General features: G+C 46.9%; 53 protein-coding genes and 3 tRNA genes (2 of these 56 only partly in view). 22 read left to right on the plus strand and 34 right to left on the minus strand.

The window, feature by feature from the left end; genetic code table 11:
* Both mcrC and R2103_RS04855 read right to left on the minus strand, forming a co-directional pair.
* A protein-coding gene (gene mcrC / locus R2103_RS04850; RefSeq protein WP_317530384.1) for a 5-methylcytosine-specific restriction endonuclease system specificity protein McrC crosses the window boundary here: on the minus strand, nucleotides 1-553 show its 5' portion. It extends 584 nt beyond the left edge of the window; only the first 553 of its 1,137 coding nucleotides appear in the window; it begins with the start codon at nucleotides 551-553; its stop codon lies off the left edge, out of view.
* The gene (locus R2103_RS04855; RefSeq protein ID WP_317530385.1) at nucleotides 553-2,775 is read right to left on the minus strand and encodes an McrB family protein; all 2,223 of its coding nucleotides are present in this window, start codon (nucleotides 2,773-2,775) and stop codon (nucleotides 553-555) included. Before R2103_RS04855 ends, mcrC begins: the two co-directional genes overlap by 1 nt.
* Nucleotides 2,776-3,253: 478 nt before the next feature.
* Between R2103_RS04855 and R2103_RS04860 the strand changes: the two genes are divergently transcribed.
* Nucleotides 3,254-4,426, plus strand: a complete 1,173-nt coding sequence (locus R2103_RS04860; RefSeq protein ID WP_317530386.1) for a Fic family protein — start codon at nucleotides 3,254-3,256, stop codon at nucleotides 4,424-4,426.
* A gap of 293 nt (nucleotides 4,427-4,719) precedes the next feature.
* Here the strand turns inward: R2103_RS04860 and R2103_RS04865 are convergent, their stop codons facing one another.
* Together R2103_RS04865 and R2103_RS04870 are read right to left on the minus strand one after the other, a co-directional pair.
* Entirely contained in the window at nucleotides 4,720-7,770 is a 3,051-nt protein-coding gene (locus tag R2103_RS04865; RefSeq protein ID WP_317530387.1) for an ankyrin repeat domain-containing protein, read from the minus strand.
* Between the two features lie 102 nt (nucleotides 7,771-7,872).
* Nucleotides 7,873-8,193: a hypothetical protein gene (locus R2103_RS04870; RefSeq protein WP_317530388.1), complete on the minus strand. Its 321-nt coding sequence runs from the start codon at nucleotides 8,191-8,193 to the stop codon at nucleotides 7,873-7,875.
* A 413-nt stretch (nucleotides 8,194-8,606) separates the two neighbouring features.
* Between R2103_RS04870 and R2103_RS04875 the strand changes: the two genes are divergently transcribed.
* The 9 genes from R2103_RS04875 (at nucleotide 8,607) to R2103_RS04915 (ending at nucleotide 16,109) form a co-directional block, all read left to right on the plus strand.
* Complete coding sequence (locus R2103_RS04875) at nucleotides 8,607-9,416, plus strand: hypothetical protein (protein ID WP_317530389.1); 810 nt, start codon at nucleotides 8,607-8,609, stop codon at nucleotides 9,414-9,416.
* Between the two features lie 121 nt (nucleotides 9,417-9,537).
* Nucleotides 9,538-9,750 carry a hypothetical protein gene (locus tag R2103_RS04880; RefSeq protein WP_317530390.1) on the plus strand — a complete coding sequence of 71 codons (213 nt, stop codon included), beginning with the start codon at nucleotides 9,538-9,540 and terminating at the stop codon, nucleotides 9,748-9,750.
* Entirely contained in the window at nucleotides 9,747-11,456 is a 1,710-nt protein-coding gene (locus R2103_RS04885; protein ID WP_317530391.1) for a type IV secretory system conjugative DNA transfer family protein, read from the plus strand. Before R2103_RS04880 ends, R2103_RS04885 begins: the two co-directional genes overlap by 4 nt.
* Nucleotides 11,457-11,482: 26 nt before the next feature.
* Nucleotides 11,483-11,833 carry a hypothetical protein gene (locus tag R2103_RS04890; protein ID WP_317530392.1) on the plus strand — a complete coding sequence of 117 codons (351 nt, stop codon included), beginning with the start codon at nucleotides 11,483-11,485 and terminating at the stop codon, nucleotides 11,831-11,833.
* Nucleotides 11,820-12,764: a hypothetical protein gene (locus R2103_RS04895; RefSeq protein WP_317530393.1), complete on the plus strand. Its 945-nt coding sequence runs from the start codon at nucleotides 11,820-11,822 to the stop codon at nucleotides 12,762-12,764. Before R2103_RS04890 ends, R2103_RS04895 begins: the two co-directional genes overlap by 14 nt.
* A complete protein-coding gene (locus R2103_RS04900; RefSeq protein WP_317530394.1) occupies nucleotides 12,761-13,384 on the plus strand; it encodes a hypothetical protein in 624 nt (207 codons plus the stop codon). Before R2103_RS04895 ends, R2103_RS04900 begins: the two co-directional genes overlap by 4 nt.
* 10 nt (nucleotides 13,385-13,394) lie before the next feature.
* Complete coding sequence (locus R2103_RS04905) at nucleotides 13,395-13,658, plus strand: hypothetical protein (RefSeq protein ID WP_292925073.1); 264 nt, start codon at nucleotides 13,395-13,397, stop codon at nucleotides 13,656-13,658.
* On the plus strand, nucleotides 13,655-13,921 hold the full coding sequence (locus R2103_RS04910; protein ID WP_317530395.1) for a hypothetical protein: 267 nt from the start codon (nucleotides 13,655-13,657) through the stop codon (nucleotides 13,919-13,921). Before R2103_RS04905 ends, R2103_RS04910 begins: the two co-directional genes overlap by 4 nt.
* Nucleotides 13,922-14,291: 370 nt before the next feature.
* Complete coding sequence (locus tag R2103_RS04915; protein WP_317530396.1) at nucleotides 14,292-16,109, plus strand: recombinase family protein; 1,818 nt, start codon at nucleotides 14,292-14,294, stop codon at nucleotides 16,107-16,109.
* Nucleotides 16,110-16,409: 300 nt separating this feature from the next.
* Here R2103_RS04915 and R2103_RS04920 read toward each other — a convergent pair whose 3' ends face one another.
* The 11 genes from R2103_RS04920 to R2103_RS04970 form a co-directional block, all read right to left on the minus strand.
* Entirely contained in the window at nucleotides 16,410-16,844 is a 435-nt protein-coding gene (locus R2103_RS04920; protein WP_317530397.1) for a hypothetical protein, read from the minus strand.
* A 29-nt stretch (nucleotides 16,845-16,873) separates the two neighbouring features.
* A complete protein-coding gene (locus R2103_RS04925) occupies nucleotides 16,874-17,413 on the minus strand; it encodes an HD domain-containing protein (protein ID WP_317530398.1) in 540 nt (179 codons plus the stop codon).
* Nucleotides 17,414-17,474: 61 nt separating this feature from the next.
* A complete protein-coding gene (locus R2103_RS04930) occupies nucleotides 17,475-20,585 on the minus strand; it encodes a type I restriction endonuclease subunit R (RefSeq protein ID WP_317530399.1) in 3,111 nt (1,036 codons plus the stop codon).
* Between the two features lie 10 nt (nucleotides 20,586-20,595).
* The gene (locus R2103_RS04935; protein WP_317530400.1) at nucleotides 20,596-20,988 is read right to left on the minus strand and encodes a PIN domain-containing protein; all 393 of its coding nucleotides are present in this window, start codon (nucleotides 20,986-20,988) and stop codon (nucleotides 20,596-20,598) included.
* Nucleotides 20,985-21,266: a type II toxin-antitoxin system Phd/YefM family antitoxin gene (locus R2103_RS04940; RefSeq protein ID WP_317530401.1), complete on the minus strand. Its 282-nt coding sequence runs from the start codon at nucleotides 21,264-21,266 to the stop codon at nucleotides 20,985-20,987. The genes R2103_RS04935 and R2103_RS04940 overlap by 4 nt, the downstream gene beginning before the upstream one ends.
* A 120-nt stretch (nucleotides 21,267-21,386) precedes the next feature.
* Complete coding sequence (locus tag R2103_RS04945) at nucleotides 21,387-22,703, minus strand: restriction endonuclease subunit S (RefSeq protein WP_317530402.1); 1,317 nt, start codon at nucleotides 22,701-22,703, stop codon at nucleotides 21,387-21,389.
* Complete coding sequence (locus R2103_RS04950) at nucleotides 22,700-24,442, minus strand: class I SAM-dependent DNA methyltransferase (RefSeq protein WP_317530403.1); 1,743 nt, start codon at nucleotides 24,440-24,442, stop codon at nucleotides 22,700-22,702. Before R2103_RS04950 ends, R2103_RS04945 begins: the two co-directional genes overlap by 4 nt.
* A 227-nt stretch (nucleotides 24,443-24,669) precedes the next feature.
* Nucleotides 24,670-25,083, minus strand: coding sequence for a DUF1249 domain-containing protein (locus R2103_RS04955; RefSeq protein ID WP_317530404.1), 414 nt, complete (start codon nucleotides 25,081-25,083; stop codon nucleotides 24,670-24,672).
* Nucleotides 25,084-25,166: 83 nt separating this feature from the next.
* The gene (gene radC, locus R2103_RS04960; protein WP_411172600.1) at nucleotides 25,167-25,745 is read right to left on the minus strand and encodes a RadC family protein; all 579 of its coding nucleotides are present in this window, start codon (nucleotides 25,743-25,745) and stop codon (nucleotides 25,167-25,169) included.
* On the minus strand, nucleotides 25,742-26,671 hold the full coding sequence (locus tag R2103_RS04965; protein WP_317530405.1) for a site-specific integrase: 930 nt from the start codon (nucleotides 26,669-26,671) through the stop codon (nucleotides 25,742-25,744). The genes radC and R2103_RS04965 overlap by 4 nt, the downstream gene beginning before the upstream one ends.
* A 430-nt stretch (nucleotides 26,672-27,101) precedes the next feature.
* Nucleotides 27,102-27,461: a helix-turn-helix transcriptional regulator gene (locus tag R2103_RS04970; protein ID WP_317530406.1), complete on the minus strand. Its 360-nt coding sequence runs from the start codon at nucleotides 27,459-27,461 to the stop codon at nucleotides 27,102-27,104.
* 115 nt (nucleotides 27,462-27,576) lie between these two features.
* Between R2103_RS04970 and R2103_RS04975 the strand changes: the two genes are divergently transcribed.
* Entirely contained in the window at nucleotides 27,577-28,836 is a 1,260-nt protein-coding gene (locus tag R2103_RS04975; RefSeq protein WP_317530407.1) for a hypothetical protein, read from the plus strand.
* A 175-nt stretch (nucleotides 28,837-29,011) separates the two neighbouring features.
* Here the strand turns inward: R2103_RS04975 and R2103_RS04980 are convergent, their stop codons facing one another.
* The 8 genes from R2103_RS04980 to R2103_RS05015 all read right to left on the minus strand — a co-directional run bounded on the left by R2103_RS04980 (nucleotide 29,012) and on the right by R2103_RS05015 (nucleotide 34,934).
* Complete coding sequence (locus R2103_RS04980; RefSeq protein ID WP_317530408.1) at nucleotides 29,012-30,091, minus strand: hypothetical protein; 1,080 nt, start codon at nucleotides 30,089-30,091, stop codon at nucleotides 29,012-29,014.
* Between the two features lie 195 nt (nucleotides 30,092-30,286).
* Nucleotides 30,287-30,748, minus strand: a complete 462-nt coding sequence (locus R2103_RS04985) for a phBC6A51 family helix-turn-helix protein (protein WP_317530409.1) — start codon at nucleotides 30,746-30,748, stop codon at nucleotides 30,287-30,289.
* A 34-nt stretch (nucleotides 30,749-30,782) separates the two neighbouring features.
* A complete protein-coding gene (locus tag R2103_RS04990; RefSeq protein ID WP_317530410.1) occupies nucleotides 30,783-31,700 on the minus strand; it encodes a hypothetical protein in 918 nt (305 codons plus the stop codon).
* Nucleotides 31,701-31,815: 115 nt separating this feature from the next.
* Nucleotides 31,816-32,031, minus strand: coding sequence for a hypothetical protein (locus R2103_RS04995; RefSeq protein ID WP_317530411.1), 216 nt, complete (start codon nucleotides 32,029-32,031; stop codon nucleotides 31,816-31,818).
* Nucleotides 32,032-32,138: 107 nt separating this feature from the next.
* Nucleotides 32,139-32,741 (minus strand): hypothetical protein, encoded by a 603-nt coding sequence (locus R2103_RS05000; RefSeq protein ID WP_317530412.1) that lies wholly within the window; start codon nucleotides 32,739-32,741, stop codon nucleotides 32,139-32,141.
* The gene (locus tag R2103_RS05005; RefSeq protein ID WP_317530413.1) at nucleotides 32,742-33,764 is read right to left on the minus strand and encodes a site-specific integrase; all 1,023 of its coding nucleotides are present in this window, start codon (nucleotides 33,762-33,764) and stop codon (nucleotides 32,742-32,744) included.
* 144 nt (nucleotides 33,765-33,908) lie between these two features.
* A tRNA-Met gene (locus tag R2103_RS05010) sits at nucleotides 33,909-33,985 on the minus strand.
* Nucleotides 33,986-34,067: 82 nt separating this feature from the next.
* Nucleotides 34,068-34,934: a PA4780 family RIO1-like protein kinase gene (locus R2103_RS05015; RefSeq protein ID WP_317530414.1), complete on the minus strand. Its 867-nt coding sequence runs from the start codon at nucleotides 34,932-34,934 to the stop codon at nucleotides 34,068-34,070.
* Nucleotides 34,935-35,308: 374 nt separating this feature from the next.
* On the opposite strand from R2103_RS05015, the gene R2103_RS05020 reads away from it, so the two are divergent.
* Nucleotides 35,309-36,457 (plus strand): HD-GYP domain-containing protein, encoded by a 1,149-nt coding sequence (locus R2103_RS05020; RefSeq protein WP_317530415.1) that lies wholly within the window; start codon nucleotides 35,309-35,311, stop codon nucleotides 36,455-36,457.
* Between the two features lie 19 nt (nucleotides 36,458-36,476).
* Here the strand turns inward: R2103_RS05020 and R2103_RS05025 are convergent, their stop codons facing one another.
* Together R2103_RS05025 and hemF are read right to left on the minus strand one after the other, a co-directional pair.
* On the minus strand, nucleotides 36,477-37,724 hold the full coding sequence (locus tag R2103_RS05025; protein WP_317530416.1) for a dicarboxylate/amino acid:cation symporter: 1,248 nt from the start codon (nucleotides 37,722-37,724) through the stop codon (nucleotides 36,477-36,479).
* A 7-nt stretch (nucleotides 37,725-37,731) separates the two neighbouring features.
* Nucleotides 37,732-38,628: an oxygen-dependent coproporphyrinogen oxidase gene (gene hemF, locus R2103_RS05030; protein WP_317530417.1), complete on the minus strand. Its 897-nt coding sequence runs from the start codon at nucleotides 38,626-38,628 to the stop codon at nucleotides 37,732-37,734.
* 224 nt (nucleotides 38,629-38,852) lie between these two features.
* Here hemF and aroC point away from each other — a divergent pair, with 224 nt between their 5' ends.
* The 3 genes from aroC (at nucleotide 38,853) to R2103_RS05045 (ending at nucleotide 40,471) form a co-directional block, all read left to right on the plus strand.
* The gene (gene aroC, locus R2103_RS05035) at nucleotides 38,853-40,022 is read left to right on the plus strand and encodes a chorismate synthase (RefSeq protein WP_317530418.1); all 1,170 of its coding nucleotides are present in this window, start codon (nucleotides 38,853-38,855) and stop codon (nucleotides 40,020-40,022) included.
* Nucleotides 40,023-40,250: 228 nt separating this feature from the next.
* Nucleotides 40,251-40,327: transfer RNA gene (locus R2103_RS05040), tRNA-Arg, on the plus strand.
* A 68-nt stretch (nucleotides 40,328-40,395) separates the two neighbouring features.
* Nucleotides 40,396-40,471 (plus strand) — tRNA-Phe (locus tag R2103_RS05045).
* A 624-nt stretch (nucleotides 40,472-41,095) separates the two neighbouring features.
* Here the strand turns inward: R2103_RS05045 and R2103_RS05050 are convergent.
* Together R2103_RS05050 and R2103_RS05055 are read right to left on the minus strand one after the other, a co-directional pair.
* On the minus strand, nucleotides 41,096-41,386 hold the full coding sequence (locus R2103_RS05050) for a hypothetical protein (RefSeq protein ID WP_317530419.1): 291 nt from the start codon (nucleotides 41,384-41,386) through the stop codon (nucleotides 41,096-41,098).
* A gap of 453 nt (nucleotides 41,387-41,839) precedes the next feature.
* On the minus strand, nucleotides 41,840-42,457 hold the full coding sequence (locus R2103_RS05055) for a PEP-CTERM sorting domain-containing protein (RefSeq protein ID WP_317530420.1): 618 nt from the start codon (nucleotides 42,455-42,457) through the stop codon (nucleotides 41,840-41,842).
* Nucleotides 42,458-42,692: 235 nt separating this feature from the next.
* Between R2103_RS05055 and R2103_RS05060 the strand changes: the two genes are divergently transcribed.
* Nucleotides 42,693-42,860, plus strand: coding sequence for a hypothetical protein (locus tag R2103_RS05060; protein WP_317530421.1), 168 nt, complete (start codon nucleotides 42,693-42,695; stop codon nucleotides 42,858-42,860).
* A 39-nt stretch (nucleotides 42,861-42,899) separates the two neighbouring features.
* Here R2103_RS05060 and R2103_RS05065 read toward each other — a convergent pair whose 3' ends face one another.
* The gene (locus R2103_RS05065; protein WP_317530422.1) at nucleotides 42,900-43,514 is read right to left on the minus strand and encodes a hypothetical protein; all 615 of its coding nucleotides are present in this window, start codon (nucleotides 43,512-43,514) and stop codon (nucleotides 42,900-42,902) included.
* 99 nt (nucleotides 43,515-43,613) lie between these two features.
* On the opposite strand from R2103_RS05065, the gene R2103_RS05070 reads away from it, so the two are divergent.
* A complete protein-coding gene (locus R2103_RS05070; protein WP_317530423.1) occupies nucleotides 43,614-44,882 on the plus strand; it encodes an ATP-binding protein in 1,269 nt (422 codons plus the stop codon).
* Nucleotides 44,882-45,556, plus strand: a complete 675-nt coding sequence (locus tag R2103_RS05075) for an RloB family protein (RefSeq protein ID WP_317530424.1) — start codon at nucleotides 44,882-44,884, stop codon at nucleotides 45,554-45,556. Before R2103_RS05070 ends, R2103_RS05075 begins: the two co-directional genes overlap by 1 nt.
* Before the next feature lie 594 nt (nucleotides 45,557-46,150).
* Here the strand turns inward: R2103_RS05075 and R2103_RS05080 are convergent.
* From R2103_RS05080 to R2103_RS05100, 5 genes are all read right to left on the minus strand, one after another.
* The gene (locus R2103_RS05080) at nucleotides 46,151-46,666 is read right to left on the minus strand and encodes a hypothetical protein (RefSeq protein WP_317530425.1); all 516 of its coding nucleotides are present in this window, start codon (nucleotides 46,664-46,666) and stop codon (nucleotides 46,151-46,153) included.
* A 224-nt stretch (nucleotides 46,667-46,890) separates the two neighbouring features.
* A complete protein-coding gene (locus tag R2103_RS05085; RefSeq protein ID WP_317530426.1) occupies nucleotides 46,891-49,653 on the minus strand; it encodes a valine--tRNA ligase in 2,763 nt (920 codons plus the stop codon).
* Nucleotides 49,654-49,794: 141 nt separating this feature from the next.
* The gene (locus tag R2103_RS05090; RefSeq protein ID WP_317530427.1) at nucleotides 49,795-50,145 is read right to left on the minus strand and encodes a hypothetical protein; all 351 of its coding nucleotides are present in this window, start codon (nucleotides 50,143-50,145) and stop codon (nucleotides 49,795-49,797) included.
* A 32-nt stretch (nucleotides 50,146-50,177) separates the two neighbouring features.
* Entirely contained in the window at nucleotides 50,178-50,603 is a 426-nt protein-coding gene (locus tag R2103_RS05095; RefSeq protein ID WP_317530428.1) for a DNA polymerase III subunit chi, read from the minus strand.
* A 138-nt stretch (nucleotides 50,604-50,741) separates the two neighbouring features.
* Complete coding sequence (locus R2103_RS05100) at nucleotides 50,742-52,238, minus strand: leucyl aminopeptidase (protein WP_317532059.1); 1,497 nt, start codon at nucleotides 52,236-52,238, stop codon at nucleotides 50,742-50,744.
* A 321-nt stretch (nucleotides 52,239-52,559) separates the two neighbouring features.
* Between R2103_RS05100 and R2103_RS05105 the strand changes: the two genes are divergently transcribed.
* Both R2103_RS05105 and serB read left to right on the plus strand, forming a co-directional pair.
* Complete coding sequence (locus R2103_RS05105; protein ID WP_317530429.1) at nucleotides 52,560-54,026, plus strand: GGDEF domain-containing protein; 1,467 nt, start codon at nucleotides 52,560-52,562, stop codon at nucleotides 54,024-54,026.
* Nucleotides 54,027-54,073: 47 nt separating this feature from the next.
* Nucleotides 54,074-54,904: a phosphoserine phosphatase SerB gene (gene serB / locus R2103_RS05110; RefSeq protein WP_317530430.1), complete on the plus strand. Its 831-nt coding sequence runs from the start codon at nucleotides 54,074-54,076 to the stop codon at nucleotides 54,902-54,904.
* Nucleotides 54,905-54,935: 31 nt separating this feature from the next.
* On the opposite strand, the gene R2103_RS05115 is transcribed toward serB, so the two are convergent.
* Nucleotides 54,936-56,546 (minus strand): NAD-dependent malic enzyme, encoded by a 1,611-nt coding sequence (locus tag R2103_RS05115; RefSeq protein ID WP_317530431.1) that lies wholly within the window; start codon nucleotides 56,544-56,546, stop codon nucleotides 54,936-54,938.
* A 240-nt stretch (nucleotides 56,547-56,786) separates the two neighbouring features.
* Here R2103_RS05115 and R2103_RS05120 point away from each other — a divergent pair, with 240 nt between their 5' ends.
* On the plus strand, nucleotides 56,787-57,191 hold the full coding sequence (locus R2103_RS05120) for a group III truncated hemoglobin (protein ID WP_317530432.1): 405 nt from the start codon (nucleotides 56,787-56,789) through the stop codon (nucleotides 57,189-57,191).
* 26 nt (nucleotides 57,192-57,217) lie between these two features.
* Nucleotides 57,218-57,671 carry the start of a diguanylate cyclase gene (locus R2103_RS05125; protein WP_317530433.1) on the plus strand. It continues 1,211 nt past the right edge of the window, so 454 of the gene's 1,665 nt are visible here — the first part of the coding sequence; it begins with the start codon at nucleotides 57,218-57,220; the stop codon falls past the right edge of the window.

A 57,671-nucleotide genomic window follows, 5' to 3' on the forward strand; every position in this document is an offset into this window, starting at 1 on the left:
TATCACTGGCATCATGTCTACCGAACCGATCAGCGCTCATTTCAGCGAGCGTCGGTGGGTTGCCAGACACACCCATAGCCTTCATTCCACTTGCTAATGAACGACAACGGTGCGCCACCTCTTTGCGACCCACAACCCTTGAGATTGACTCCAAAGCGGCTCGAACGAAGCGATTACGCGGCGTATCGATTGTCAGTTCATCGAAATGACACGCCACCAAGCCTCGTGCCAGCAATTGGTTACGCTCAGTCGCTAACACGTCGATTCGTCCACGCACCCGGTTGAGCACAGCATCACGAGATCGGTAGCCGCTGCTGATATGGCGACGTAATCGCGTTTCCACTACATGCGCGAGAATCTCCGCAATTAGGTCGGGCAAATCATCTGGACTGTCCTCCAATCCAACCTTACCGATGCCACTAGAACGGAATAAATCTGAGGCATAGAGCATCAGGAGCCAGATGTTACGGACCGGAATGCCTCCGATGCGGCCCTCTACGCCCAAATCACCATTAACGATTGGGCTCTCCATTTGCGCTGCAACCACTGCCATCACCAATCCTGTATCAGGTGAGTGCAAGCCTTTTGTGCTTCTTCGGGCGCATCAAACCAATATTCATCAAGCAACGGACTGATCTCGGTCTCGACGACTTGTCGGAACCAATTTTTGGTTTCTCCTGCCTCCAGTCGGTGAACTGGCGTCACATAACTGTGGCCAATTCTGAACTGCTTGCCCAGCCGTGCATCAGCCGTGATCTGGTCGTTCAACTCGGCAATCCTACGCTCGATGTCTGCTACTAAAATGGGGTCAACGGCGCACTCCTTGACTACCCAATTACGCCATGCGCTACCTAATCGGGGCTCCAGTCCGACGAAAGCGAAGCGGCGGCGTAGCGCCAGATCAACCAAAGCCAGAGATCGATCTGCTATGTTCATGGTGCCTATCACATGCAGATTCTCGGGAATGTGGATCGGGCGGCGTTTGCCATCCGCATCGGGATAGCAGAGTTCTAGCGCCTCACTGGGTGTGCGCTTGCCCGCTTCCAGCAGTGTCAGCAATTCACCAAAGATCTGCGCTGGATTGCCACGATTGATCTCTTCGATCACAACGACAAATTTTGATGATGATTCCTTTGATGCTGCCTTGATTGCCTCCATGAAGACACCATCAGCCAGCGACAATCTGCCATCGCCGGTTGGTCGCCAACCTCGCACAAAGTCCTCGTAGGAAAGGTTCGGGTGAAACTGAACTGCGCGAACCTTGCTTTCATCCTTCTGTCCCATCAAAGCGAAGGCTAGTCTTTTAGCCAGCCATGTTTTGCCTGTACCTGGCGGCCCCTGGAGAATCAAGTTCTTCTTCGTGCGTAACCGATCAAGCAGACGAACGATTTCCTCTCGTTCGAGAAAACAGCCATCCTTCAGGATATCTTCAACGGTGTACGGCACGATGGGCACCGCAGCTCGAACAGTTTCCTGCACCGCATCATCGACGTCATGAATCTCATCGTTACCATCGGCATCTTGAGCATCCAACAACATCTCACCAGTGGGGTCCTTGTAAAGCCATGCTTCCATTGACAGCTCGGGGTAAGAATGAACCGGGTAGGAAGCTTCCTGAAATCTTGGTTCCAAAGCGTCCATGACGGCCAGATAGTCCGAAGAGTTACAGCGTTTCTTGGGCCCGTGCAGACCAATCGGCACACTGAGCTTCTTGGTGACGTATACCTGCGAGTTGTTGTCAAGGCTTAGGAAGTCCCAAGGCCTTATCCAGTACAGACCGAAAGTCAGGTTCCACGCAACGAATAATCGGCCATTGACATGATCAAACGCCTTAGCGAATTCATAACGGGCATCATCGGCGTCAGAGTCAGCAAACTTAATTGCTGCCGTGAAGACGTCCCACAGCGCATCAATGTGATCCGGTTCACGGCGTTTCTCAAAAGGAAAGAACCATGAATTCTGAAGATTCAAAAGCGGAACACCATCAAAAGTGCTTGGCGCAGGCTCTTCAACTCCAAGAAATTTTCCCAGCTCCGTTGCAATGATTCTGCGATTGGTATCCGTCAAACCGCGATTGAACAAACCCATCGTCGTGAATGGGCAAATATCCTTTACGAAACCTGTAGTACCGTCTGCATACTGATCCTGTAAGTGGCCAATCCCCTCGATGCGTTCTGCAATTTCTTCAAGGCCTTTAACAAGCGCTGCTCTATTGCTGCGATACGTGAGTAGCTTATCAGCAATAGCTTCGTAAAACTTTGTCCATTCGAAGCGTCTCTTGTCTGGGGTGGAAGTACCAAATCTTTCCCGCCAAAACGGTTCATTCCGGAACCGTTCAATGTCTTGCGGTTTCCCATCGAAGGCAAAGTCGATCAAACCATCAGCCATCCATTCACCAGAAAGTACACGCCACACGGTCCCTCTATGTGTGTAGAAGTACCATTCTCGAACCGGCTCTACCTTTATCCATTCAACCCGAACACGCTGACCATCATTCAAATTCTCCGTGATCGTCCCAACTGCCTTGATAGCCATGACTGAAACTGTCTGCCCACGGTTGTCGAAAGGCAGGCCGTGCTTTCGTGTGTAAGATGACTTGATGGCAATGCGGTCACCAACGCGCATGGACCTCACTACATCAAGTAGCTTGTCCTCGTAACCATTTTCCCAAATCCCCTCCGCAAGAAAACGCGGCATCTGATCCTCTGTTCTGCCAAAGCTTGCACCGACAAACCAATTCGTCCTCGCGCCTGTCTGTTCATTTTTTGTATTCATCCTATTTTCCTCTGTCACCCGGTGGGTAGCTTTGTAACAAATTCAGTTAATGAGATGTGATTTTCCCATTTAACAGGGATAACTTTTTCGATAATGTAACGTACTAAGACCTTCTATTAATCAGCTCTGGTTAATTGAGGTACAGCTACCAGAGATGTATTGGGTTCCCATATTCTCCAGAATGGATTACAGGGGCAAGGTCAAACATAGTACGTAAGCTTGGTTTATAAAAATCCTTAATTGCGTCGATAATCGCCGCTAATTATCAATTTAATAAACCTTCTCTATTGGCATTTTTTTAATAAATTGATTTACAAGCAAAATTTATTAAGCTCTGTATGGTTAATTAATTTTATGGACATATCTTTAATTAGTTGTTTTTCTCTGATAAAGATGTTTAACTAAGAGATTATATTAATTAAATATCACATAATAAGTTTAATTAATGCTGCTCGCTAATTAAAGATAGAAACAGCCCATGAAAAAGGTCAGAGAAACAGGTGAACTTGTATCCTGCTCGGTAGCAGATGAAAAATATCAGGCCTTTGTTCCGGCCACCCTGCCTCCTAAGCCGCCCTTGGATATGGGGCAGCTTGGCAGCTTGCTGGCCTCCGCCAGCGCCGCTCTTGGCCGCCTGGATGGTCTGGCCGGTTTTTTGCCGGATATTGGATTGTTCATTTACATGTATGTCCGGAAAGAAGCTCTATTGTCTTCGCAGATTGAAGGGACACAATCGAGCTTTTCCGATCTTCTGATCTATGAAAGCGAAGCAGCTCCCGGTGCACCTTCTGAAGAGGATGTTCAGGATGTCTCCAATTACATAGCGGCACTGAACCACGGTCTGGAGCGACTGCGTGGCGGATTCCCATTATCCTTGCGCTTGATCCGGGAAATTCATGAAATACTGCTTTCAAAAGGACGCGGCTCCACCAAAATGCCTGGAGAATTTCGCCGGTCGCAAAACTGGATCGGCGGCCCACGGCCTTCAAAAGCCCGGTTTGTTCCACCTCCACCGGAACGGCTGGAAGAATGCCTCGGCGCTTTTGAAAAATTCCTTCATGCAGATGATGATGGTTTGCCGGTTCTCATTCGTGCCGCGCTGGCCCATGTGCAGTTTGAAACCATCCATCCATTTCTGGATGGCAATGGCCGCGTCGGGAGGTTGCTCATTACGTTGCTTCTTTGCGCCGATGGCGTTTTGAAAGAGCCGATTCTTTACCTCTCGCTCTGGTTCAAGACACGGCGGGATGAATATTACGATCAGCTGCAATATATCCGCGATACCGGGGATTGGGAAGAATGGGTCAGCTTTTTCCTGCGCGGCGTCATTGAAACCGCCGATCAGGGTGTAGCTACGGCCAAGCGCATTCTTGACATGTTCGATGCAGACCAGCGCAGGGTTGAAACAGCCCTCGGCAAGGCTGCGCCATCGGCTCTAAAGATTCTTGCCCACATGCGGAAAAAACCGGTAATTGCCCCGAAAGATTTGGTCGTTCCACTGGGACTTACCATGCCGACTATCAATACAGCCCTCCAGCATCTGGAGAAAGCTGGAATCGTGCAGGAAATAACCGGTCGTCAGCGCGACCGGCTGTTTGCGTACAAGGCTTATCTGGCAATTCTGGAAGAAGGCACAGAACCGTTGGCATAATCCAACTTTGGGCCGATAAATAGAGCATTTCCTGTTTAAAGCCCCCGATATCTGGCAATGACCATTAGTCCTTCCTTGGGGTTGGGATTTTTGAAAGTGAGCGATAGATCGTGCATGAAGAAACATCAAATTGATCTGCGATTTGTGCCGGTGTCATATCGGGTTGCCGTTGTAACAAAATCTAAAAAATGCAGTGTAAGTCGAGGTATTAAAATTACCAATTGATTCAAATTCGCTGCTGGTAACTTATTTAAGGATACCGGTTTAACACCAAGCTGCTTACTAACAAAATGCTAATATTCCATGCCATGCTCAATCAATAGACGAATTATTTCTGCATGTCCGTTCGCTTGAGCAATCGATAAAGCTGTCTCTCCATTTTTATTGATCGCATCAATATCTGCGCCTTCGTTAATTAGTAATCTAACCGTTTCAATATGGCCGTTACAGCTGGCGTAGATAAGTGCGGTATTATCTTCATTATCGGGAATATTAATTGCGGCCCTCTTATGAAGTAGCAGTTTGACCGTCTCGACATGATTGTTGGCGCTGGCATATATCAGCGCTGTACAACCTTCTCTATCGTCATAGATATCAATATTGGTAGCATCCTTATCGAGTAACAACTTGACAATCTCACTGTAACCCCTAATGCTAGCGTGCATCAACGCCGTAAAACCTTCGGTAGGAATTTCAACCTTCGCCCCCTTATCGAGCAGCAGATTAATTATCTCGGTATTACCGTGGATACAGGCCCCGATAAGTGCTGTATATCCGTCAACGCTAATGGCATTAACTTGTGCATCATTATCGAGTAGCAGCTTGACTGTTTCAGTATGATTAGCAAGACAAGCCTGAATAAGAGCTGTACACCCCCCCTCATCAGTGGCATCAATATTTGCGTCATTCTCGAGCAGCAGCTTGACAATATGACTATGATTATTGAAAAAACTGGCTTTCAAAAGAGCAGTAGATTCTGCTTGATCGGTGATATCCACTTCTGCACCCTTATCAAGTAGCAATTTAACTGTATCAATTTGATTTTCTTCACTGGCCCACATAAGTGCCGTACAGCCATTAATATCGGTAGCATTAATGTTTTCTGCTTTACGTGGAAACTTTACAGTTTTAATATAACAATTTGATATTTTGTCTATTTTAGTATTCTGACCTCTCTCTAAAACTGCTTCCTCAGTCTCTCTATATTCTGTTAGTGCATTGATCATTTTATTAAATCCATAAACGCTTGCAATCATGAGTGGTGTTTTTCTGTTTAAATTGCTTTCGGTATATCGATCAAACAATGCACGCATATCCTCAGAGAGCTCAGGTGGTATTTCTGTAAACTTGTGCATTAATTCGAAGTAAAGCATGGAGTGCCTTACAGATGATGAAAAAAAGTCTTCATTATTAGCTTGAGAGAAGGCAGTAGAGTCTATTTTGTTGAGTAAAGTGACGATTTTCTTTTCAGGAAACTGATCTTGTATTACATCAATCATATCGATAAGCCCAACAGTAATGGCCCAATGGATAGGTTGTGTGCTTCTAAAGTCAGCGGGATTCATAAACCCAAAGAGCGAATCCCATAGCGCTCGCGTTTCTTTCAAGCTCTGGTCATCGTTGAGCAAGTTTCGTGTTAGACGCTGGATAAAAGCAATAAACTCTGTGGTGTCTTCTATTTGTGTGCCTTCGTTGCCCGCCATAAATATCTGCCGGAACTCTTCTTGATACTTAGGGGATTTTTCAAGAAATTGGAGAAATTTCAGAAAAAAACTCTCACCGAGAATATCCGGCTCGAAAGGAGCTAGAGTGATTGCATCATTATCAGCGACAATGTTCTGGCAAATAGCTTTCACATCATAAAAACACTCAGGAGCGGAAATACAATTGCCTGCCGCCTCGATGAGGTCACGATAGGTCATTCCGCGTCGCGCGATTGCGACTGCAGTAAAATGAGATGCCCAACGGCCTGAATCATTTTCAAGTTCCCAAGGCAGACGATTATCGCCCGAAAGATAGTAATCGATTAATTCACGGCGATTCCATACCGTGAAATCTTTACCTGACTTTATCGCATCGCCTACAAGGGCTGCGAATAGGGGGTGATATGCACCTTGCATATTCTGAAGAGAATCATGAGCTTCATTGACTTCATCACTTTTTATATTGATCCCAGCACGATGCGCAATAATCGATTTGATGATTATTTCCTGATCCTCTGTTTCTCGTAAATCAAGCGGCTTTGTGTCAAAAAAATATTTTTCATTGCGGTTGAGGCTTGATCCATCCCCAGAAAACCCCCAGCGTTTGTCGCTGTGCAATGGTTCTGAAAATACATGATCAATAAGGAGCAGCCTTACCTTTGATTTGGCTTTCTTGGAGCATTTCATTAATTTCAGAATCGCATCTTCAAAACCGTACATGTAATCAATGACGATCAATGTTGGATTATCCGGCAACCAGTTATCCCACTGTTCCGGTTCAGTTCTGTCTTCTTTATGCAGAACGCGGCAATCCCAGTCTTTTAGTGCGGATAAACCATATGCCCATTGAGAAGCCAGCCGTGTTTTACCCGAACCGGAAGGTCCGGCAATAGCCCAGATTTTAAATTGACCCTCGGCTTCGACAAATTTATCGAGTAGCGCGATTTCATTTTTTCGACCGACTAGCGGTAATTCTTTATGGTTGTATGGGTCGAGCCATTTCTCCTTTCCTTGGACATGTTCGATCCTGAATCTGCTATCTGCGCCTGTTTGTTCCGGTAACTGTTGTTCCTGCTTATCGAGCGTAATAGGTCGTAGGGATTTTGATTGCAGTTGTGCAACTAAACGAGGCGTATCCAGCAGAAAATTTTCTATGTCTTTTTCATATTCAGAATGTAATAAAAGTCGTATTTTTTTACTCTCACAATCTTTAAGAAATTCAGCCAGTAAATGGATAAGTTCTATATCTAAAAATTCGGCCGCAGTCTGTACGCCGATTTTTACTCTACTAGATTGTATATTTCTATTTTTTCCTAAACGAAAAACTTCAGCTAGTCCAGCGGCTCTTTTATTTAATTCATTTCGAAAATCTTGTTTACGTTCTTTTGCTTTAGCTTCACTCACCACACTACGGTGTTTACCTTCGCTTATCCATTTTATTAAAAAGTCGAAGAGGTGTATAAAGTCAAGTCGAAAATAGGATTGATAGGAAGGATGATTTAAGTCTAGAACATACTTCCCATCGAGTTTTGTCCAATCACGCACTCCACATTTTGTGATCTCTTCAAAAAGATTCCGGTAAGTTTGGTTTTCAATAGATTCGACCTTGAATTTACTAACTTCTTTTTTTCCGTTTTCCACACATACTTTCTCCGAATAATTTCAGATAGTAGTTTAATAAAAAAATAATGGAAAAAGATGAAATTAGTCTGATGTTTTTTATTTCTGGAAACAGAAACAAAATTATTTCGGTTCGCCAATATCAGGATTACCTGTACTAGGCGAATATTTTCCTGATTGCTCAGCAGCCGCTAGCTTGTCGCACAAGCACATAAACTGATCATAACTTTCCTGTGATGGAGATATATTCCTTAGCTTAAGTTTTAGAGCATGCCCTATGTGGTCGGCAACGGGAATATTACGGTCTTCAGCGTGCCTTGCTATTGCGCTCAATATTTCGGTGTACACATGATTCCAATTTTGCGCATTAAATGTAATTGTAACTTTATCATCCTTGACTTTTATCTTTAACGATTCTGAGCCAAGCGTTCTTCTCCGTGTCAATGCTCATATTCCCAATCTTAGTTGCGCTTAGCCCACTACAAGGCATTTCATTTTCATAGCACAGAACGTTGATTGCAAACAAATATTTTGTGCAGCGCATTGATATAAATATGAGTTTTAGTCTGTGCCTCTTTAACTGGTCGGCTAGATATGTGTACGCCGTACATGAATGGGTACACGTCTACGAACATCTCGTACACAAATTTACGTCTAGACTCGAGATGTTTTCAAAAAATTTAAAACGGAAGACGATATGTGTAAAGAACTTAGCACACCTAAAAGTGAGATAAACCGCATTAACCATGATGTTGGTTTGCCCACCGCACATTTTGAGGATGCTGTTTGTAAGACAACTGTGATGCTCCCATTAAAAATCTGCGCATTCAATATCGCATAGGCAAGGAGGATTAATTATGTCTTACAGCATCGAGCCATCAGAGACTAATTCAACAACACCAAATACTTATGATAACCACAAACTGGATAAAAACAATCGTACGATAGAAAAAATAAATTTTGATCGTACGGCTAAAAATTTACCTTGCCGGCCAACGGTAGAAGTTCACAATCAATTCGAAGACGCATTCGATTACGCTAACCAAAAACTTTTCTATCCGCACTTTGGCATATATTTACCGCACGTAATATTCAGCACACCCAAAAGTGCTCGGTTCATGGGATATTTTATCCGCAATCTCTGGAATAAAGAATCCGAAACGAATACCAAAGCATCAGAGATCGCTCTCAATCCTTTCTTTTTCAATGACCCGCTGGAAACGTGCAAGACGCTCGTGCACGAAATGATGCATTTGGCGCAGGCTGAGTATCCCAAGGTTTTTGGCAAGCCCGGCAATGGTGGCTACCACAACAAAACTTTCGCGTACGCAATGATCAAGATCGGATTAATGCCATCCTCAACGGGCAAGGAAGGAGGCGCTATTACGGGCATTAGGATGAGTGAATACATTATTCTGGGCGGGCCGTTTGATTATGTCTTCCAGGAATATTTAAGTACGGGCGATAAATTTGTATGGACAGTTCGCCCAACCAATTTCTCAGATAAAACGAGCGAACAGGACGGGAATAACACCGTTAGCGAGTGTAAGCGACGTTCCAAAACCAAATATACCTGCCCAGCCTGTACGTTAAACGCTTGGGCCAAGCCCGGAGCAAAGCTTGTATGCGGTTCGTGCTCTACAAGCTTGATAGAGGTGAAACCGTGAGTGGTCGTGATTGGATACAAGATCACCAGCATTCCGGCAAACCAAACGTATTTAGCATTTTGCCGGATTGCTTCTCGATGTGCCTAAATTTTCTAGCCATCACCACAAGAGGAGTAACACTATGACACCATTTGATACATTTTTCATCCCTGGGCAATACGTACTCAGGATATTTTTAAGTTTCTTACAAATTAACCCTGAAAATTTTGAGCCTGCTCTTCTTTCAGTATTTGCCGGATTTATAAGTTGGGTTTTCTGGATGGCTGTTATACGAGCTGTCTGGGCAATCACATTAAGAATCTTCGGCTTTGGAGGCAGAGGTCAATATCGATGAACGAACTCTATACTCTATACAAGCTTCATCAGATTAACTTCCTAACTGATCAAGAAGTTATATCAATTTTACTTTATTACGTAGGATTTTGTTTAGTAGCATTATTTGCTATTCGCACGGTTTTAATACTTTTTTCCAGAAAGACTGGTTTTTACCACCCAGATTATTATCGCCTTTGGCCCAGAATTCCATGGCGATCACTCATGATCATCTGGAATGACATCCGAATCTGGTTCGAGCGTACCTTTCAGATGGGCAATCGCGCTACGGGCGGATTTGCAAACGCACTTCAAACGCTCACACTGCTTTATAAACCTGGTCATATCATGCTTGGCAGAGCTTTTGCCTGGGGATTTGGACTACTTCAGCCTGTTGGAATTGAAGTTTTACGGCACCTTTTTATGTATGCCATGACTGGAGCTGGAAAGACGACAGCACTTATAACTATACTTTCCACGTGGCTCAATAGCGTCTTTGTCATAGACCCAAAGGCACAAACCACCAATGCTCTTTTTGAGCATGATTGGCGAACATGGTTTGTACTCGATCCATATGGTATTTCAAATGCAATAAGCGCTTTCTTTAATGCCATTGACTGCATTAAGACAGCAATGGAGCGTGATGGGCCAAAAGCTGCCGTTTTGTGGGCCATGCGTATTGCGCAGGCATTGGTCATCACGCCAAGTGGCTCCAGAACACCGTATTTTTCTGATACCGCACGCGGCTTTCTTGTCGGTGTTATTCTTCATGTAATCAGCTACCATCCGGAAGACGAGCATAACCTGCCTTACATACGAAGCTTGCTGGTCAATGGTTATCGTGTTTTCGATCCACAAACTGGAAAAGAAGAAACCACACCTGAAGAAGCTCAGCAGCTCCTGCTTCGCGCCATGGTTAATAATCCTGCCTTTGATGGCGCCATTGCTGGAGCCGCAGCCGCACTGGCAAACGCGAGCGGAGAAACTGGAGGAAATATCCGTTCAACATTGCTGGAGCAAACCAAGTGGCTGGACATTCCGGCCGTTCGTGATGTGCTTCGCAGCACAAGTCTTCCACTCAGCGACCTGAAAACCCGGAAGGATGTCGTATTTTCCTTGACGGCTCCTGTTCTATCCATCCGCGAAGAGCTCGCTCCGCTGTGCCGCCTGTTGACAAACATGACGGCTTATACCTTCGAATATGTCCGAGAAAAGAACGGACAATGCCTGACCATTATCGATGAATTGCCTAGCCAGGGTTATAACGAAACATTCGAGGTCATGCTGGCTGTCGCACGCAGCTACGGGCAAACCGTGCTCGGTATTTCGCAGAATATCGAGCTCATGAAAAAGACGTATCCAAAATCATGGGCAACGTTTACCGGTGAAGCTGATGCCGTTTTCTGGATGGCTACCAATCACGATGACACTGCTACGCATTTGTCGCAGATTCTGGGTAAAAAATCTCACGTCGAAAAAGACAACTACTCAGGCCGAAAAACCTATCGGGAAGTGGCCGTCATGGACGCCGACCAAGTCAAACGTTTCTTGAGCCCGGATAGCGGCAACCTCATTGTCACCAGAGCAGGAATGCGAGCACTCAAGCTGAAGAATGAGCCTTATTTCAAGGCTTTACCGGTTTGGAAATATGCCGCCGATCCCGATCACAAAGAAACTTTCTGGCGGAGGATTACCCGCAGGGCTTTTGATCGTCGCAAACAAAAATAAATCGATCCAAGTGCATGAAATCAAAGATGAAAACATCATTCTACTTATTAAAAAATCATCTAAAAAACAAGGAGGTAATTATGGAAAAAATGTCACCAACCCCAAAAAGGCCGCAGGGAATTGAACGTATCTCTGAGGCTGTTTCAAACCTGCTCCCTCCGCCACTTGCGCCGCTGCATCAGACTTTTATCGAACAAAAAGCGGGAATTAATGAAAAACGGGCCGAGTTGATCAGGAAGCGTGAAAACGTTCGGAATGAAGGTTATGCGGCAGCAACCCGGCTGATGACACCGAGCGCGGAGCAGTTACAGACCATAGGCGTTTCTTATCTTGATCTTTTCAATAAACAAAGGAGCAGCAAAGATGAAACCAGATGAATTATTTTCCTCAGAAGAGATGATGCGGTTTGAAGCCGTGCTGAAAAGGCATATTGAAGCAGCTGCAAAAGTGCCTCTTCTCATATTAATGACCTTGTTGGCAGGACTCGCTTTAGCAATCGTAGGCTACAGCGAATTTGAAATTGTTTACCGCGTATTCGACTATCTGGCTGGTGAAAACAACGAATACTGGTCGCCCACACTAATGGGATTTACGGCAGCGACCATGATTATCGGCTTCCACATTCTCGCCAAAGCCAAGCCACAGAACTTGGCAGTCAGAATCGTCGACAGGAGCGTTGAAATTCTGATTCCGACCTACCTGATTGGAATGGGATTCTTGATTGCCTGCATTCTCTTTGCCGATGGTTTGGGAAGCATGATTCAGATTGAAATGCCTGCCATGATCGGGAGCCTGCCTGAGGCCATTGAACAAGGATGGGTTGACGCTTTCTTTGCTCATGTCACAAATCCGTTGGCTGTTTTAGCTTTTTCACTTGGTATTGGTGGGTTGGCTATAGTCAATATCTTCATTGCTCACAAATTGCTGACGACGATTGCCATCAATATCAATGATATTTTCGGCAGGTTATCTCGTGCCCGCGCCGCCATCAAAGATCATCAGGCTATTTTAAACGCGCAGAAAGATTATTCTTCGCTAAATTCCGAGATTAACGATCTTCTCATCTGGGATGACAATTACATCCGCACAATCATTGCCAATGAAGTAATCAGCGTTATTTCCGATGCGCTTCTGCCGCATAAAAAATGGCTTCAAGAATCCCAATATTCCTCTGAATTTCGCTTCGAAGATTCACACCGGAAAATCGACCCCAAGCAAGTGGCTAAAGATATAGCAAAAATCGAAGCCATTCGCCCTCAAGACATCATGAATGCAATGAACCCAAAATTTCTGGAGAAAGGAAAATGAAAAAACTTCTTACATGCATCCTATTTATCTGTGCTGTGTCCACGGCAGACGCAAAAACACTGACTATCGGCATTGATTTGTCTGCTTCGAATCCGCTGCTATCGCATAAAAATTTTGCGCATGTAGCGAGCCAGCATGTGTCTTCAGAAATCAACAAGTTGAAAGACGGCGATGTTGTTCATGTGAAGACATTCGGCTCTCGTAAAGACGCACTGAATCTGCTCAATCCCACCTTTGAAATTTCCAGAAGATTGAAGCCAAGCAAAGTGGCTGGCATTGTTGCGCAATACATCCAATCTCTACCTGAACAAAAAGAGGCTTCTCAATCCAGCACCAACCTTGTTGCCTGGCTGGAATTTACCACTGGGTTTAATTGTGCTGAAAACAGCCAGATTCTTGTCATTACGGACGGTCTGGAATCTTCATCTTATGTTGATGGAAACCAATTGCTTCAAGGCAAAAAGAGTTTGCCAAAAGCGGAAGTTAATTTGAAGGGATGCGCTCTGACATTCTACGGACTTGGGGCCGGATGGATGCCTCAACAAGTCAAGATCGTCCGGAAAGAGTGGGAGCGTTGGGCAGAACAGGCCGGAGCAGCATTTACGGCCATTATCCCCTGAAGCGGGGGTAATGAATGTGATTACCAAGGCTATGCTCGACCAACTTCGTGCTGAGCGTATGCGGAAAAATGCCCAGTTGGATTACACCATTGGCGGGCCTATTCAGGCCTGCGTGGTGTCCACTATCGAAATAGAGCGAGAAAAAAAGATCAAGCAGGGTGAGCACATCCTGCAAAACGCGCTGCATGACATGGAGCGCGAACAGGCCTTGTCCAGCCATAAAGGGCTGGCGAAGGTGCATTTCAACCATTCTAAACAGGAGATCGAACCATGAGTGATAGTTCTGACGAAAATAAATCCAGGCTGCCCAGCCATATTGCCTACAGCGTTGAAGAAGGCAGCAATGATAAAAATCACTGGCACAAGATCGGTGCAGCGTGGCCGACCAAGGAAGGAGGATTATCGCTTCAGCTCAATGCGTTACCCCTTAACGGAAGAATCGCGCTGCGTTCCAGGGAAGAATTGGAGCGCATGAGAGCTGAGCGCCAGCAAGCTCCGAAACAAAATCAAGCACAGGACATAAACTACACGCAGTGAAATAAGTAACTGACAGTAGAACAACTTAAGATTTTGTTAATACTAAAGTTTTATTATGAAAATAGAGCCCTGTTGTTTTGTTTATCAATCGTGCTTGATAGCAGCAATTTACTTAAAAGTTGATATTTATTTATGAAAACAGCAGGTACTTACGTTCAATCACTATCCTAGAGGATTTTTAAATTGACTAACAAGCAACAATCCAAGCATGGTAAAGGGTGGAGTTCCACCCGCAAACCGAGTCATAATATCGACTCGCGGATTGTTGACGTTGTTCGCTTTCTTGCTCGGCGTTCAGCTGAGCAAGATTACGAGCGCCATCTCAGATGCACAACGTCTTTGACACAAAAGCCTGATTTGGAGTCTTGATATGAAAAAAGTTGCCATTTATGCCAGATATAGCAGTGATCTTCAAAGCGATGCCTCGATTGAAGATCAAATCCGGATTTGCAGTGAACGGGCCAAGCATGAAAACTGGAAGGTAGTTAATACCTATACCGATCACGGTATCAGCGGTGCGAGCTTGATGCGCCCTGGAATCCAGATGCTTATGCAAGATGCCATGAGTAACAAGTTTGATATTGTTCTGGCTGAAGGGCTGGATCGCTTAAGCAGAGACCAGCAGGATATTGCAGGCATATATAAACGTTTTCAGTTTGTCGGCATTGCTATTCATACCTTATCCGATGGCGGCGAAGTGAGTGACATTCATATCGGACTGAAGGGAACGATGAATGCCTTGTTTTTGAAAGACTTGGCAGCCAAAACCCATCGCGGGCTAAGTGGCCGGATAGAAAAAGGCAAATCTGGCGGAGGCTTGTGCTACGGCTACAATGTAGTGAAACAATTTGATTCCTATGGTGAAGCGATCAGGGGAGATCGTGAGATCAATAAGGAAGAAGCAGAAATTGTTAAGCAAATCTTCCGCGATTACGCCGCTGGCGTTTCACCCAAGAAAATTGCGCTAAATCTCAATAAAAAAGGCATTCCATGCCCCTCTGGCAAAGCTTGGGGCGCAACGACAATTTACGGGAACAGACGGCGTGGCACCGGCATTATCAATAATGAGCTCTACATAGGTCGGCTGATCTGGAATCGTCAGAAATTTTTAAAAGACCCGGATACAGGTAAACGTGTCGCCCGGCCAAACCCAGAAGAAGACTGGATCATTACCGAAGTCCCTCACTTACGCATTATCGATGAAGAGCTCTGGGAGCAGGTCAAGATACGCCAGAAAGCGCTAGATGAGAAACCTCAATTCTGGGCCAAGCAACGCCCCAAAAACTTGTTTTCTTATCTTCTCACCTGCGGTTGCTGCGGCAGCGGCATGAGCAAAGTGTCGGCTGATCGCTACGGTTGCTCCGCTGCCAGGAATAAGGGCACTTGCAGCAACCGGCTCACCATTAAGCAAGAGAGCCTGGAGCACACCATTCTGGAAGCATTACAGCACCACTTGATGAACCCGGAGCTGGTAAAGGTATTTTGCGAGGAATACACTAAACATATCAATGAGCTGCGACAAACCCGGAATGCGGCGATAAACCGTTACAAAAAAGAGCTGCAAAAGCTGGCTGCTGATAAGGAAAAGATTATCGAAGCCATCAAAAACGGGATACCTGCATCGGAAGTGAAAGACGCGCTCAATAAAATCATTGAACGCCGGGAAGAGCTGGAAAGCTATCTCGAAGGCAAAGAGGAAGCGCCGGTGCTTCTGCATCCGAACATGTCTCAGCGTTACCAGAAAGAAGTGGAAGCGCTACGAGTTTCTCTCAACAGGGAAGAAACCAGAACTGAAGCAGCAGACCTGCTCAGAGGCCTCATTGATAAGATTGTACTGACGCCCAAAGCGTCAGGAACAGAATACGCCATCGACCTGCATGGCGACCTTGCCGGAATTTTGACAGTTGCGGCAGGCAAGCAGCAAAAGATTAGCGATTACGATCCTTTGTTGCAGCAAGTCAAAATGATGACCGAATCAGGTGATCAAAAACATGGTTGGCAGGAAGATTCTAATGCTGACGAAATTTCCTCGAAAGAGGATTTGTCAGACAAGAACGAGATGGTTAACCTAAATGCACGTTCATCCCGTAAATCTGAACTTGCTGAAAAGCCGCATGAAACGGCGATTCTCAGCAAGGATAAGATGGTTGCGGGGGCAGGATTTGAACCTACGACCTTCGGGTTATGAGTCAATTTTGGCATACCTCTGTGCTCAACAATACACTACCATACTCAATAAATCAATAAGTTAATTTGTGTGTATTTTTATACATTTGAGCATATTGGAGTTAGTCAGTGTGATAGAACTGTGGTGGTTCAGGTAGAGAATTGTGCTCCAGCTTTTTAGCCCTCTTGGAATATTTAAACCATCAGATAAAATTTATCGTGCTGCATTTCTGGGCCAATAATTTATAATTCTTGTGCAATTAATTGCACATAACCGCGCACTGCCAATGGCGAAAATATCGTACTTTCGATACACAGAAGGTTATTCTTTCGTACTTATAGCGCGTTTATCCGATAGTTTTCTCAATCGAGGCCAGCGATCATGAATCCAGTGATATTCAGGTAGCGTTTCTTCAGTAACCACATATACTCTCTGCTCACCATTCCGTTCAGCCAATAACGCCTGAATAGCCATTCCCGGCGCCAAGGTTATCCAATGAGATTGCTTATCATGATCTTTTTCCATGAAGCTTTCGGCAGTAATTAATATCGGTCTTGGATGCCAAGGCTTCCATTTGCCTGCTTTGATGGAATCAAGTCGTGCCCAACCACCATTTGGGAATTTTCCAAATCCTTCATTTTTGCGCTTGCCCCAGATAACCCAAGTCACTCCCCTATGCCGCAGCATTACGGGCAATCGGGCATCCGGTTGAGGAAAGTAGATTTTGTGATCCTGATATTGAATACCGCCACACATGAGAGATTCTAATTGTAGCGACTGTGGTACTAGGGTCTTTGCGTATACACCTGATCAAAGGCTTTACCAAGCTTCTTGTTGGCATCCTTAACTTGGTCAACCACCTCTTTCGCCCAATCAAAATACTCCTGCTTTCGCTTGATTGACCAATCAGCTGGTGGACTATTCAGTATGTCACGAAGATTTGAAATCTTGTCTGCAAGTTTGACCAGCTTTGCACGCTTGCTGGCATGAGAGGCATTCTCAATCTGCAAGCGTTTGCGTTCGGCTTTCGGTAATTTCTTGTCGTCTGTTACTTCTAACACGATTTTGGTGATAGCTTTTCCGAAATGAACTTGCAACTCTTCGGCTGTGGTTTCAGTATCTTCTATCGTATCGTGCAATAGAGCAGCGCATATTACTTTGGTGTCGGCGATGCCGCCTTCAACGCACAATATTTTTGCAAGTGTAATCGGGTGATTGATATAAGGAGATGCACTAGCGTCTTTTCTTCTTTGATCTCTATGCTTGATCGAAGCGAACTCTAATGCTTTGAGTATCAGAGCCATATCAGTTGTTTTTTTGGACATATCTACTCCCATGAAAAATAGACATTGATTCAATAATCAACTTTTCCATATTTCACCGGCCTCAGGGTAGATGCTTTTCTCTCAGCGCTTCATAAAGTTTAGCTGGCCCGAGTAATATATCCTTCAAGCCGCTGCGTACCCGCTCCGAATCCAGTGCCTGCTTGCTCATCGCGCTATGTGCCGCAAGAGCATCCATGATGGCATTCATAAATTCTTTGGAGAAATCGGGAGAGTTTGAGAATTGCTCCTTGGTGTTATTAATGGCCTGTTGTATCAGGATTTCCGATTCCAGCAATTTGCCTTTTAGCACATTATTTACATAGACCAGCCGGTCATCATCGGTCAGATCACCCTCGAATAGGTCATTTACCTTGGCAATGATCTCAGTGATCAACGCTTTTTCCTTTTCCTGCACCTCGCCGCCGCCGGGGCCAAGCGGTTTGAGCTTTGGCGCATCCCCATCATTGAGCGGCATAGCTTGTTTACCCCGGCTCTTGAGGTTGTGATGGGTCAGGATGATCTTGGATAGATCGATGCCTTCACGTTCTCGGCCAAATTCCAGCAACGGCAGCAAACGTTTATAGAAAATGAAACGTTTCTCAATCGCCGTATTGCCGTAATCAAAAATCTGCGACAAAAATGCATACATGCGCTGGAATGTCCCCATATCCCGTTTGAATAGAATGAGTGCATTCAATTCGTTCTGGACTTCTTCTGCATCCTTGCTATTGTTCCGGTCTTTGGCGGTCTTCAGATGTTCCTGAGCAGCCTTGTATCGATGCAGCAGACGTGAAGCCACGGGTTCCAATGCCGCAAACAGGTCACCTTGCTTGGCATTTTCTTTGAATTCTACCGCCACCACGCGATCCACCTCGAAATCATCATAGTATCCAGCCGCATCCAGTTTCATGCGCAGATCGAACACCAGATTCGGGTCGGTAATGTTTTCCAGTTCCGCTGTGGTGTGATACGTCTTGAATGCAGCCAGGATTTCTTCACCGTCATTCGCAAAGTCCACCACATAAGTCGTGTCCTTACCGGGATAGGCACGGTTCAGCCGTGATAAGGTCTGAACTGCCTGAATACCCGCTAACCGCTTATCCACATACATGCCGCACAATAACGGTTGATCGAAACCGGTCTGGAATTTGTTGGCAACCAGCAGGATTTGATAGTCTTCGGTTTTGAACGCTTCGCGCATATCGCGGCCACGCAAGTTGGGATTAAGGATTGTGCTGTTTTCCGTAAACGGCTCCGGGCCGGATTCCCTGTCATTCACCTCGCCGGAGAAAGCCACCAGCGTGCCGATCTTGTAGTTCTGATCCTTGATATATTTTTCAATGGCCAGCTTCCAGCGCACAGCTTCCAGGCGGCTGCCTACCACCACCATCGCTTTGGCCTGACCATCCAGCAATGGCGCAACATTTTCGCGAAAATGCTCCACTACGACTTGTACCTTCTGTGAAATGTTGTAGGGGTGCAGCTTCACCCAGCGCATGATGTGTTTCATTGCTTCGCTGCGCTCAACTTCCTTCTCGCTCATCTCCTTGCCGTTGTGAGCAAGCTTGAATGCGAGTTTGTACGGCGTGTAGTTCTGCAATACGTCCAGAATAAAACCTTCCTCGATGGCCTGCCGCATGGAGTAAACATGGAAGGGTGCAGGCAGATTATCCGCGCTGGCTGGCAGATCGGGATTAGGCCGCCGCCCGAACAGTTCCAGTGTCTTGGTCTTTGGGGTAGCGGTAAAGGCCACATAGGTGATGCCTTTTTCGGATGCGCGTACCGCCATTTGCGTGGCCAGAATATCTTCGGTGCTGATTTCGCCGCCATCCTCAAATTCTTTGAGTTCTTCCGCGGAGAGTACTGCTTTCAGTTTAGCGGCGGCTTCACCGGTTTGCGATGAGTGCGCTTCATCGGCAATCACCGCAAAGTGTTTCCCTTGCGCGCCTGCCAGTTCTTGCACCGCTTTCAGTGCAAACGGAAAAGTCTGAATGGTGCAAACCACAATCTTCTTGTTACCCGATAGCGCTTTGGCCAATTCGCCGCTTTTGCTGGCACTCTCGCCGGTAATGGTTGCCACCACCCCGCTAGTGCGCTCGAAGTCAAAAATCGCTTCCTGCAATTGTGAATCGATGACATTGCGATCGGATACCACCAGTACGGAATCGAATAGCTTTTCATGCTGGGCATTGTGCAAATCGGCGAGGAAATGCGCTGACCAAGCGATAGAATTGGTTTTTCCGGAACCGGCGGAGTGCTGGATCAGGTATTTACCGCCCGGTCCCTCTCTCAATACCGCTGCCGCTAACTTGCGAGTTGCATCCAACTGATGAAAACGCGGGAAGATGATCGTGCTGATCTGTTTCTTGCTGTCCTTCTGCGCAACTAAATAACGCCCCAGAATTTCCAGCCAGCTTTCTCGCGCCCAGACGTCTTCCCATAGATAAGCAGTGCGGTGTCCGCCTTTCTCATTGACAGGGTTACCGGCTGCGCCATTGTCACCCTGATTAAAAGGCAAGAATTTTGTCGCCGGACCAGCCAGTTTGGTGGCCATGCGTACTTCCAGATTACTCACCGCGAAATGCACCAGTGCGCCGTTGGGAAACGACAATAGCGGCTCGGCTGATTGCCCTTTGGGCTTGGGGTGCCGGTCAAAGCGATACTGATCGATCGCATCTTCTATCGATTGCGTGAAATCAGTTTTGAGTTCGCAGGTGGCGACCGGGATGCCGTTGAGGAACAGCACCAGATCGATAGAATTCTCGTTATGCAGCGAATAGCGTACTTGCCGCAAGATGCGCAATCGATTGGCGGCATACTTGGTTAGAATATCCGGATTTATACCTAAGGCCGGTTTGAACTGAGCCAGTGCAAGGGATTCACGCAGCCCCATCATTTCTATTCCGTGACGCAACACGGCCAAGGTGCCGCGCTGGTCGATCGAATCACGCAAGCGTTGCAGCAGAATTTCAGTTGCTTGCGCGCCGTGGTTCTTGGTCAACGCCTCCCATGCCTTGGGCTGGGTATCCTGAATCCAGGTGATGACGTCTGCCGGAAATAAGGCCTGGGCCCGGTCGTAATCCTTGGCATCACCTTCTGAATACTGCCAGCCATTCGCAGCCAGATGGCCACAGATTTCAGTCTCGAAACTGATTTCTTTATACAGGCTCACCAGTTCTCCTTTATTTATAGGGCAAACGCTCTTGCAGCAAATCCGGTAAATGCTCAAATTCCGGGTCTTTATGCACCAGCGTTACTTCCAGTTCCAATGCCGTCGCTGCTATCCAGGCGTCGGCGACCGATAGCGGATGGGTTGCTTTAATCACGGCGGCCCGTTGCAAAATTTCGGCAGACTCATGAATCCAAACCATCGGTAAAGCAAAACAGTCCGCATACGCTTCACGCCCGGCGGCTTCGCCTTCATCTTTCCACACCCGGTAAAACACTTCCATCAAAGTCATGAAAGAACCATAACAAGGCGATCCATCGCTTAACAGCTCACTGATCCGATTCGCTCCCAGTTCATTATCGCGCAAGGCCAGTAAAGCAGACGTATCCAGCAAGAAACCGCTCATTCTTCCCGTTCGCGATCAGCCCGGCGATCTTCCAATAGCCGCTCGACCGCGCCGCCTTTGCCTTTGCCACGGAAAGCCGCAACCGCCGCTTTGGCTTTTTCACTATCAACCTGGCTTTGATTGATGGCTAACCGTTTGGTTAACTCATCGTATTCCTGTTGCGAAACCACATACACCACCGGACGCCCGCGCCGGGTAATGGTGACCGGTTCGCGTTGCGCCGCATCAATCAGTTCTCCAAAATGATTTTGGGCTTCGACAGATGTCATGATTCTCATGGTTAAATCCTCCAAATAGCTAATTCAGCCATTATAGGTGTTTTGCTACGCATGACAATACTGACGATAGAAAAGGAATTTCAGGGCGCAGATTGCTCGCGCGGCTTATTCCACTACCCGTTAGTCGGATACCAGATTGCGCACGTCAATTTTTCCGGTAACAGCGGCGGATATGAGGGCAGTGCGGCGCTCTTGTAGCAGGGTGATGGCGCGTTGAGCTTCGACGGTTAGGGTGTCGAGTTTGGTGGTTTCGCGGTCAAGAAAAGTGGCGATAAATTCTTGTTCTTCTATCGGAGGAAGAACTATCTTCATGCGGTTAAGGTGAGTCGGCCCAAAGTGTTGAATTGTTGCGCCAGCTCTAAATAAATCCACCTGGGTTGTGAACATTGCAGAGTTAACCAACGTCCTTACATAGCATGAAATTGTAATGTTGTCCCTTTTCCATAGTCGAATTATTCCAGTATATGGAATGGCCCCCTCGGCTTCTTGCCCCACTTCACAAATGCTGCCCATACTGGCGCTGGCGCTTATTAGCAGATCACCAGCTTTGAGTCGGAAGTGGTTCCAACGCAAATTTACTTTTTCTGGATTAAGAAAATTACATCCCTCCAATGTGGCCCATCGTTCTTGAATTCCAGATATGCGAAGCAATGGGATTCCTTCTTCTTGGAAATCAATGGCAAGGATTCCTGGCCCCTCCTGAAAACCAACACCATATGAAAATGGAGTAATTCTCCAATGCTCTGGCACTTCCCCCAGCCACTCAACACCGGAATCCTTCATCGGCACATCCGGGTTCAGCCCTTTGGTGACGGCATGAGAAATCACCGCCTGACGCTTTTCTTTCAGTAGTTCAATCAGCCGCTGTTGCTCAGCTATCAGCGCATCAATTTTGGCGGTTTCGCGATCGAGAAAGGTGGCGATGGCGGATTGCTCATCGAAAGGAATCACGGGTAAAGCAATCTGCGTAAAATTATCATAGCGTAAAGCCTGACCATCGCGTACAAGATTTGTAGTGCTCTGCAGTGCTTGAATATAGGACTGCGACTTTAGAAGATAGCGAAAGAAGTTTGCATTAATATTTTTGCTAGGTGTCAGCATAACGTATGCTGAGCTGATGGATCCACGAAAGCTTGACCACTCTATCCCCCCTTGGAAGCTTCGCATGCTAATAACGAAATCATTAGGCTCTACATGTTTGAGTATGTCCGCGCCATGTATTACCTGAACTACTTTTTGATCTTCTATAGCCATGAAATCAGTTTGATATATGATTCCATACTTTTGAGATGCAGTTAGCTGCAAGTCAGATTCGAGAGCCCTATCTTTGCGCTGGGCGAACAATCTACGACTCTGTATTACCTCCCAATGCTCCGGCACTTCACCCAGCCATTCGACACCACTATCCTTATAACGCTCGTAACGCGGAAAACTCATGCCGACAATCCTTTGATCATCGTCAGAATCCGGTCGGTGCATTGTTTCAGGTCGGCATCGATCTCGGCCAGTTCGCGCGGCGGTTTGAATACATAGAAGTGCCGGTTGAAGGGAATCTCATAGCCCACCTTGGTTTTCTCGTGATCGATCCAGGCATCCGGTACATGCGGCAGGACTTCGCGTTTGAAATAAACGTCCACATCCTCAGAGAGCGGAACATTCTCCGTATCGCGCAAGCTGCTATCTGGCTGCGGTTTGCCCTTCAATTTGCCTTTTTCTCCCAGCATGATCTGACCGTTTGCGTCACGCAACGGGCGTTCTACCGTGATGGTACGGTATCCGAATGCTTCATTCTTGAAGATGCGGCTAATCGGCGCACCGTCTTTGCTGGCTTCTTCGAAATTACCGAACAGACGGGTAATCTCAGCGATGTGCGCTTCGGAGAATTCCTTGCGTTTACTGCCCAGGCTCTTGCGCATCTTTTGCCAGAAACCGCTGGCATCGATCAGTTGTACCAAACCTTTGCGGTGTTCCGGTTTGTGGTTGGAGAGTATCCAGACATAGGTGGAAATGCCGGTGTTATAGAACATATCGGTGGGCAGGCCGATGATCGATTCTACCAGATCGTTCTCCAGCACATAGCGGCGGATTTCACTTTCGCCACTGCCAGCGCCGCCGGTAAATAGCGGTGAGCCATTCAACACGATACCAAACCGGCTGCCACCTTCATGGGCCGGGCGCATTTTGCTGATGAGGTGCAGCAAAAACAGCAGAGAACCATCCGATACCCTGGGCAAACCTGGGCCGAAGCGCCCGTTGTATCCTTGCGATTCAAATTCCTTGCGGATTTCCTTTTCAACTTTCTTCCATTCGACGCCAAACGGTGGATTAGAGAGCATGTAGTCGAATTTCTTGTGCGGATGACCATCGTCGGCAAGGGTATTACCGGCCACGATGTTTGCAACATCCTGGCCTTTGATCAGCATATCCGCTTTGCAAATGGCGTAGGATTCATCGTTGAGTTCCTGCCCGAACATGGTGAGCCGTGCTTGCGGATTGTGTTCTTCGAGATATTCGCCTGCCACGGACAACATGCCGCCGGTGCCCGCAGTGGGATCATAGATGGTGCGAACCACACCGGGCTTGGCTAGTACTTCGTCATCCTCAATAAACAGCAAGTTGACCATCAAGCGAATGACTTCGCGCGGGGTGAAGTGTTCTCCAGCGGTTTCATTGGAGATTTCCGCAAACTTGCGGATCAATTCCTCAAACACCAGCCCCATCTGGCTATTGCTGACAGCTTCTGGATGCAGGTCGATGTTGGCGAACTTCTCGGTCACCTGATACAACAACCCGGATTTGGCAAGCCGATCGATCTGCGTATAAAAATCAAAGCGCTCGAAGATATCCCGTACCGCAGGCGCAAAACCCTGGATATAGGCGCACAGGTTTTCCTTGATATGATCCTGGTCGCCCATCAACTTCTTCATGTCCATGGGCGAAGTGTTGTAGAAACTCTGCCCCGCTTTGCGCAACAAGAAAGGCTCCGGATTTATACCGGCTTTCTGCTTATCGGCAAACTCCGCCAGCACGGCTTCCTTGGTGGGTTCCAGTACAGAATCCAGGCGGCGCAGTACAGTAAAAGGCAGAATAACCTTCCCGTATTCGGATTGTCTGTAATCGCCGCGCAAAAGATCGGCTACCGACCAGATAAAAGAGGAAAGGGATTGATGATTCATACTTCCTTATTGTTGGTTTTTATTATTGGCTTAGTTGTGCATGATACGGGCACTTATGTTTTTATCATGAATTACAACGCAACATTACATCAAGATGGTAATAGCAATCAGGAAATTATGAAATAGAGGATAGAAACAAAGCAATGAAGTTGCTTTATTAATAATGTATCAAGATAGTAAATAGCAAAAACAATCAGAGCAATTCAGGTTTGGAATATCTATCTAAATTACTCTTTATTCGTGATCTGATGACCTTGCTCAACTAAGTTAGCTAGCCACTGGGAAAGAAAAATGTTCAATTCTCTTTGCAGTTTTGCATTAATACCCCCTGAATCCAACATTACCGATTGATACGTGAAACTATCTTGATAAGTAAGCGCTTCCGCGTACTCCCGGTCTGGATAAATGGCAATCTCCATATCTGGATCGGCAATCATATCCCCGGACGGGTGTTTGTAGTAGTGGCTGAGTGCAATAATGATTTTTTCAGGTGTATATTGCAGAACATCGAGGTTCAAGTCCATGAATCCCGGCACCACTGACTTACCATATTCCTCAATGGTGTGTAGGTCAGGAATAACTTTTAACAGTTTTCGATAGATGTGAGTGTTTATATCACTGCCTGTATTTTTAGTAATCAATTTCAACCCCCATTTTAATTTGTCTAATTGCAATTAATTGCACTGATAATGACGACTTCGTGCAGTTGATTGCACAGAATCTATTACATTAATCCTTGCTCGGCCAGGCTCAACGTTTCAGCCCCGGCAATAATGAGATGATCGAGCACGTTCACTTCAACCATAGCCAGAGCCTGCTTCAAGGTATCGGTTAGCACTCGATCAGATCGACTCGGGTCTGCTATTCCGCTTGGATGGTTATGCGCCAATATCACTGCCGCAGCATTATGTTTAAGCGCAGCCTTTACGACTTCGCGAGGGTATACACTGGTTTGCGTTAAAGTCCCGCGAAACATTTCTTCGGTGGTAATGACCCGATTTCGTGCGTCAAGAAAGATGACAACAAAGACTTCATGTTCTCGCTGGTTCATTGACAGTCTTAGATAGTCCCGAACTGCACTAGGTGAATTCAACGCATCGCCATGCAGCAATTCTTCTTCCAGAAGCCGTTTTATCAATTCTTTGGCTACTGCGCATTTCTCATGAGGAATGCCTTTTTCTGGAGAAGCTGAAAATAATGGCTGGAGATATCCCCGATAAAGCAGGCGCGATTCACGAACACCAATCAATTTGGCCAGCAGTTCAACATTAGATAGACTCGCATAGTGCATGGATGTTTTCATAGCACGCCCCCAGCTGCGTTATCAACGAAGATGTTTGCATCCCGAATATAGCGTTGCAGCATGGCATCCGTTTTGTGGCCCGTTTGTTGTCGAATTTTCCAGCTACTGATTCCGGCTTGTGCAGCCGAAGTAACCAAACCCGCTCGCAAGCTATGCCCTGAGTATTTTGTGGCATCCAATCCTGCCGCTGCTGCACGCTCCTTAATCACCAAGGCGATAGATTGCGAAGTAATCGCTTGTTCTCCAATATGACCATGGCGGTTGATACTGCGAAAAATTGGGCCCTCATTAATTCCAGAGTGTTCTAGCCATTCACGCAAAGCGATGACCGGACAAACAGCCCCACGGGCATAAGGGATGGCAATTTTTCTGCCTTGTCCGGCTTGGTCTGTTTTGCTACGGCGCAAATAAATAAGCATCCCTTGCTGGACATACTCGATATCGCAATATTGCAGACTGGCTAATTCACTTCTCCGGAAGGCTCCCGCAAAACCGATGAGCAATAATGCTTTGTCACGGATTCCTTTGGTACCTTGCAGATTTTTTACCATCGCCAAAATGTCTTCTTTGATGGCTGGAGCAACTTGTCGTTGCTTCATGCCATGCTGATTGCGTATTCCCCGAAACGTGGCGCGAACCAATTCAGTGCTGACTGGATTAGTCCACTGCTTGGCATTATGGAATTTGGATAGACTCGCCAGTCTGCGTGTCAGAGTGGCAACGGTATGCTTCTGAGCGTGACAGGCTAGATAACAGGAAATTTGTTCGGGTGAAGAGGGTAGTGTGCCGCCCCACACTTGAAAATGTTGCAAGTCATTACGGTAGGCTCGCCAGGTGTTGCCTGAGAGCGCAGCGTTTAAATAAGCATGTACCGTTTCATTATCCGATGTCACGGAATTCTGAGTGAATAAAGGCAACTTTCTCATTAGAAAAAATCCTGCTATTTCAATGAGTTATTATACCATATTGACAGAGTTTGTCAAATTGAAACAACGACTTACGTTACATCTTGAAGGAAAATCAGAACGATTTTTTATGGTGACAAGAACAGGTTTTTGATTAGTGATAAGTGGGTATTATCGATAGTTAGGATGACAGGCAAAGAGGCCTGATTACAGATTGCCATAGATCATGCTATAACTAATCAATTAATGCAGTACGGATCAACAGTATTTTTCTAGGTGCAAATTAGATAATGCTGCTCTTGATAATAATCATCAAAAAAAGCCATAATTTAGCAATTAATCTTGTTGAGAATATCAGACAATATAACAATCCCTTTGTTTGATATGGAAATTCAGGCAGTATGCTCACAAGGTTAAGGTGTGTGGCGAGTGCAGTTTTTAAGTAAGTCGTCTAATCTTTCAAGCTCAAATGCTCGCATGATTGCTTAATCAGCTGCATCACAAACACTCTATCTTTTTCACTTAATTTGGATAACCACGTAGAAATAACTTCTGCTTGAACAGTAGGTTGAGAAGAGCTTTCTGCAAACAACTCTGATGTCGTTGTACTCAATGCTACAGCTAATTTCTGAAGCGTTAAAAGTGACGGCAAAGATACTCCCCGCTCAAATCTTGAAATGGTTTCAGTATCAAGGTTTAGCTTTTCTGCTACGTTTGCTTGGGTCAAACCAATTTTCTTCCGCTTTTCACTAATACATTTTCCCAAGTTCAAGCTGAATTCGTTTCTTTTTTTATTTATTTTATCGACCATATATGTTGTCCTTAACCAACATGAATGGTTGACTTTTCATGCAAATACAGAAAGGATGCTATATGTTGTTACTCAACATATAATGTCTATATAAAGCCTTAATCAAGGAGGATAAATGGCTACAGGCATTCCAGTGCTTATTTCTGCATCTGATGAAAATAATATTCAAAAATTGAGGCCTGTCACTTTTTCTCGTCAAGACCAAGCGAGCTTTGATGAAATGCTATTACAAAAGATCGTTGATTTAACTCCAGACATATTACCGATACGAGATTTTTATCCTGCTGTTACCAGTGTTTATTCGTTAGGAAGAGAAATACCTGTTGAGTTAGGTGAGCGTCAGGGATTTATTGATAACTTGTTAGTCACCAATGACGGCCATCTCGTGCTGGTTGAGACAAAATTATATCGAAACCCAGAAGCTATTAGAGATGCAGTAATACAAACCCTGGAATATGGTATGGCAATTCATAAAATGTCATTCCTTGAACTCGAAGCGCGAATTCGAAGAGCAGAGAAAACAGGTACTCAACTTAGAGAGAATGAAAGCATTCTTGATAGGATAACGAGTATGTCTGATGTTTTTGATGATTTTGAAATTGTCCTGGAACGTTACCAACGCACTGGAGAAATACTTTTGTTAGTGGTGGCCGATGGCATTCGAGCAAGCGTTGAACGCATCACTCAGTGGATGAATGAAGAGATGAGCGGCAGCACTCCAATTAGATTTGGTTTGGTAGAGTTACGTTTTTACGAAATTGCCGATGGTAGTAAGATAGTTGTTCCCAAGACACTATTAAAAACGAAAGAAATTTCTAGGCATGTTGTGGTTGTGGACATTCAAAACAACTCAAGTGCCGCCGCCGCAGCTTCTGTAACTGACCAATTAAGCATTTCGGGGACTTTAGGTGCAGCAAGACCTATTAAAATTGCCGCACCCGCTCTCACTAAAAATGGTTTGCTTAGCCAAGTTTCACCAGAGATCCAACCTATATTGAAGGAGTTGTTTCAACAATTTGAGTCTATAGGGCTGGTTGAAAACACAAAAACTGCGGGACAACTTCGTTATGGTGTTGTATCCCCCAACTCAGGCGAGTTTCTACCCATACTGTATCTTGACAAGAACAATATTTGGGCAACACCAACAAAACGAGTATTTGAATTGGTTGGCAGTGATGTCATATTTGAATTTAAAAAAAAGATGAATCCCTTAGCTTCATTCTGGCGACATGATCAATTTGAGAAAGTGTATACATCTTCACGCGGAGTTAAGTATCTATCTATCAGGGATAAAATTCCTGATATTTTAAATGTACTTGAAAGCTTTAAGCGGCAAATATCTGCTGCGTTAGAGGATGAATATTCAAAAATATAATGTAAATAGCGATGTAAAAATGCAGCACTTCAAGCAATGAAGCTGTTAAGGTCGAATGAAATCAATGGTGATTACTTCTCATCAAGTGGAGTTTATGAAATTTGACTCCAGTGCAATTAATTGCAAATTAGACAAACTTAGCTAACTTGATAATAGTCATTTGCAGATCTCCATATCAAGCCTCGGCGACTGTTAGGCCATCCAGGCAATAAAACTCATCCTCAAGCCACGGATCATCTGGGCTTGCCCTGCCATAGTAGTTGTATTGATTGCAAACGGCATACATTCGATCCCACATTCCGGCATATCGAATATCATTACCCGCACAATGTACGCCATCACAGCACCACCCCGGAATAACATAGGGTTTTGTAGCATTTACTTTGTCTAAAAGAGCATTTACTTCTGCTTGGGTAACATCTTCTATTTGATCGATTGCGGGCGAATTACCCCCTGCTAGAATCCAAGCTGCTTGGCATAGGAAATTATTATCGCTCTTCAGTGATTTTTCGTGGCGAAGATAAATATTCTGGATAAGCCGTTTTGCAGGTTGACAATCATATGTTGATGCCAACTCGTATAATTTTCTGGCAATCAGTGAGTTTGTCGCTGTATCGGATTCCTGATCTTGTATGATCCAGCGCAAAGCATCTACTTTATTTTGTTTAACTATTGCCTGTTCAAGACCGAGTAGGCAATCAGATGCGGAATAGTTGGCACGGTCATATAAAATTTTTCGAGTAGCCAACATCCCGCTGTATATGTAGTCGTGACCACCTGTATCAGGGTGCCACCAATTTGGAACTTTGCATATTCGTACTAACTCAGCCATAACGCTTGTAAAGTCAATATCCTTGGATAGCAGCGCTGAATAATTGTCAGCTAATTTCTCCATTATCGCTATTGAATGACCATCCTCAGCTGATCCAATTAGTAACCTTCTGATAATACGAAACTGTGCGCCATTTAATTTTTGCTTGAAACTCCAGCAATAAGTTAGCCAATAAGCGGCTTCATCAAGATTACGCAACCTTATGCCTTTAACTAAACCGGACAATGCCTGATAAAAATTTGGTTTGGATGAAAGAGTAACTGATCTTTTGGGGTAACACCCGGCATCTTTAAGGTGATTACACCAGCTTCCAGAAATGAAATCCTGGCAGGTGCAGGTACTATGATTTCGAGCTACTTGATACGGAATTAAATCCCCGGAAGGGAATACTATCAAGCAAGCAGATTGTGGCTTAATATTCATGCAACCCCTTGTTTATTAATGTTAAAGAATAATATTAACATATTAAAAACAAAGAGAAACTTAATGGCTATATTTATTTACATGAACTATTCTTGCCGATAAGCGCGATTAAATTTTAGTCTTACAATATCTACTCAGGATTTATATTTTTGGGTACTTATCTATGTCAACAGCTCCTGTTCATGTATCTACTGATTAAACTTCTATTATCGATTCAGACGATAGCGGATGTGATTTTTGTATAGGATCGCCATTTTGATCGTAACTGTAACCCATGTCACCCCACCTTTCTCGTAAATCGAAGTCCGCAACCCGGTGCTTCAGCCCTTTTTCCAAAGCACCATTTACTGATGCCATTGCATTCAACACTCCCAGAGCTGCCTTTATTCTTACAGAACTTGGTTCTCGCATATCACACAAAACTTCTTGTAAGGTTTCAATAGCAGTAATTGTCGTAGCATTCATTTTCTTGGCTATTTCTTCTAATCCAGAGTTGGCTAAGTAATTTAGCTTGGAATTAAATTCTGGAAGTTTTTGCCAGCGATAAAGTGTCATAGTCGTTACTTCTAATTTTTCTGCTACCTGATAGGCTGGAGTCCCTGTGGCAAGTAATTGAATGGCTGTAATCTGTTTGGGTTTTAGTGGTTTTTTATTCACAAAATACCTCACAAAAAATAACATTTAACAACATTTATAACGAGGAATTAGTTTCATGCAAGCTTCCTCCCATGAATGGAGGTTTAAATTCTTGAAGCATTTCTCGATGCACTTCCCAAATTAATTCAGGTTTCCACCAAGGTACGGTATATTCTTTTAATCGTTCTAATATTTTTTTGCGAGCAGCTGGATTCCCTGGTGTAATCCCATATACACCCAATTCTCTGAGAAGTTGAGCAAATTGAGGTTGTTTGTAATCTTGTGCAATTAATTGCACTGAGTCGGCTGAAACCACAAAGAGATTTTCAAATGGATTTGGGATTCCATTCTCAATTAAGTCAATAAATCGAAGATTACGCTGATTTATTCTTGCTTCAATTCTGGTTATAGAACTATTCATTCCCTGTTGAGCACCCTTATCATACATTGTGCAAACAAGTTTTGATCTTCTAGACCCATGATATATTGTGCCTTTATGCACAGTTGTCTTTCTTCTTCCCTTATCAATCAATAAAAGATCGTTAGGATCGACATTGACAACATCTACAAAAAACTCGAAATGTGATACCACTCCCCTCTGGTATATCTCTGCATAATGATGATCGAACAGTATACTAAATAAGCCTTCAAGCTCATCACAATCATGCTGGTTCAATTTGCTGGGGTTTAGCTCGATATTGATGAAGTAATTCCCATAGTTTCTGCCAATGGTTAATCTACAGAGTTTCTTTTTATTCATCTCGCTATCCGAATAAATCGAATAAACCTTCATATTGTCATATTTTATAATTTTGCATTGAGTAGTATTTTCAATTATTTGACTAATGTAATGCAGCTCATATATATAACATTTTTTCCTATATTGATCTTTCTTAATCAATTCATCTATAAGATTTTTATCTGTAATTCCATTGCTCAATTGAGATTTAGGGCAGGGTAATCCGATAACCATTTTATCTATACCTAAGTAGATTCCATTTATACATTGGTATTTACCAATAACCTCTTGATATAGCACAATACATTGGAGGATGCTGGGTTAATTAATAGCTTCTAAAAATCTATAATTAATCCTCCTTGAGTAAGCATTTAGCAAAAATACCAGCGTGGACATATCGCCGCTTGCCAATCTTGCGAAAAGCTATAGCAAATCCATTGGTTTCACGGTGGCGGTGGAGCCATTCGATTTGGCTACGGGTAAATTTAGGATAAGCTTGTGAAAATTCGTCGAGAGTAAACCACTGATTTAAATCAGTGATACTTGTGTTGGTTGCGTTCTGCATGTTATCTCCTGTGAAAAATGGTTGTTGCACGTTTTGGCAGGAGATAGTTTGAAGATTCTTGTAATTAAGTGTGGAAGTTTCTATTTTTGTGAGAAGTTTCTATTTTTTTATCCTTTCTTAGATAGGTAATTTTTAAGCGTTTTAGTAGTAATACTTACATTTGCTTCTGTCAATAGTTTTGCACACACTGTATTAAGGTGTTTACTATGGCCACTTGTTAAGTCATCGATAATATTAGGAAATTCATCTTCGAAACTTAACTTAATTAAACCCGCTACCAGATCCCACACTTTGGATTGTGTAGCAGGTTCTTGCTCTGTCACAGATTGCAATGAGAAGGCTTTTATGTTCTTACCTAGATATTTCTCATTCCACTTAATTCGTTGTTCACCAAAATCAGGAAGATTTAAAGATGGCCAACCACATCGTTTTAAGTTTTCTAACCCTTGTGAAGATTTTTGAAAATAATCTTCATCAAATTCATAGCCTCCTCTAATTACCTCGGATAGGTGTTCTAATAAATCTTCATATAATTTTCTGAAATCATCCTGGATTTTTTCCTTTGGAAGTACATAAATGAAGCGCCCTAATTTATCCCAAGTATAAAAACCAACAAGTTCTATTGCGGAAGCTATTTCTGCAATTGAGTATTGCGAATCCAAACATAATTGCGCTATTGAAGTGAAGGATTGATTCTCAAGTTTTGACATTTATTTTATAACTCCCATTACTGAATCCACCATATTTTGTGTGTCTTGAATTGCAAGATGACTGTAACGCGCTGTCATTGTGGTCGAAGAATGTCCGAGCAATGTACCCACTTCAAAAAGAGTCCTCCCAGCTTTCACTAGATTACTGGCTGCTGTATGACGTAAGTCGTGGAAGCGGCAATAATCAATGTTTGACTGTTTCAAAGCTTTAATCCAGCTTTTTTTAATATCAAATGGTGTGTTTTCGCGAATGGTACTGTGGAAAATTAGGTGATCAGTATTCTCACGCAATCGCATTAATTCTTTTATAACTGGATGGGTAAGGGGTAAAAGTCTGGGTTTGCCGTTTTTTGATGTATCCAATCTAGCTACTCGAGTACTGAAATCTATCGATGACCATTTCAATTTTAGGAGCTCACCTTTTCTGGCACCAGTCGTTAGAGCCATTAATACCAACAAGTACAACCTCTCCCAATGAGAGGTGCGACAAGCTAGGAGTAGACGCTCTTGCTCATTTTCAGTTAGAAACTTATCCCTACTGGGATTTTCCTTGAAACGACTTACAGTTTCTTTTCTGACAGGATTGATAAATCCTGATCTCTTAAAATCGGGATGTTGAACAAAATAGATAAAAACTGCGGATAATGTAGATTTATAGCGATTGATTGTTGAGCCTGTCAGATTTCTCTTTTTCAGCTTTATTAGCCCATCATCAACCATAAATTCATCAATTTTAGTAACAGGCTTGTCACCAAACTCCCCGCACCACCAATAAAGTCGTCCGGCAGTACTTGGGTCGTTGCCAGAATATTGAGCCATGTAAATGTTGCACCATTCTCTAAAAATAGGAATTAATGCTGTTGCTTTACCTAACTTTCTATGAAGTTCAGTATTACCTTCGACTTGCTTGGAAAATGCAACTGCATCTTTCTTTTTGGGAAATGTTTTTGTGATTGATGGTAATCCCTGCAATCTAATTTGCACCTGGAAATTACCACTTTGCAATTTGCGGATTGAAGCCATAGTTCCTCGCTTTTCCATCTTACTGTGATGACAGTGTGATGGAAGGTTGATTGATCAATTCGCCAAAACGAACAAACAACCACAAGGTTATTATGTAACTTCAATATTTACAGCAACTTACTTATTGTAAGTTGCTAAGAAAACTGGTTGCGGGGGCAGGATTTGAACCTACGACCTTCGGGTTATGAGCCCGACGAGCTGCCAGACTGCTCCACCCCGCGTCAGGAGCGGGATTATAGCACAAGCAAACACGAGCAGGTCAATGAACATTGATTACAGTCTTTTTAATTAAGAGAATTTAATTCAACATTGTGACAAATTATTGTTCCATCGGGTTTGTTTATGCCGCTGCCAGGCAATTTCTTTTTTGATGGCGCTATCAATAATCTGCAAGACATTGCCAACGTTAACAGGTTTGTTTTGCTGTTTAATGGTTCCGGTTAAGCGTGCCTGAGGTAGCTTCCCGCGTTGATAGTAAGACCATATTTCCGCCGCATAGTCGGATTGTGCTAATTCCGGCGCAAAGCGGCTCAAAAATGTCGTCAGGTTATCGATGTCGCGTTTGATCATATGGCGCGCTTGGAAATTACTGGCTGCGTTAACGGCCTGGGGTAGATCAATGATTACCGGGCCATGGCTATCGACCAGCACATTGTATGGCGACAGGTCGCCGTGCACGATCCCGGCGCACAGCATGGTGACAATTTGCTCGATTAAAATTTTGTGATAGGTGCGTGCTTGCTTTGGCGTTAGTATCAGATCATTCAACCGCGGCGCTACATTTCCTCCCGCATCGGTAACCAGCTCCATCAAGAGCACGCCGGAAAAAAAGTTATAGAATTTCGGCACGCGAATACCTGCCATTCCCAGGCGGCATAGCATGTCGACTTCGGTGCTTTGCCAGGATTCTTCGCGTGCGCTGCGGCCATAATGGCTGCCGTTCTCTATTGCACGGGCGCGGCGGCTGTTTTTAGTCTTGCGCCCTTCGGTGTAGCAGGCGCGTTGATGGAAATTGCACTTGTTGCTTTCTTTGTATACTTTGGCGCAACGGATTTGCTCGCCACTGCGCACCATATAAATCATCGCTTCTTTACCGCTCATGAGCTGGCAAATTACGCTATCAATCAAACCTTCTTCAATCAGCGGTTCTAGTCGTTTGGGTATTCTCATAGGGTTTATGCCGGCGTACGTGATTAAAGTACGCTTGTCATCCTCCTGCCGGGTAATGTAAATAATGTGTTGTCCTTGCCGCGATCATCGGTATCAATCGAATTGGGATAACCACGTTGAACAAATTGTAGGAAGAATGATTTCTTTTTGGAATGTGGCATATTGTCGCGCGGCAAATTGCCACATAACAAATTGCAAAAATGGAATATGGAAAATTTCTCCCAATTCCATCAATTCAATGAAAAAACCAGCGCTACGAGTTCACGCTAAATCGTTTAAAATAGCGCGGGAATATACAGTTTGGCCGCCATATTGCGAAAATTCCGGGCGGCAGCGTCAAGGTTATTGCCTTCACCATTCTCTGGGAGAAGTTTATGCAATCCGAAGAAGATTTATTTACCCACCAGGATACGCTGGCGAATTTGCATGAAAATTTCCCGTTAACCGAGAAATTGCGTTTTCTGCATCAAATCATCCGCCAGGATTTTCCCTTTGTCGACCGTTTGGCGATTGCGTTGTTCGATGAAAAAACGGAAATGCTCAAAACGTATACGCACAGTACCGAAGGCAACGATAGTCCGGTGACCACCTACGAGGCGCCGCTAAGCGGTGCGCCGTCGTTATTGGCCATCATTGAGCACCGCCGTCCGCGCTTGGTGCAGGATCTGAACCTCTTTGCCAAAGGCACGCACGAACACACCAAGCGGGTAGCCGCCACAGGTTATAAATCAAGCTATACCATGCCACTGTATCAAAGCGGCGCTTTTATCGGTTTTTTGTTCTTTAATTCGCTGCAAGAACACCCTTTTGAGCCAAAAGCGCTGCGCCAGATCGATATTTACGGTCATTTGATTGCGTTGATGGTGATCAATGAGCTTTCCGCCATACGCACCTTACTTGCCGCCGTGCGTGCGGCACGCAGCATGACGCATTACCGCGATCTTGAAACCGGTTCGCATATCGACCGGACTGCACACTACGCCCGCCTGATCGCACGTGAACTGGCGCCGAGTTATGGCATTTCCGATGAACAGATCGAACATATTTTTTTGTTTTCACCGATGCACGATGTCGGCAAAATCGGTATTCCGGATAATATCCTGCGCAAACCCAGCAGGCTGAACGAAGCGGAATTCGATATCATGAAAACGCATCCGGCGAAGGGCCGCGAGATCATCGATTCCGTGCTGGAAGATTTTGGTTTGGGCGCGTTTGGTCACACCAATATATTGCGCAATATCGCCGAGTTTCATCACGAAGCGGTCGACGGCAGCGGTTACCCGAATGGTTTGAAAGGCGAGGAAATTCCGATTGAAGCGCGCATCAGCGCGGTAGCCGATGTTTTCGATGCGCTAACGTCGCGGCGGTCGTACAAAGCACCGTGGAGTAATGAAAAAGCATTCGGTATGCTGCGGCAAATGTCCAATTCCAAGCTGGATCAGGATTGTGTCGAAGCGTTGATCAATAATGCCGCGAAAGTGCTGGAAATACAGCAGCGCTTTCGCGATATCGACTTGATGTAGAGATAAAAACCGGAGAAATTTAAGTGCTGGAGCCGTCGCGTTTGATCCAGTGCTGAACCACCAGGCTTCCCACTAGATCGCCCTCAACATTCACCATGGTGCGGAAAGTGTCGAGTATCCGGTCAATCGGCAGCAATATGGCGATGGCTTCGGCCGGTAAGCCAACCGATTGCAGCACCATCACCATCGTCACCATACCGGCGCTGGGTATGCCCGGCGCGCCCATGGCTGCTAGCATTGCGGTGACAAATACGATCATCTGTTGCATCAAACTGAGTTCAACCCCCACCAGATTGGCGATGAACAAAGCGGCAATCGCTTCGTAGAGCGCCGTGCCATCCATATTGACGGTGGCTCCCAACGGAATGACGAAACCCGCGACATCGCGTTTGACATGCAAATGCTGCTCGGCGCAGCGCAACGTAACCGGTAATGTTGCTGCGCTTGAACTGGTGGCAAAAGCGGTGATCAACGCTTCACGCCCGCCCAGCCAGAATTTATACGGCGTGACACCGGTCATTGCATACAGAATCAAAGGCAACACCACCACACCGTGCAACAGCGTGGTGCCTAACACGACCGCTACAAACTTGAGCATCACCATAATCAGACCGGTATCCTGCGTGGCGACCAGTTGCAACACCAACGCCATGATACCAAATGGCGCCAGGCGCATGATCCAACCCACCAGCATCATGATCAATTCCAGAAATTCCTGCATCAACGTCAGGATATTACGGTAGCGTTCACCGCCCACCACCAGCGCGATACCGAGCAGCAACGCGAATATCACCACCGCCAGCACATTACCTTGCGCCAGCGCCGCGATTGGGTTTTGGAACAATGAATGGAGGAAATGCGCAAAGAAATCGGGCAGCGACATCTGGGTGGCCTGAAAATTTTGCATCGCATCCTGAAACATCGCGATCTGCAATTCACTGCCAGGCCGGAAAATATTGGCCGCAGCCAATCCGAGCACGACCGCGAACGCCATGGTCGATATAAAGAAAATCAGCGTGACTTGCCAGACGCGATTCATTTGCTGGTGCGAACGCAGATTGGCGACACCGACCATAATCGACGTGAAAACCAGCGGGATCAGAACCATGCGCAATAAATCGGTAAACAAGGTGCCGGTCAGTTTTGCGGCATACAGCCCGCCTTGGCTGATCTCGGATTCCTGACCCAGCATCGAGAACCATAAACCGAGCAGAACGCCCGATAGTGCGCCGAGCAAAATCTGATTATTGAGCGATAACTTGTTCACAGGCGGTTTACACCCAGTCCTTGCCGATCAAAAAGTCTGTGTACAGTTTGCCTTCCGGGGTGTCCGCTGCCGGTTTCCAGTCGTAGCGCCATTTCACAATCGGCGGCAATGACATCAAAATCGATTCGGTGCGTCCGCCCGTTTGCAGCCCGAACAACGTGCCGCGATCCCACACCAGATTGAATTCTACATAACGCCCGCGCCGGTACGCCTGGAAATCGCGTTCGCGTTCGCCGTACGGTGTGTCCTTGCGGCGTTCCAGAATAGGGCGGTACGCGTTGAGGAAGTTCTCGCCGACGTTGCGCGTGAGTTTAAAGCAGGTATCAAAATCAGGTTGATTCAAATCATCGAAGAAAACGCCGCCGATACCGCGCGGTTCTTTACGGTGCTTTAAGAAAAAATAGTCGTCGCACCATTTTTTCAGACGCGGATAGATATCGCCGCCGAACGGTTGCAATGCGTCTTTGCAGGTTTGATGAAAGTGGATCGCATCTTCCGCGTAACCATAATAAGGCGTCAGATCCATGCCGCCGCCGAACCACCACACAGGTTCTGCGCCTTCCTTGCGCGCTTCGAAAAAACGCACGTTCATATGCACCGTCGGTGCGTAAGGATTACGCGGATGCAGCACCAGCGAGACCCCCATCGCCTCAAACGAACGCCCGGCCAATTCCGGACGAGCCGCGGTAGCCGATGCAGGCAATCCCGCGCCATATACATGGGAGAAATTAACGCCGCCGCGCTCCAGCACATTGCCTTCTTCGATCACGCTGCTCATGCCACCGCCGCCTTCCGGGCGATCCCATTGATCGCGCTTGAACGACTTGCCATCGACCTGCTCTATTCCTTTGACGATGCTGTCCTGCAAACTGATAAGAAACTCTTTCACTTGGGGTGTGTTCATGCAAACTCCTGGTTCTAATGTTATGAAAATGGCTCAAAACGCGCCCATGCCGGACAATAACCGCATTTTAGCGCAGGTATAGCATGTGGATGGCATTTCATTGTTGATGCGCCTCAAGTTTGCACCTGATTGTTATCCTCGGCGGGTGGTCAGCAAATTGCCAAAAAGCAGGGGTACGTATGATAGACTCGCACAATCTTTTTTTAATACCCAAATAGCATCGTATGTCTGGCAATACACTTGGCACGCTTTTTACCGTCACTTCGTTTGGCGAATCGCACGGTCCCGCAATTGGCTGCATTGTCGACGGTTGTCCGCCGGGATTGGCCATCAGCACCGAAGAGATTCAGCTTGAACTGGACCGGCGCAAACCCGGCACGTCGCGGCATGTCACGCAGCGGCGCGAATCCGATACCGTTGAGATTCTATCCGGCGTGTTTGAAGGGCAAACCACCGGTACTCCGATTGCTTTGCTGATTCGCAATGAAGATCAGCGCAGCAAGGATTACAGCAAAATCATGGATACCTTCCGTCCCGGTCATGCGGATTACACTTACTGGCAAAAATACGGCATCCGCGATTACCGCGGCGGCGGGCGTGCATCGGCGCGGGAAACGGCCGTCCGGGTTGCGGCAGGAGCGATTGCGAAGAAATGGCTGCATGAAAAATATGGCATTGTGATTCGCGGCTATATGGCGCAACTGGGTCCCATACAGATTCCTTTCAAACAATGGGACGATGTCCAGCAAAACCCGTTTTTCGTCGCTGACAGCAGCTATACCGATCAACTGGAAACATTCATGGATCAATTGCGCAAGTCCGGCGATTCGGTCGGCGCAAAAATCAGCGCGGTGGCACAGGGTGTTCCGGTCGGTTGGGGTGAACCGGTTTATGACCGGCTCGATGCCGAAATTGCTTACGCGATGATGAACATCAACGCGGTGAAAGGCGTGGAAATCGGCGCCGGGTTTGCCAGCGTGACGCAGAAAGGCACGCAACATTCCGATGAAATGACGCCGGATGGTTTCTTGAGCAACAACGCGGGCGGTATTTTAGGCGGTATTTCCACCGGGCAGGACATCGTCGTTCATGTCGCGATCAAACCGACCTCCAGCATCCGCCTCGGACGGCATTCAATTGACAAGAATGGCATCCCGGTCATCGTCGAAACGCATGGACGGCACGATCCCTGCGTTGGCATCCGCGCCACGCCGATTGTCGAAGCCATGCTTGCTTTGGTATTGATGGATCACGCTTTGCGGCATCGCGCGCAAAATGCCGATGTGAATTGTAAAACACCGAAAATTCCCGGCAGTGTGAATGGCGCAGCAAGTGCCGCACCGGCAGTGCAAGCGCCGTTTAAGGAAGACCCGGAACCGGAAGAAGATATGTAGCGGAAAACGCGCCCAGATGCAGTTTAATCTTGACAAGACCGGCCAAATACACGATCATCGCCCCCGCAAAAAGTAATTGTGATGATTGATAGAAAATCGGCTTGGCCGATTACAGTTTGAAGGCATCGAATACAGCAGCAAAAACATAAGTTCGAATCCCGTGATTGCTTCAATCTGATATAATCTCCCGGTTGCTGAAACAAGCTGGAAGTAATTAGATTGCACAAAGCGCCCGTAGCTCAGTTGGATAGAGTACTTGGCTACGAACCAAGGGGTCGTGGGTTCGAATCCTGCCGGGCGCGCCATTCATTTCATCGAATATCTATTACAACTGCCAGTAAATGGGTTGTCCGTTTACTGCCGCTTTCCAAATGGCCAAGTAGCTCAGTCGGTAGAGCAGAGGACTGAAAATCCTTGTGTCGGTGGTTCGATTCCGCCCTTGGCCACCAATAAAAACAAGCACTTAGTGATTAAAAAACCTAAGTGCTTTTTTATTTAATTAAATCGATGCCACCACTCTGTCACCGGCATTGACCAGCGTTAAACAACACAAAACCAGCCGAAGCGGGTTTGTGTAATTCAAAGCATTATTTTCTAATCTTCATGCAGATTGCCAGCTTTCTCTATTGCCGTTCCTAAAGGGCCGGTTTCTAGGGAGTAAGTTGGATCGGCCATACGAATTTTATAGTACAAGTTGCGTGCTTCTATGATTAGAATAATTTCTAAAATAAGAATTCCTGTAATTAGATATCGTATAAACATAAAATTACCTCCGCTTCTTACTACCGGGAATCTTTGGGATAAGCAAAAATTAAATTGCCGTTTGCGAGTTTTCGCACATTGAATTGATATATTTGAACAACACAAATCCGCTGCATGAGCGGGCTAGTAATGATTCAAGTGTAGCTGTTTAAAAGACGAATAAGGATCAACCATCCGGCTATGCATTGATGCACTGGTTGGTGCGGTTAAATCAGACTTAAGTAAGAAGGGTCGATTTATTATTTTTTATAGGTTGATTAATATATTAATTCCTCGGGCAATTCTGCGACACAACAAGTAATAAAAATCCATTAAAAGGGCGGAGTCAACCGACGAGCTGATCCAGTAGGGATATTAGAATTCTTTGGTGAAGGATCACTGGGAACTATTCCTGAAGGAAGCTGCATCTCTTCTTCCGAAGTTTTTACTTTTGCTGCTTTCTCTTGATCGATAACAAAACCGGTTTTAAAATTTGGACCAATACTCTCTCTTTCAATAAACTGATGGTTCGGGTGAAAAGCTTTATCGAAAGCAAATACATTGCTTGCGAAAAAAACTGCACAAAAAATAATCACTACCGTTAAAGTTTTTCCTTGCATCATGATTTTTCGCCTTTTAAGTAATTTAATACAATCGATAATACTGATCGTTATCCTCATGGCTGTCTGTTCGGTAGCCTACATAACTTTTCTCTAATATTGAAAAATATCGCATTGCAAGAAGCCGCAGGCACTAAAAAACTAGTGCCCCCCTAACAAGTTATGGAGCATCGGAAAATAAGCTTAGGGAAACGCTGATTAATTGATTATACGAGCGAATCGCTTCGTTGTGCGGTACTCGCTCCCTCGCCTATCTTATTAATATGTCTTGGTTGCTGTGTTCCGCGCGTCTCGTGCTTCATCTCGTTCGCCGAATTAATCAGCGTTTCCCTAGATTTTTTACTACTTAGAAGACCGGCTATGCAGCGGTATATGTACGGTCTGTGTTGCGTGCTAAATTCAGGTGCCGTAACGTGCTTCCGGATCGGTCTTTAAACCGTAAGAATTATTTTGTAGTTAGCTCTGTTGTCTTAATCTTCTAAAACCAAACAGTGCGAATAGTCCGATAGACATCAGTACATACATTTCTGGCTCTGGCACAAGTCCGGCGCCGACATCGCCGTCGTGAACAGCCCATGCGAATCCATAGTGAGGGACATCGCCCCCAGCACCTTGGTGACCAGTATCGAAGAAAAATATCCATCCTAGTTCAGAAGTAAACTCCGTACCCGTCCAGTAGAAATGATCAAAGCCTTCAAAGTAATACCGGATGTTAGAAAAAAAGGAATAACTTGCAACATCCCGCCGCAATTCGTCATAGTACAAATGCCCCATCTCGCTATGGCTGCAATTGTAACCAGCGCAAGAAGTATCCGCCGCCGGCAAACGCCAATCCGTAACACCCTCGATGCTAAGACCTGCGGCCCAAGCTTTGGCGTCTGGCCAGCTCATCACGCCATCAGCATCATACCCTGATGTTTTTGCGTAATCCGCATCCGCCAGCCAAGTGATATCGATATCCGTGTCATAAACAGCCAGACCACCCAAACGCGTCTCTAATGCAGCATTCGCATTCGCTAACAATCCAACCGATAAAACACTGCTGCATAACAGGATTCTTAATAATTTAATCATACACTTTGCTTCCTTTTTTGATGATTAAAGTTGTTGTATACAGCTCATCATCATAGGCTACCCAGAATAAATTGCTATAAGGAATATGCGTAATTTTGCGGTATGGGCTGGTTGTGAACTCCTGGATTTCATTTCTCAAATCGAAATAGTGTCATAAAATCTTCACAATTCATTCATATAAATTTCACAATATTTGATTAAACTTTGCCGCAGTTGTAACTACAAAGGAAAAATAATGTACTGCTTAATTAAAGAATGGCCAAACAAAATGGCAACCTTGATGACCGAAGATGGTGTCGTACTATGGACTTTCAGCAATATCGAAGAAGCCAGGAAAGTTTGGCATGAGTGGTGTTCCCTGCATAAAGACAGCATGGCCAATCAAATTGGAGCACTCGATTAATCAAGATTTTTGCATCAATATTATTTGATCGAATAGCGCTCATTCCCCGCTCTTGCATTCGCTGGCATGTTTTAGCAAGACATCTCTCGTTCTCGCCGGCTCAAACACCACATCGAAGCACCACTGCCCGAAACCGCCTTGCTCATTGACCGTCTTGATCCAAACCGCCATTGCCGCGCGTTTGATCCGGTTGCGTTCATCGTCGACGCCTTTCACTTCCAGCACCAGCGTTTTGCCGTTGTCGAGCCGGATCAGATAATCCGGCACGAAATTACGCGAAGAACCGCGCCACAGATACCGGATGACAAAATCCAGATGGTCGTTCTTGGCCCACGCCACCACTTGCGGCACTTTCTCGCACAAATCCGCCACCACCTTCTCCCACGCGCTGTCGTACACCACGTGACTGATCTGCGACCGTACCGTCGCCTGGCATGGTTTGGTTGTTAACCACGAACGCATGCGGAACGTCGAACCGATCGGTTGCAATTCATCGAACACGGCTTCCAGCTTCTCGGTATTTTGCAACCGGACAAACCGGTTCACATGTCCAACCACGGTATCCATATTCAACGCAAATAAAATCTGTTTACGCATCGGGTCTTGATGCCACACGCTGGGAATGTGCAATTTACCGCTGGTATCGATAATCAATAATTGCTTCAGAATAATTTTATAGCAATAAAATAACTTGATATTCTGCTATTTCTATTCATAATTAGAATATATTTCTTCATTCACAAAGTGAATAAAATGCTAATCGAGTTTCGTGTCAAAAATTTCCGTAGTCTACGCGATGAGCAGGTACTCAGCCTTGTTGCATCCAAAGATAAATCCTTCCTGGATACGCACACTCAGGCAACCGGTATAAATGCAGCGCCAACGCTACTTCGCAGTGCTGTTATTTACGGTGCGAACGCCAGCGGCAAGTCCAATCTAATTAAAGCATTGCAATACATGCGCGGTGTGGTGATAGAATCGGCATCAGTGATCCAGCCCGGTCAAACATTTGCAGTACAACCATTTCGGCTCGATTCAGGATCTGTCGGTCAACCCACCGAGTTTGAAGTAACTTTCTTGCTTGATCGCGTACGCTTTCAGTATGGTTTTGCCATGACTTCACAGCGTATCATTAGCGAATATTTGCTGGTTTACAAAGCATTCAAGCCTCAGCAATGGTTTGCACGTCGCTTTGATGCAGAAACCAACAAAGATATGTATGACTTCGGTTCTGATCTAAAAGGACAGAAAAAAATTTGGGAAAGCTCTACTCGTCCGAACTCTCTGTTCCTATCAATGGCAGTGCAACTCAATAGCGAAGGTTTGCGTCCAGTGTTTGACTGGTTTGCCAATCGATTGATTATATTTAATGAACAAGCTCAACTTAATCCGCAGGTGTCCATCCAGATGCTGAAGCAGCAAAGCGGCCGTCAAAAGATTTGTGACTTCCTTTCGGCCGCTGACATCAGCATTGCAGACATTGATGTGGAAACCCGCAAGGTAATGGGGCAGGCTGTTCACTTTGATCAGGCCATTGGTAAAACCGAAGTACGGCTAGAAGAAATAGAGGAACATCAGTTGCGTTTCCGTCACATCACCGAACACGGTGAAGCCGTTCTTGATTTCATGGACGAGTCAAATGGCACGAGAAATCTGCTGTTTTTAGCCGGTCCGGTGTTGGATATACTGAGTAAAGGCCTAATTTTGGTTATTGACGAGCTCGACACCAGTTTACATACATTGCTGGTGCGTGAGCTGGTGCGACTGTTCCACCGGCCCGAGGTCAACACTGGTTGTGCGCAGTTAATCTTTACTACCCACGATACTTCGCTGCTGGATGCACTTAACCTATTCAGGCGCGATCAGATATGGCTTGTTGAGAAAGATCGTGATCAAGCATCGGCATTAGTTAGTTTATCCGAATTCAGTCCGCGTAAAAATGAAGCCCTAGAGCGTGGATATCTGACAGGACGGTATGGAGGAATACCGTTCCTGGATCACAATCTAGGGTTGAAACACTGATGGGTAGAGATAATTCCCAAAAAGAAAGACAAAAGAAACAGCTTGAGCGAAGGCAAGCGCGACGTGTCAGCTATGATCGCATTCTGATTGTTTCCGAAGGCAGTGAAACCGAACCAAATTACTTCGAGGAAATTCGCAAATTTTATCGATTGCATACTGCTAGTGTAGTAGTTCAACCCAGCGAATTAGGGACAGCTCCTATCCAAGTAGTGAAGTACGCCAAAAAGTTGTTTGAGAATGGCGATCCACACAAAAATATTCGACCACGTGCATTTGAAAGAGTCTATGCAATATTTGATCGTGATGATCATGATAGCTATTTTAATGCGCTGCAGTTAGCCGAATCACTGGATCATAAAATAAAAAATGATATCAGGCAGTATATTGATTTCAGAGCGATTGCTTCAGTGCCCAGTTTTGAGTTGTGGCTCCTGCTTCATTTTGAGGACATTCAAGCTCCAATAAGCCGTACGGAAGTAATGAATCGCCTAAAGACGCATATTCCTCACTACGTTAAAGGTACAAACGACTCATTCGCATGTACCCGCAATTATTTAGAAATTGCTAACGCACGCGCAGAGCGGTTGGCAGTCCGTTTTACTGCATACGATGCTCCCGAGCCTTTTACTGAAATCTTTAAACTGGTGGCAAATCTCACCACGCTTCGTAGTTGAAGCAGCGCACGGATACGTAACAAAAAAAGCACTGCTTTCACGGTAAACAATCTTCCTGCTTTTCTTCTTGATCATTTCCGGTTTCTGCGTCAGGTCTTCGTCGCTGCGGTCCTTGATGTCGCATTTATTGACGAACGGCTGAAAGTTGAAGCCGTATTCGATACCATACGGCAGGTCGAAGTCGATCATTTGTGCTTGCACGGTGATAAGCCGGTTCGACCAGTCGCGCTGATGCTGGTAAAAGTCGATGGCATCCCGCAGCGGCAGTTTTTTAAATGACTCTTGGAGCTAATTCGGCTGGATTAAATTGCTGACGTTACCTGTTTTGTTTTTAGCATCTTTGAGTTTCTTCTGCACTGCCAGCAAGATGGTGGCTGGGTCAAAGCATTCGTGCACGTGCAGCGATTCGGTGTCGACATCAAGACTGGTGCACTCGGCCTTACTTGCTCAGTTCAGATATGATGACTGCATGCGCTAGCATGGGCGGGGCTGGATTGTTCTAATTTGCCGGAAACTTCTGCTGACACGATGAATTGTGAAAAGGCTCTGACCGGCTCAGAGCCTTTTTAATTGGTTTGAATGCTGCGCGGCTATTTAATCGTCGCCGTGACCGTGACCGTGGCCTTTGCCGGGTTTGTACGATTCAAATTCAAAATTCATCGATTTGCCGCGTTGTCCGAGTACCACGGAAATAACGTCGTCGTCATACTGGAGGCAGGGGATCGTCAGCTTGCCATCATTCACCGTCGCGTAGCATGCGCTCAGATCGACGACGGAGGTGATCGGACAGCTGGTGACATCGACCAGCTTAATGTCGGTGGCCGAAAGGGTTGCGTTATAGGTGGTGATCACCGCGGTGCCGTTTTTGATGACGATATCGGTCGCGGTCGTGTCCGTGCCTAAACCCAGCAGGTTGGTTCCCGCGTTGACAAGACAGGAATGGGCAGCGGCATTGGCGAGATTTTTCACCAGGATTTGCGAGCCCGGCACGCTGTTATCCACGATAAAAATAGATCCGCCTTCGACAGCCACGCTTTCGGCGTGTGAAAGCGATATGCCGGATAGGGATAGTAGTGCGGCCGATAATGTTGTCATAAGTATTCTGTTCATACAATTTTCCTCATTAAAATATTAAGTTATGATATTCTGTGACTCTGGGTGAGCTGCCCGGTTCTCATCGATGCGGGTGAAAGTTTAGCATTTTTCCGGTGCGAACCGGGTAATCGATGACAAAGACGGCTGCAACATTCAAGCCAGGACTCAGAAAACGAAGCACTGCATGTCCGGTGTCCGTTTTCTGGCTGGGTGAATGAATTGGCGTGGTGTGCGGAAGATTAATTCAGCTTCTGCAATTGTTCGTTCAAGCTGTTCAGTTTTGAGTTGAATGCATTCAGGCGATCTTTTTCCTGTTCCACCACATTGGCTGGCGCGCGCTCGACAAAGCTCGGATTGGATAACTTGGCTTGCGCTTTGGCTATTTCCGTTTCGATGCGGGTAATTTCCTTGCTCAGGCGCTCGCGTTCCGCCGCTACGTCGACTTCAATCTTCAGCATCAATTTGAAATCGCGCACGATGGCGACCGGCGCATCCGCTTCGGGCAATCCGCCCGGTTGGATTTCCACACCGGATAATTTCGCCAAAGCCAGCAGATACGGCGAGTAGCCGGACAGCATGGATTGATCGCCGGCAGCCAGCAACGGCACTTTGAGCGCGGGCGACACACTCATTTCACCGCGCAGGGTGCGGCAGGCGTTGATCATTTCTTTCAGCAAACCGATAGTTTCGATGGCCTGCGGGTTAATGGCGGAGGCATTCGCAACCGGGTACGGTTGGCACATGATACTGGCGCCGGATTTTCCCGCCAGCGGCGCAACGGTTTGCCACAATTCCTCGGTAATGAATGGAATCACCGGATGCGCCAGCCGTAGCATGGCTTCCAGTACGCGCACCAGAGTGCGGCGGGTGGCTCGCTGCGCTGCGTCTTGGTCCGAGTTTAATTGCACTTTGGCAAGCTCGACGTACCAGTCGCAATATTCGTCCCACACCAGTTCGTAGATTTCCCGCGCGACCAGGTCGAAACGGTAATTGGCAAAGGCTTGTTCAACTGCTTGCTCCGCTTGCTGCAAGCGGCTGATGATCCATTGATCAGCGGCGGAGTAGGCGAGGGGCAGAGTCTCATCCAATCCGGTATCTTTGCCCTCGCAATTCATCAGCACGTAGCGTGTGGCATTCCATAACTTGTTACAGAAGTTACGGTAGCCTTCGCAGCGTTGCATATCGAACTTGATATCGCGCCCGTGCGAAGCCAGGCTGGCGAACGTGAAGCGCAGGGCGTCGGTGCCGAACGGCGGGATACCGTCGGGGAAATGCTTGCGGGTGTTTTTCTCGATCGATTCGGCTTGTTTCGGGTTCATCAATCCGGTGGTGCGCTTGGCGATCAGATCGGGTAATGCGATGCCGTCGATCAGATCGAGCGGATCGAGTACATTGCCTTTGGATTTGCTCATTTTCTGCCCTTCGGCATCGCGGATCAGGCCGGTGATATACACTTCCCGGAACGGTACCTGGCCGGTGAAGTGCAGCGACATCATGACCATGCGCGCAACCCAGAAGAAAATGATGTCGAACCCGGTGATCAGCACCGAGGTCGGCAGGAAAGTTTTCAATTCCGCCGTGTTATCCGGCCAGCCCAAGGTGGAAAACGGCCACAGGGCAGATGAGAACCAGGTATCCAGTACATCATCGTCCTGCTTCAGATCGCACTTGCCGGAAAGCTGTTGTGCTTCTTCCAGATTGTATGCGACCGTGACGTTGCCGTCTTCGTCATACCATGCCGGAATGCGGTGTCCCCACCACAATTGCCGCGAAATACACCAATCCTGAATATTTTCCAGCCACTGATTGTAGACATGCGTCCAGTTATCCGGCGTGAATTTCACTTTACCGTCAGCGACGACTTCCAAACCGCGCTTGGCCAAGCCTTCCATGGCGACATACCATTGATCGGTCAGCATCGGTTCGATGATCGTGTTGGTGCGGTCGCCGCGCGGCGCCATCAGTTTGTGCGGCTTGGTTTCGGCCAGAAAACCTTGCGCTTCCAGGTCGGCCACAATTTTTTTCCGGGCATCGAAGCGATCCATGCCTTGATAGTCAAGCGGTGCCAGATCGTTGATTTTTCCATCCAGCGTAAAAATGCTGATCGGCACCAGATGATGCCGCTGACCGACCTGATAGTCATTGAAATCGTGCGCCGGGGTGATTTTCACGCAACCGGTGCCGAATTCCAGGTCGACATACGTGTCCGCGATGATGGGGATGGTGCGCTCGCACAGCGGTAAGCGCACATGGCGTCCGATCAGATGCTGATAGCGCGGATCGTCCGGATGCACAGCGACGGCGACGTCGCCGAGCATGGTTTCGGGGCGGGTGGTGGCGACGATCAATGCTTCCGTGGGTTCGGTGTGAATGCCGTCCGCTTGTTCCAGCGGGTAGTGGATATGCCACAACGAGCCATTTTCCTCGGTCGACACCACTTCCAGATCGGACACCGCGGTTTGCAGCACCGGATCCCAGTTCACCAGCCGTTTGCCGCGGTAAATGAGCCCTTCACGATACAAGCGCACAAACACCTCGGTTACGGCGCGTGATAATTCGGCATCCATGGTGAAACGTTCGCGCGTCCAGTCGCAGGAAGTGCCCAGACGGCGCATTTGCCGCGTGATGGTCGAGCCGGATTCTTCTTTCCATTGCCAGACACGTTCCAGAAAAGCTTCCCGTCCCATGGTGCGGCGATCGAGTTTCTGTTGATCCAATTGCCGTTCAACCACGATCTGCGTGGCGATACCGGCATGATCGGTGCCCGGTTGCCACAAGGTGTTGTCGCCCAGCATGCGGTGATAGCGCGTCAGCGCATCCATCAATGTATGCTGGAAGGCATGCCCCATATGCAGCGTGCCGGTGACATTGGGCGGCGGCAGCATGATGCAATAAGCGGATTGACCGGTTGCCGCATCCGGTTTGAAATACCCGGCCGATTCCCAGATGGAGTACCAGCGATCTTCAATATGTTTCGGGTCAAAGCTTTTTTCGAGTTCCATGGATTTTTCGTTGTATTGAATGGCGCAAAAGATCGCCATTATAGCGGATGGGGTATTGCTGCGGACAATAAGAGCGATGACCGCTGCACAGCAACCGGAGAAGCGGATGCCACCGTAAAAGCGGTGCGGTGTGAGCGGCGGCTATTTAATTTGCTTGGACAAGCGGGTTTCCAGCGCATGCGCCAGCGCTTTCCGGTCCTGCACGTCCATGTCGATATTCGCATCTTCCAATGCGGCATCGAGAATCTGGCGGATGGGCGTTAAGCGCGCCGGTTGCGGCTGTATCACGGCGGGATGAAGAAACACGGCATCGGTCAGCAGCGGTATGGCATCCGCGCCAATCGCAGGGGCTGTTTTATCGGTTTCCGGCGCTTTGCCGACGGGTGTGGTACCTGCGATCTTGCCGTGATTCTGGTATTTGCCCAGCAAGCTGCGGAACTTGACCATGATCTCGGTATCGTCGAAATCCGCTGCGGTTTTGTCGTCACTCATGATAGGGAAATCAACGGTTGTAACGGTTTCATTTAATCATCCAACTGGAAGTGTTGTAGCGGATAACCGGCATCTTTATAGAAACGATAGCGTTCACGCGCCACTTGCTTGTCTTCCGGCGAATTATCCGCAATTTCGATGAGCCGGTTGAATTGATCGAAAGAGGGCGGCTGCTCACGGTGCAGATTCAGCAGAACATCGAATGGCATATCCGGCGGTATGCGGTCGCTCAGTATCGCGGGCGTGGCGCTGACCAGCGCACTGTCTTCGCGGATATGGCAATGCGGAATAAAACTGGTGGGTGAGAACGTCCACAGCAGTTCGTCCAATTGTTTGAGCATGGTTGCATCGGGCGTATAAATCAATATTTTCATATGTTGCTGCAACGCCTTGGCGCAAAGCCGGCAAGCCGTTTGTAACTTATTGCCCGATCCCGAATAAAAATAAATCTGTGTCATCGAATCACTGTCCGGTTGAGCACCCGATCGTGAGTTTGTTTTTTGTACGTTCCATAACGGCTGATTAATTCATGACGGAGGCGGACGGTTCAGCTTGTTCAGCGCGAGTCATAAATTAATCAGCGGTGCGGAAGACGGCTAGCTGGTTGCTTTCGCTTGCGAAATCAGGAATTGCGTCAACAGCGGCACCGGACGCCCGGTTGAGCCTTTATCTTTGCCGGATTTCCATGCCGTGCCTGCGATGTCGAGGTGCGCCCAGCGGTATTTCTTGGTAAAACGCGACAAAAAGCACGCGGCGGTGATGGTTCCTGCGGCGCGTCCGCCGATATTGGCGATATCCGCAAAGTTACTTCTCAGCAGATCTTGGTATTCATCCCACAATGGCAACTGCCAGGCACGGTCGGCAGCTTGCTCTCCGGCGGCCAGCAGTTCTTGCGCCAGCTTGTCATCGTTGCTCATCAAACCGGTGGTGAAATTGCCGAGCGCGATGACGCATGCGCCGGTCAATGTGGCGATATCGATCACCACTTTCGGGTTATAGCGCTCCGCGTAGGTGAGCGCATCGCATAGAATCAACCGTCCTTCCGCATCGGTGTTGAGAATCTCGATGGTCTGGCCGGACAGGCTGGTGACCACATCACCCGGCTTGGTTGCTTTGCCGCTGGGCATGTTTTCGGTGGCCGGGATGATCCCCACCACGTTGATGGGCAGCTTCATTTCCGCCACCGCTTGCAGGGTTCCCAAAACACTGCCTGCGCCGCTCATGTCGAACTTCATTTCATCCATTTCAGCAGCGGGCTTGAGCGAGATGCCGCCGGTATCGAAGGTCACCCCTTTACCGACCAGAACCACCGGATTGTCTTTTTTGGCCGCGCCGTGATATTCCAGCACGATCAGTTTTGCCGGTTGCTCACTGCCGCGCGCCACGGCCAGAAGAGAACCCATGCCAAGTTTCTCCATGTCTTTTTCTTCCAGCACGGAGGCTTTCAGTTTGTGTGATTTGGCAAGATCCTTGGCTTGCTTGGCGAGATACGCAGGGGTGCAAATATTCGGCGCGAGGTTGCCTAGATCCTTGGCCAGATTCATCCCGTGCGCAATCGCTATACTTTGTTGCAGGGCGGCTTCGCAAGCGGCCAGTTCGGTGCGGTTGTCAATGCACAGGACCAGTTTACGCAGGCTGCTCTGGTTATTATCCGGTTTGCTTTTCAGCTGATCGAAACGATAACTGCTGCTGATAGCGGCAATGACGGTCTGATTGACTTTCCAGGCATTGGTTTTGTCTTTGACGGGAAAATCGGATAAAAACAGCGTGGCATCGGTCACTGCGGTTTTTTGCAGCGCATTCAGCGTGGTGCCGAGCGCCGACAAGAATGTTTTTTCCTTGAATTCATGTTCCTTGCCCAGACCGATCAGCAATATTCTCTTAAACAAGGTGTCCGGCACGTTATGCAATAACAGCGAAGTATTCGCTTTACCGTCCAAGTCGCCCGATGCCAGGATATTTTTGATATACCCCTGGGTGATTTTGTCCAGAACTTTTGCTGAATCCGACAGTTTTCTTGATTCAAAAATACCGATGACTGCGCAGGCGCCGCGTTGTTTTTCCGGGGTGCCTATTTTTATTCCAAATTCCACATTAAACTCCTTCATCCAGAATGCTCTTGCGAGCCATTTGCTTATGTAACTTAATCTATGAGTACAACCGGTTATCGTGTAATCACTTTGCCCGCGATAAGCAAAATAGTGACAACACACGTCAAATAACATCATAACATCAGCTTAATGGAAAAGCTGAATAGTTGTACTGCTGCAAAGGAAATAGGCGGGAAACGCCTGCGAATTATTGCGAATGGCGTAAATTAAAATAAGTTAATATACTGTCTTTATTTTATAATCAGCAACAATTATCATATTATTCAATAATATATGATTATTATCTAACACGAAGGATAATAAGTGATTGATGATGCATTGAAAAAGCGATTGAATCATTGCACGGCGCTGCCAAGTTTACCGGCTGTGGCTGTCAAAATCATTGAAATGGCGAACGATCCCGATGCCGATATTGGTGCCGTTTGCCAATATATTTCATTGGATCCGGTGCTGTCGGCAAAACTGTTGCGTACAGCAAACACACCGCTATATAAATCCCGCCGGGTGGCAACCAATATCCGTCAAGCCGTCAGTATTCTGGGTACGCACACCGTCCTTGTGATCGCCTTATCCTTTTCGCTGACCCATTCACTGATGAAAAACCCAGTGCCAAATCACGGCGCGGTCTTTGACAGTACGATTTTTTGGCGCCGCTCCATCGCGTCGGCACTTGCGGCGCGCGCACTGGGAGAAAAACTCGAGCTGAATTATCTGGACGATTTATTTCTGGCCGGGCTAATTCAAGAAATCGGTATTCTGGCATTCTGGGTCATCATGCCGGAAGAATACGGCAAGGTTTTTGCGTCGACTTCGGATCACGATGTTTTGCTGAATAGTGAGCGCGAGGTATTCGGCGCGGGGCACGATGAGCTGGGTTATGCGTTGCTGAAAAGATGGCATATTCCGGATTACATCGCGTTGTCCTGCATCAATAGCCATTCGCAGCCGGAACCCAAGAGTCTGGGACCGACACTGCAATCGTGTCTGGCGGTTTCCCGCTATTTGGCCGACTACTTTCTCTATCCGCATGAGGCTGAAAAAATGACCGCGTTGAACCAAGCGGCGCAAGACTGGCTCGGATTTGACGCGAATGTGCTCATCGACGTGATTAAAATCATGGAAGTGGGATTGAATGCGGTGGAAGATTTATTTGAAATGAACATTCACGATCCCGCGGAAGTCAGTGGCATTCTCGCCGAAGCGAAAGAATTGCTGATGATTCATGATTTATCCCGGATGCGCGACCTGGAAGATAAGTCGCAGCGGGATGGTTTAACCGGCGCCTATAATCGCACTTATTTTGACGAAACGTTACGGCGCGAATTCAATCTGGCGGTGCAATACAATCTGCCGTTGACGATTGCCATCATCGACCTTGATCATTTTAAGAATGTTAACGATACGTATGGCCACGTTGCGGGAGACTCATTACTGGCCATGGTGGTCAAAACGGTTTTCGATCAAATCCGTCAGGATGACACCCTGAGCCGCTATGGGGGAGAGGAATTTGCCTTGATTCTTCCCGGCACGGCGGTGGCGGCTTCGAGAAATCTCATTGCACGGCTAAAAGATTCGATCGCGGAAATCGCGTATAAATTTGACGGCCGCAGCACCATCCGCATCACGGCATCGATCGGTGTCGCCGGATATCTGGAAAATGCGGCACAAATACGCGACCCGCGCGATCTGATCAAAGCGGCTGATTCCGCGCTCTATGCCGCCAAGCATGCGGGCCGGAATCAGATTATGGAATGGGACGGTAACGCCTGATAGTTTTTTCAACCTGAAATACTGCACTTAATACTCTTTACAACCTTATGAATTTGATTATCCAAGGATTGGATGTAAACAACAGCGATCTGCGCGAGCTGGCGAAGTTATCGCATGCCGACGCTATCGAACGGATTACCGGGCAAGCTTTCCGATTGACTCATGCTACGCATTCCGATGCGGTACCGGAATATTGCGCGCAAGCCGAGCTGGATTTTGCGTTTGTAAATGCGGCAACGAAACTTTCCGACTTCAAATTGATTGCCATGGACATGGATTCGACCTTGCTGGCGATTGAGTCGATTGACGAAATTGCCGACATGCAGCAGATCAAACCGCAAGTGGCTGCTATCACAGTGCAAACCATGCGCGGTGAGATCAGTTTTGAGGAAAGTTTGACACGGCGTACGGCTTTATTGCGCGGCGTGCACCAGGATGACTTGCAGAAAGTCTACGATGAGCGTGTGAAGCTCAGTCTGGGCGCGGAAAGAATGTTACAGTTGGCAAAGCAATCCGGCATCAAGACCATGGTGATTTCCGGCGGTTTTACATTTTTCACCGAGCGGATCAAGACAAAATTGCAACTCGATTTTGCCGCAGCCAATGTGCTGGAAATAGACAATGAACGGCTGACCGGAAAAGTGGTTGGAGAAATTATCGGCAGAGAAGGCAAAGCGCAAGTGCTGAAGCAAGTTTGCGCGGAACTGGGAATACAGCGTGAACAGGTCATCGCCATCGGAGACGGCGCCAATGATCTGGCGATGCTGGCCGAAGCGGGTGTTGGCATCGCTTATCGTGCTAAGCCGATTGTCAAACAACAGGCGACGTATTCAATCGATTATGTCGGATTGGACGGCGTCACCAATTTATTCGCATGAACTGTGGCGGTGCAACGGTAATGCATCGGTTTTAGTAATCCGGTTCATACATCAGCGGCCGGATATAGCTGTTCAAATCTTCCGGTAACGCCGCTTCCGCCAATCCTTCATTCATCGCCACCCGGCAAACGGCTGCCGCAATCGCGAGCGATACGTCGCGTACCCGGGTTAATGCCGGATACACCGCGCCGTTGCGGATTTCCGAATCGGTCACCGTGTTTGCCAGCACCTCGGCGGCGGCCAAAAACATGCTTTGCGTCACCAGCCGCGCAGCGCTGACGGTGACGCCCAGGCCGATACCCGGGAAAATATAGGCGTTGTTTCCTTGCGCCGGTTTGAAAACTGTATCGCCATAGCGCACCGGGTCAAACGGGCTGCCGCTGGCGAAAATAACCCGCCCGTCGCTCCACTGATAAGCTTGTTCCGCGGTGCATTCGGTATGCGAGGTCGGGTTCGACAGGGCGATGATCACCGGACGCTCATTCACCGCCGCCATCCTGCGCACAATGGTTTCGCTGAACGTACCGGCTACACCGGTTGCGCCAATTAACACATCCGGTTTGATCTCGCCGATGGCATCGGCAAAACTGCACGCCGCATGGGCTTGAATGAACGGTTTAATGCGCGGTTTGATGTTCTCGTTCGCGGTGGTTATTAATCCTTTCCGGTCGATGAACCATAGCCGTTTCCGCGCTTCTGCATTGCTGAGTCCGGCTTTGACAAACGCATCCACGGCCAATTCCGCCGTTCCGCTGGCGGCCGATCCTGTGCCGAGAAACATGATGTTCAGATCGGCGAATTTTTTCCCAGTAATGCGGCATGAGGTGTAAATGCCCGCCAGCGTCACGGCGGCGGTACCTTGGATATCGTCGTTAAAGCAGCGCACTTGTCCGCTGTAGCGTTCCAAAAATTCAAATGCGTGCGGCGTCAGGAAATCCTCGAACTGTATGACGGCGTTGGGGAAACGTAATTGCACGGCCTGGACGAATTCGTCGACCAGCGCACGGTAGGTAGCACCATCAATGCGGGGATGGGGATAGCCCAGGTAAAGCGGATCTTCGCGTAACGCTACGTTATTCGTACCGGCGTCGAGCATGACTGGCATGCATTGCGCCGGATGGATGCCGGCGCAGGCGACGTACAAAGCAACCTTGCCGATCGGTATGCCCATGCCATTCGCGCCCAAGTCGCCCAAACCCAGGATGCGCTCTCCATCCGTCACCACAATGACGCGAATATCTTCTTCCGGCCAGTTTTTCAGAATCGTGGCGATTTCGCCGCGATCCTCAGGGGTGATATAGAATCCCTGCGGTTTTCTGAAGATGTGTGCAAATTCCTTGCAGGCTTCGCCGACCGTGGGGGTGTAGACCAACGGCATGATTTCTTCGATGTGGTCGATCATGGTGCGATAAAAAAGCCGTTGGTTGCGTTCCAGCAAGGCATTCAGAAAGATATATTTTTCTATGGCACTGCTTTTGCAGCGCATGCTGCCTAAGACGCGTTCGATTTGTTTGTGGATGCTGGCTACTTCATAGGGCAGTAATCCCCGCAAACCGAACCGCTCCCGCTCTTCCCGCGTAAATGCCGTTGATTTTGTGAAGCTCGGATCGACTAACAACGCTTTGCCGTATAAATTTTTCATTTTGATCCCTATCTCCCTAATAGCCAGCGGGGTTTACCATGGCTGATGCGGTACAAAACCGCTTAATTTGCTGCAAAGTTGGACAATCCGGAAAACCGAAGATAAACTAGTTTCCATCATCAGATACGCTTGACAATGGTATCTGCGGAACACAGTTACAATCCATCCCAGCCATGGATTAATTCTTTCTAATCAGCACTGAGGTAATTTCAATACATTATGAGTCAATCGCCATTTCCAATGCCGGATCCTAGTTTATATACTGAAGAAGAAATAGCAAACCTGGTTCATACATTTTACGCAAAAGCCCGGAAAGATCCCGGACTGGGGCCTATTTTCGAGGCGCATGTCATCGATTGGGATGCGCATTTTGTGCAGATGATCAATTTCTGGTCGGCGCAGTTGCGCGGCACGAGCCGGTTCCGCGGCGCGCCGATGCCTAAGCATATTGCCTTGCCCGATCTCAATGCGGCGTTGTTTGAGCGCTGGTTGCAACTGTTCAAAGAGACAACCGGGGAACTGGGCAATCCGAACCTGCAACAGCAAGCCAATGCCATTGCGACGTTTATCGCGGGGCGGTTATGGCAGGGTTATCAGATGAGCAATTACCCGGATAAACAGCCGGTTACACTTCATACAGCATAGTTTTCAATAACCTTGCGGGATTGATCTTGAAAAGCATCAAAAGCAAGATTATCGTTTTCTCCATTCTGGCTACACTGATTCCTTCATTGGGATTGGGTATATTGTCGTTTCAACAAAACGAAACGATGATCAACGAGAATGTCACCCGCGAGTTGCGTGCTTTGGCCAATTATGCCAGCCGGGAACTGGAGCTGTGGATTAAGGAACAGATTCTGACGGTCCGGGAACTGGCGACATCCAAGATTCTGATCGAGGGATTGTCGCGAGACAATCAAACCCAAGCGCGGAAAAACAAACTCAAAGTGCAGCGCAAGGGATTGGAACTGTACCTGCAATCCGTGCATAAGCGGCTGGAAACCGTGCTGGAATTAACGGTGGTCGATGTGGAAGGAGGAATACTCGCCAGCAACGTCGAATCGCCTTTCCCGGTGAAACTCTCGCCGGATTGGCCGCAAGATGCGTCGACTCAAGGAGAAGTTG

This window comes from Nitrosomonas sp. Is24 (assembly GCF_033063335.1).
GTDB lineage: Bacteria > Pseudomonadota > Gammaproteobacteria > Burkholderiales > Nitrosomonadaceae > Nitrosomonas.

What these genes read in the sequence shown, in the direction of transcription:
- R2103_RS04855 (WP_317530385.1), bottom strand. Translation starts at nt 2,775, where the DNA reads ATGAATACAAAAAATGAACAGACAGGCGCGAGGACGAATTGGTTTGTC.
- R2103_RS04860 (WP_317530386.1), top strand. Translation starts at nt 3,254, where the DNA reads ATGAAAAAGGTCAGAGAAACAGGTGAACTTGTATCCTGCTCGGTAGCA.
- R2103_RS04875 (WP_317530389.1), top strand. Translation starts at nt 8,607, where the DNA reads ATGTCTTACAGCATCGAGCCATCAGAGACTAATTCAACAACACCAAAT.
- R2103_RS04880 (WP_317530390.1), top strand. Translation starts at nt 9,538, where the DNA reads ATGACACCATTTGATACATTTTTCATCCCTGGGCAATACGTACTCAGG.
- R2103_RS04885 (WP_317530391.1), top strand. Translation starts at nt 9,747, where the DNA reads ATGAACGAACTCTATACTCTATACAAGCTTCATCAGATTAACTTCCTA.
- R2103_RS04890 (WP_317530392.1), top strand. Translation starts at nt 11,483, where the DNA reads ATGAAAACATCATTCTACTTATTAAAAAATCATCTAAAAAACAAGGAG.
- R2103_RS04895 (WP_317530393.1), top strand. Translation starts at nt 11,820, where the DNA reads ATGAAACCAGATGAATTATTTTCCTCAGAAGAGATGATGCGGTTTGAA.
- R2103_RS04900 (WP_317530394.1), top strand. Translation starts at nt 12,761, where the DNA reads ATGAAAAAACTTCTTACATGCATCCTATTTATCTGTGCTGTGTCCACG.
- R2103_RS04905 (WP_292925073.1), top strand. Translation starts at nt 13,395, where the DNA reads ATGAATGTGATTACCAAGGCTATGCTCGACCAACTTCGTGCTGAGCGT.
- R2103_RS04910 (WP_317530395.1), top strand. Translation starts at nt 13,655, where the DNA reads ATGAGTGATAGTTCTGACGAAAATAAATCCAGGCTGCCCAGCCATATT.
- R2103_RS04915 (WP_317530396.1), top strand. Translation starts at nt 14,292, where the DNA reads ATGAAAAAAGTTGCCATTTATGCCAGATATAGCAGTGATCTTCAAAGC.
- R2103_RS04920 (WP_317530397.1), bottom strand. Translation starts at nt 16,844, where the DNA reads ATGTGTGGCGGTATTCAATATCAGGATCACAAAATCTACTTTCCTCAA.
- R2103_RS04925 (WP_317530398.1), bottom strand. Translation starts at nt 17,413, where the DNA reads ATGTCCAAAAAAACAACTGATATGGCTCTGATACTCAAAGCATTAGAG.
- R2103_RS04935 (WP_317530400.1), bottom strand. Translation starts at nt 20,988, where the DNA reads ATGAGCGGTTTCTTGCTGGATACGTCTGCTTTACTGGCCTTGCGCGAT.
- R2103_RS04940 (WP_317530401.1), bottom strand. Translation starts at nt 21,266, where the DNA reads ATGAGAATCATGACATCTGTCGAAGCCCAAAATCATTTTGGAGAACTG.
- R2103_RS04945 (WP_317530402.1), bottom strand. Translation starts at nt 22,703, where the DNA reads ATGAGTTTTCCGCGTTACGAGCGTTATAAGGATAGTGGTGTCGAATGG.
- R2103_RS04950 (WP_317530403.1), bottom strand. Translation starts at nt 24,442, where the DNA reads ATGAATCATCAATCCCTTTCCTCTTTTATCTGGTCGGTAGCCGATCTT.
- radC (WP_411172600.1), bottom strand. Translation starts at nt 25,745, where the DNA reads ATGAAAACATCCATGCACTATGCGAGTCTATCTAATGTTGAACTGCTG.
- R2103_RS04965 (WP_317530405.1), bottom strand. Translation starts at nt 26,671, where the DNA reads ATGAGAAAGTTGCCTTTATTCACTCAGAATTCCGTGACATCGGATAAT.
- R2103_RS04970 (WP_317530406.1), bottom strand. Translation starts at nt 27,461, where the DNA reads ATGGTCGATAAAATAAATAAAAAAAGAAACGAATTCAGCTTGAACTTG.
- R2103_RS04975 (WP_317530407.1), top strand. Translation starts at nt 27,577, where the DNA reads ATGGCTACAGGCATTCCAGTGCTTATTTCTGCATCTGATGAAAATAAT.
- R2103_RS04980 (WP_317530408.1), bottom strand. Translation starts at nt 30,091, where the DNA reads ATGAATATTAAGCCACAATCTGCTTGCTTGATAGTATTCCCTTCCGGG.
- R2103_RS04990 (WP_317530410.1), bottom strand. Translation starts at nt 31,700, where the DNA reads ATGGTTATCGGATTACCCTGCCCTAAATCTCAATTGAGCAATGGAATT.
- R2103_RS04995 (WP_317530411.1), bottom strand. Translation starts at nt 32,031, where the DNA reads ATGCAGAACGCAACCAACACAAGTATCACTGATTTAAATCAGTGGTTT.
- R2103_RS05000 (WP_317530412.1), bottom strand. Translation starts at nt 32,741, where the DNA reads ATGTCAAAACTTGAGAATCAATCCTTCACTTCAATAGCGCAATTATGT.
- R2103_RS05005 (WP_317530413.1), bottom strand. Translation starts at nt 33,764, where the DNA reads ATGGCTTCAATCCGCAAATTGCAAAGTGGTAATTTCCAGGTGCAAATT.
- R2103_RS05015 (WP_317530414.1), bottom strand. Translation starts at nt 34,934, where the DNA reads ATGAGAATACCCAAACGACTAGAACCGCTGATTGAAGAAGGTTTGATT.
- R2103_RS05020 (WP_317530415.1), top strand. Translation starts at nt 35,309, where the DNA reads ATGCAATCCGAAGAAGATTTATTTACCCACCAGGATACGCTGGCGAAT.
- hemF (WP_317530417.1), bottom strand. Translation starts at nt 38,628, where the DNA reads ATGAACACACCCCAAGTGAAAGAGTTTCTTATCAGTTTGCAGGACAGC.
- aroC (WP_317530418.1), top strand. Translation starts at nt 38,853, where the DNA reads ATGTCTGGCAATACACTTGGCACGCTTTTTACCGTCACTTCGTTTGGC.
- R2103_RS05050 (WP_317530419.1), bottom strand. Translation starts at nt 41,386, where the DNA reads ATGATGCAAGGAAAAACTTTAACGGTAGTGATTATTTTTTGTGCAGTT.
- R2103_RS05055 (WP_317530420.1), bottom strand. Translation starts at nt 42,457, where the DNA reads ATGATTAAATTATTAAGAATCCTGTTATGCAGCAGTGTTTTATCGGTT.
- R2103_RS05060 (WP_317530421.1), top strand. Translation starts at nt 42,693, where the DNA reads ATGTACTGCTTAATTAAAGAATGGCCAAACAAAATGGCAACCTTGATG.
- R2103_RS05070 (WP_317530423.1), top strand. Translation starts at nt 43,614, where the DNA reads ATGCTAATCGAGTTTCGTGTCAAAAATTTCCGTAGTCTACGCGATGAG.
- R2103_RS05075 (WP_317530424.1), top strand. Translation starts at nt 44,882, where the DNA reads ATGGGTAGAGATAATTCCCAAAAAGAAAGACAAAAGAAACAGCTTGAG.
- R2103_RS05080 (WP_317530425.1), bottom strand. Translation starts at nt 46,666, where the DNA reads ATGAACAGAATACTTATGACAACATTATCGGCCGCACTACTATCCCTA.
- R2103_RS05085 (WP_317530426.1), bottom strand. Translation starts at nt 49,653, where the DNA reads ATGGAACTCGAAAAAAGCTTTGACCCGAAACATATTGAAGATCGCTGG.
- R2103_RS05090 (WP_317530427.1), bottom strand. Translation starts at nt 50,145, where the DNA reads ATGAGTGACGACAAAACCGCAGCGGATTTCGACGATACCGAGATCATG.
- R2103_RS05095 (WP_317530428.1), bottom strand. Translation starts at nt 50,603, where the DNA reads ATGACACAGATTTATTTTTATTCGGGATCGGGCAATAAGTTACAAACG.
- serB (WP_317530430.1), top strand. Translation starts at nt 54,074, where the DNA reads ATGAATTTGATTATCCAAGGATTGGATGTAAACAACAGCGATCTGCGC.
- R2103_RS05115 (WP_317530431.1), bottom strand. Translation starts at nt 56,546, where the DNA reads ATGAAAAATTTATACGGCAAAGCGTTGTTAGTCGATCCGAGCTTCACA.
- R2103_RS05120 (WP_317530432.1), top strand. Translation starts at nt 56,787, where the DNA reads ATGCCGGATCCTAGTTTATATACTGAAGAAGAAATAGCAAACCTGGTT.